The 57,671-nt window shown below is 61.2% G+C and carries 43 protein-coding genes and 2 pseudogenes (2 of these 45 cut by a window edge); 31 read left to right on the top strand and 14 right to left on the bottom strand.

Going from position 1 to position 57,671, the window contains the following annotated elements; all coding sequences use genetic code 11:
• Positions 1-1,667, bottom strand: the beginning of a protein-coding gene (locus tag QW881_RS06735; RefSeq protein ID WP_316158580.1) for a phage tail tape measure protein. Its footprint begins 1,696 nt before the window's first position; the window shows 1,667 of its 3,363 coding nt (coding positions 1-1,667); its start codon is at positions 1,665-1,667; its stop codon lies off the left edge, out of view.
• Positions 1,668-2,043: 376 nt separating this feature from the next.
• Here QW881_RS06735 and QW881_RS06730 point away from each other — a divergent pair, with 376 nt between their 5' ends.
• The gene (locus QW881_RS06730; protein WP_316158582.1) at positions 2,044-2,259 is read left to right on the top strand and encodes a hypothetical protein; all 216 of its coding nucleotides are present in this window, start codon (positions 2,044-2,046) and stop codon (positions 2,257-2,259) included.
• Positions 2,260-2,525: 266 nt separating this feature from the next.
• Positions 2,526-3,164: a recombinase family protein gene (locus QW881_RS06725; RefSeq protein WP_316158584.1), complete on the top strand. Its 639-nt coding sequence runs from the start codon at positions 2,526-2,528 to the stop codon at positions 3,162-3,164.
• A 659-nt stretch (positions 3,165-3,823) separates the two neighbouring features.
• Here the strand turns inward: QW881_RS06725 and QW881_RS06720 are convergent.
• From QW881_RS06720 to QW881_RS06705, 5 genes are all read right to left on the bottom strand, one after another.
• Positions 3,824-4,225 carry a hypothetical protein gene (locus QW881_RS06720; RefSeq protein WP_316158585.1) on the bottom strand — a complete coding sequence of 134 codons (402 nt, stop codon included), beginning with the start codon at positions 4,223-4,225 and terminating at the stop codon, positions 3,824-3,826.
• Positions 4,222-4,407: a hypothetical protein gene (locus QW881_RS06715; RefSeq protein ID WP_316158586.1), complete on the bottom strand. Its 186-nt coding sequence runs from the start codon at positions 4,405-4,407 to the stop codon at positions 4,222-4,224. Before QW881_RS06715 ends, QW881_RS06720 begins: the two co-directional genes overlap by 4 nt.
• 709 nt (positions 4,408-5,116) lie before the next feature.
• Positions 5,117-6,109: a helix-turn-helix domain-containing protein gene (locus QW881_RS06710; RefSeq protein ID WP_316158587.1), complete on the bottom strand. Its 993-nt coding sequence runs from the start codon at positions 6,107-6,109 to the stop codon at positions 5,117-5,119.
• A gap of 70 nt (positions 6,110-6,179) precedes the next feature.
• Positions 6,180-6,362, bottom strand: a complete 183-nt coding sequence (locus QW881_RS32570; RefSeq protein WP_410052038.1) for a ribbon-helix-helix protein, CopG family — start codon at positions 6,360-6,362, stop codon at positions 6,180-6,182.
• A 349-nt stretch (positions 6,363-6,711) separates the two neighbouring features.
• A complete protein-coding gene (locus QW881_RS06705) occupies positions 6,712-7,140 on the bottom strand; it encodes a 3'-5' exonuclease (RefSeq protein WP_316172348.1) in 429 nt (142 codons plus the stop codon).
• A gap of 384 nt (positions 7,141-7,524) precedes the next feature.
• Between QW881_RS06705 and QW881_RS06700 the strand changes: the two genes are divergently transcribed.
• The 10 genes from QW881_RS06700 to QW881_RS06655 all read left to right on the top strand — a co-directional run bounded on the left by QW881_RS06700 (position 7,525) and on the right by QW881_RS06655 (position 25,708).
• A complete protein-coding gene (locus tag QW881_RS06700) occupies positions 7,525-8,103 on the top strand; it encodes a BrxE family protein (protein WP_316158590.1) in 579 nt (192 codons plus the stop codon).
• Entirely contained in the window at positions 8,100-8,870 is a 771-nt protein-coding gene (locus QW881_RS06695; RefSeq protein ID WP_316158591.1) for a hypothetical protein, read from the top strand. The genes QW881_RS06700 and QW881_RS06695 overlap by 4 nt, the downstream gene beginning before the upstream one ends.
• Positions 8,867-9,442 (top strand): BREX protein BrxB domain-containing protein, encoded by a 576-nt coding sequence (locus QW881_RS06690; RefSeq protein WP_316158592.1) that lies wholly within the window; start codon positions 8,867-8,869, stop codon positions 9,440-9,442. Before QW881_RS06695 ends, QW881_RS06690 begins: the two co-directional genes overlap by 4 nt.
• 12 nt (positions 9,443-9,454) lie before the next feature.
• Positions 9,455-12,985, top strand: a complete 3,531-nt coding sequence (gene brxC, locus QW881_RS06685; protein ID WP_316158593.1) for a BREX system P-loop protein BrxC — start codon at positions 9,455-9,457, stop codon at positions 12,983-12,985.
• A 10-nt stretch (positions 12,986-12,995) separates the two neighbouring features.
• Entirely contained in the window at positions 12,996-14,921 is a 1,926-nt protein-coding gene (locus QW881_RS06680) for an Eco57I restriction-modification methylase domain-containing protein (protein ID WP_316158594.1), read from the top strand.
• The gene (locus tag QW881_RS06675; RefSeq protein ID WP_316158595.1) at positions 14,918-16,936 is read left to right on the top strand and encodes a hypothetical protein; all 2,019 of its coding nucleotides are present in this window, start codon (positions 14,918-14,920) and stop codon (positions 16,934-16,936) included. The genes QW881_RS06680 and QW881_RS06675 overlap by 4 nt, the downstream gene beginning before the upstream one ends.
• 5 nt (positions 16,937-16,941) lie before the next feature.
• Positions 16,942-19,512, top strand: a complete 2,571-nt coding sequence (locus QW881_RS06670) for a PglZ domain-containing protein (protein ID WP_316158597.1) — start codon at positions 16,942-16,944, stop codon at positions 19,510-19,512.
• Between the two features lie 3 nt (positions 19,513-19,515).
• Positions 19,516-21,552, top strand: a complete 2,037-nt coding sequence (gene brxL / locus QW881_RS06665; protein WP_316158598.1) for a protease Lon-related BREX system protein BrxL — start codon at positions 19,516-19,518, stop codon at positions 21,550-21,552.
• Positions 21,553-21,696: 144 nt separating this feature from the next.
• Positions 21,697-24,243 carry a hypothetical protein gene (locus tag QW881_RS06660; protein ID WP_316158599.1) on the top strand — a complete coding sequence of 849 codons (2,547 nt, stop codon included), beginning with the start codon at positions 21,697-21,699 and terminating at the stop codon, positions 24,241-24,243.
• Positions 24,209-25,708 (top strand): hypothetical protein, encoded by a 1,500-nt coding sequence (locus tag QW881_RS06655; RefSeq protein ID WP_316158600.1) that lies wholly within the window; start codon positions 24,209-24,211, stop codon positions 25,706-25,708. The genes QW881_RS06660 and QW881_RS06655 overlap by 35 nt, the downstream gene beginning before the upstream one ends.
• A gap of 85 nt (positions 25,709-25,793) precedes the next feature.
• On the opposite strand, the gene QW881_RS06650 is transcribed toward QW881_RS06655, so the two are convergent.
• Positions 25,794-26,771, bottom strand: a complete 978-nt coding sequence (locus QW881_RS06650) for a hypothetical protein (protein WP_316158601.1) — start codon at positions 26,769-26,771, stop codon at positions 25,794-25,796.
• A 200-nt stretch (positions 26,772-26,971) separates the two neighbouring features.
• On the opposite strand from QW881_RS06650, the gene QW881_RS06645 reads away from it, so the two are divergent.
• The 4 genes and pseudogenes from QW881_RS06645 to QW881_RS06630 form a co-directional block, all read left to right on the top strand.
• Complete coding sequence (locus QW881_RS06645; protein WP_316158602.1) at positions 26,972-27,190, top strand: hypothetical protein; 219 nt, start codon at positions 26,972-26,974, stop codon at positions 27,188-27,190.
• 182 nt (positions 27,191-27,372) lie between these two features.
• A complete protein-coding gene (locus QW881_RS06640; RefSeq protein WP_316158603.1) occupies positions 27,373-28,122 on the top strand; it encodes an endonuclease domain-containing protein in 750 nt (249 codons plus the stop codon).
• A gap of 416 nt (positions 28,123-28,538) precedes the next feature.
• Positions 28,539-31,271, top strand: a complete 2,733-nt coding sequence (locus tag QW881_RS06635) for an ATP-binding domain-containing protein (protein WP_316158604.1) — start codon at positions 28,539-28,541, stop codon at positions 31,269-31,271.
• Positions 31,272-31,413: 142 nt separating this feature from the next.
• Positions 31,414-32,638 (top strand): annotated as a pseudogene (locus QW881_RS06630) (IS256 family transposase); the annotation flags it as partial.
• A 248-nt stretch (positions 32,639-32,886) separates the two neighbouring features.
• On the opposite strand, the gene QW881_RS06625 reads toward QW881_RS06630, so the two are convergent.
• From QW881_RS06625 to QW881_RS06610, 4 genes are all read right to left on the bottom strand, one after another.
• On the bottom strand, positions 32,887-33,948 hold the full coding sequence (locus QW881_RS06625; protein ID WP_316158605.1) for a hypothetical protein: 1,062 nt from the start codon (positions 33,946-33,948) through the stop codon (positions 32,887-32,889).
• Positions 33,948-36,803 (bottom strand): ATP-binding protein, encoded by a 2,856-nt coding sequence (locus QW881_RS06620; protein WP_316158606.1) that lies wholly within the window; start codon positions 36,801-36,803, stop codon positions 33,948-33,950. Before QW881_RS06620 ends, QW881_RS06625 begins: the two co-directional genes overlap by 1 nt.
• The gene (locus QW881_RS06615; RefSeq protein WP_316158607.1) at positions 36,800-37,927 is read right to left on the bottom strand and encodes a hypothetical protein; all 1,128 of its coding nucleotides are present in this window, start codon (positions 37,925-37,927) and stop codon (positions 36,800-36,802) included. The genes QW881_RS06620 and QW881_RS06615 overlap by 4 nt, the downstream gene beginning before the upstream one ends.
• Before the next feature lie 1,315 nt (positions 37,928-39,242).
• Complete coding sequence (locus tag QW881_RS06610; RefSeq protein WP_315737583.1) at positions 39,243-40,484, bottom strand: ABC transporter substrate-binding protein; 1,242 nt, start codon at positions 40,482-40,484, stop codon at positions 39,243-39,245.
• Positions 40,485-40,669: 185 nt separating this feature from the next.
• Here QW881_RS06610 and QW881_RS06605 point away from each other — a divergent pair, with 185 nt between their 5' ends.
• From QW881_RS06605 to QW881_RS06565, 9 genes are all read left to right on the top strand, one after another.
• Positions 40,670-40,906, top strand: a complete 237-nt coding sequence (locus QW881_RS06605; RefSeq protein ID WP_315811490.1) for a hypothetical protein — start codon at positions 40,670-40,672, stop codon at positions 40,904-40,906.
• A gap of 2 nt (positions 40,907-40,908) precedes the next feature.
• The gene (secE, locus tag QW881_RS06600) at positions 40,909-41,100 is read left to right on the top strand and encodes a preprotein translocase subunit SecE (protein ID WP_006611822.1); all 192 of its coding nucleotides are present in this window, start codon (positions 40,909-40,911) and stop codon (positions 41,098-41,100) included.
• The gene (gene nusG / locus QW881_RS06595; RefSeq protein WP_284423110.1) at positions 41,100-41,657 is read left to right on the top strand and encodes a transcription termination/antitermination protein NusG; all 558 of its coding nucleotides are present in this window, start codon (positions 41,100-41,102) and stop codon (positions 41,655-41,657) included. The genes secE and nusG overlap by 1 nt, the downstream gene beginning before the upstream one ends.
• A 317-nt stretch (positions 41,658-41,974) precedes the next feature.
• Positions 41,975-42,403, top strand: a complete 429-nt coding sequence (gene rplK / locus QW881_RS06590; RefSeq protein ID WP_012045056.1) for a 50S ribosomal protein L11 — start codon at positions 41,975-41,977, stop codon at positions 42,401-42,403.
• A 6-nt stretch (positions 42,404-42,409) separates the two neighbouring features.
• A complete protein-coding gene (gene rplA, locus QW881_RS06585) occupies positions 42,410-43,102 on the top strand; it encodes a 50S ribosomal protein L1 (protein WP_315754183.1) in 693 nt (230 codons plus the stop codon).
• Between the two features lie 79 nt (positions 43,103-43,181).
• A complete protein-coding gene (locus QW881_RS06580) occupies positions 43,182-44,132 on the top strand; it encodes a 2-hydroxyacid dehydrogenase (protein WP_315754186.1) in 951 nt (316 codons plus the stop codon).
• A gap of 211 nt (positions 44,133-44,343) precedes the next feature.
• Complete coding sequence (locus QW881_RS06575; RefSeq protein WP_315754188.1) at positions 44,344-44,808, top strand: (2Fe-2S)-binding protein; 465 nt, start codon at positions 44,344-44,346, stop codon at positions 44,806-44,808.
• Between the two features lie 2 nt (positions 44,809-44,810).
• Positions 44,811-46,994: a xanthine dehydrogenase family protein molybdopterin-binding subunit gene (locus QW881_RS06570; protein WP_315754190.1), complete on the top strand. Its 2,184-nt coding sequence runs from the start codon at positions 44,811-44,813 to the stop codon at positions 46,992-46,994.
• Positions 46,991-47,638 carry an Isoquinoline 1-oxidoreductase subunit gene (locus tag QW881_RS06565; RefSeq protein ID WP_315754192.1) on the top strand — a complete coding sequence of 216 codons (648 nt, stop codon included), beginning with the start codon at positions 46,991-46,993 and terminating at the stop codon, positions 47,636-47,638. The genes QW881_RS06570 and QW881_RS06565 overlap by 4 nt, the downstream gene beginning before the upstream one ends.
• Before the next feature lie 274 nt (positions 47,639-47,912).
• Here QW881_RS06565 and QW881_RS06560 read toward each other — a convergent pair whose 3' ends face one another.
• The 3 genes from QW881_RS06560 to QW881_RS06550 form a co-directional block, all read right to left on the bottom strand.
• Positions 47,913-48,383 (bottom strand): OsmC family protein, encoded by a 471-nt coding sequence (locus QW881_RS06560; RefSeq protein WP_315754548.1) that lies wholly within the window; start codon positions 48,381-48,383, stop codon positions 47,913-47,915.
• 159 nt (positions 48,384-48,542) lie between these two features.
• On the bottom strand, positions 48,543-49,073 hold the full coding sequence (locus tag QW881_RS06555) for a carboxymuconolactone decarboxylase family protein (protein ID WP_315754194.1): 531 nt from the start codon (positions 49,071-49,073) through the stop codon (positions 48,543-48,545).
• Between the two features lie 87 nt (positions 49,074-49,160).
• Positions 49,161-50,114 (bottom strand): sigma-70 family RNA polymerase sigma factor, encoded by a 954-nt coding sequence (locus tag QW881_RS06550; RefSeq protein ID WP_315754196.1) that lies wholly within the window; start codon positions 50,112-50,114, stop codon positions 49,161-49,163.
• Positions 50,115-50,242: 128 nt separating this feature from the next.
• Between QW881_RS06550 and QW881_RS06545 the strand changes: the two are divergent.
• From QW881_RS06545 to rpoC, 6 genes and pseudogenes are all read left to right on the top strand, one after another.
• Positions 50,243-50,653: pseudogene (locus QW881_RS06545) on the top strand (aldehyde dehydrogenase family protein); the annotation flags it as partial.
• Between the two features lie 108 nt (positions 50,654-50,761).
• On the top strand, positions 50,762-51,121 hold the full coding sequence (locus tag QW881_RS06540; RefSeq protein ID WP_315754198.1) for a hypothetical protein: 360 nt from the start codon (positions 50,762-50,764) through the stop codon (positions 51,119-51,121).
• Positions 51,122-51,359: 238 nt separating this feature from the next.
• Positions 51,360-51,878: a 50S ribosomal protein L10 gene (gene rplJ / locus QW881_RS06535; protein WP_315737590.1), complete on the top strand. Its 519-nt coding sequence runs from the start codon at positions 51,360-51,362 to the stop codon at positions 51,876-51,878.
• Between the two features lie 60 nt (positions 51,879-51,938).
• Positions 51,939-52,310, top strand: coding sequence for a 50S ribosomal protein L7/L12 (gene rplL, locus QW881_RS06530; protein WP_315737591.1), 372 nt, complete (start codon positions 51,939-51,941; stop codon positions 52,308-52,310).
• 543 nt (positions 52,311-52,853) lie between these two features.
• Positions 52,854-56,972 (top strand): DNA-directed RNA polymerase subunit beta, encoded by a 4,119-nt coding sequence (rpoB, locus tag QW881_RS06525; protein WP_315754200.1) that lies wholly within the window; start codon positions 52,854-52,856, stop codon positions 56,970-56,972.
• A gap of 131 nt (positions 56,973-57,103) precedes the next feature.
• Positions 57,104-57,671, top strand: the 5' portion of a protein-coding gene (gene rpoC / locus QW881_RS06520; RefSeq protein WP_315737593.1) for a DNA-directed RNA polymerase subunit beta'. 3,632 nt of this gene lie beyond the right edge of the window; only the first 568 of its 4,200 coding nucleotides appear in the window; its start codon is at positions 57,104-57,106; the stop codon falls past the right edge of the window.

Below are 57,671 nucleotides of genomic sequence, written 5' to 3'. Positions count from 1 at the left end.
AAAACGTCTTTTAGGGTAGACCAGACGGCCTTGATGCCTTCGGCAATGCCGCGGCCTATATCACCGTACTTCTTAGCATCGCCTGCCGACGCCCCGCCGAACGCATTATCTAACAGTTCCTTCCATGAGCCATATCCGAACCCGGTCCGGATGCCAGCAACGAAGTTGCGGATGTTCTCGGTCAAACGGCTGTAGTCGAATGCGTTGCTGAAGTCGCGGAACCAGTCGCTTATCTCTTCGAACGCATCGGTGAAGCCGCCGCCGATGTGCTCGAATGCGAGAGCAAAGCCCTGGACGATGCTGTTCCACCGACCTTGGAGCGAGTTGGTTTTGAGCTTCGACGCTTCCGCGATCTTGTCCGTCTTTTCTTCAACGGCTTTCCTGGTTGAGATAATCTGATCGATGGCGTTCCCGATCTGCAGAATCTCATCGTCCCAAGATTCTCCTCCGAGCAGCCGAGCAACATGGGTTCTCCTCTGGTCGGAAAGCGACTTCATGCGCTTGAACATGTCGATCAGGAGATTCATGGGGTCGTCGGCCGCGCGTCTCGACATTGCAGACTTGCTGCCGAGCCCAAGCAGTCTCGCTGCCTGATCTAGATCCTTTGCCTTCTGACCTCTCGCGTTACTGCCGCCGACCAGCGTAGAAATCAGGTTGCTGATGGCGTTGCCGGCCTTGCCCGGCTGTACACCACTGGAGACGGCGACGGACAGGAGCGTTGCAAGGTCACGTTCGTTGAGCTTGCTCATCGAAAGTGCGGCGTTGCCCTTCTTGAAGCCCTGAATTACCTCATCAGGATCAGCGGCCGTCTCTGCAGCTGCTACGCCGATCGCGTTCATCATGGCAAGCACGCGCTTCGGATCGACGTTCCTGACATCTCCGCCGAAGATGGTGGCCACCTTGCCGCTGAGCTTAATCAGTTGGTTGACGTCCAACTCAAGCGCAGACGTCGCCTCTAGCGCGCCCTGCGTGATCTGGCGAGCAGCGCCCCTGCCGAACCCCGCTTTCAGCGACTCGGTGAAGCTGTCGATGATCTTGCTGGCGGACTCGCCAAACTTGATTGAAGACTTGTCGATCCAGTCCCTTCGCTCGCTCTTGATCTCATCGCGGCTAAGGTCTCCGAAGATGGACGCCTTCACCTCGCTCAGATCGGATTGCATACGGCGCTTGAGGGCCACTCCGATGCCGCCTGCTGAGGCCACGCCACCGATCGCGAGTTGGCGGACGGTCGGTCCGGGAATGCGGCCAATACCACCATATCCCAATCGGCCACTACCACGTTCGGCTGATCGTTCGGCTCTGCGCTCTGCAGCAGAGCGACGCTCGACCTGACGCAGATAGCCGGCTTCCATCCGCTCAAGTGACTGAAACATGCGCCGCGTATCGCTGACACGCTGATCGGCCGCCTTGCGCCAGACGTCAGACATGGAGCGGGCGGCAGACTTGCCGGTGTTCGCGAGACCTCGCATCTGTTGCGCGGCTGCCTGCGCTGCCCGGTTGAAGCTGTCCATTGACGTCAGGCCGGCCCGTCCCACGCCAGATAGCTGGTTGTTGATCCGCTTGGCGATGTTTTCGAACTGCTTAAAGTCCGCGATCACTCGCTTAAGGACCGGCGACATTTCATTGACGGCCGTTAGGCGGGCGTGGATATCTAGGTTTTCTGACACGTCTTATCTTTCGTTGTTTGTTGGCGTCACGCGGACGCATGAACCTACCGAGATGTGAGGGGTACCTTGAGAGGCGGTGGGGGGCGTAATTCGTCTTTTACGGAATCGATCAGAAAAGGCGGCTCCAACCCCAGCCGGCCTATCGTCAAAAAAATCTCGACTCTGCCCGGTCGATTTCGTCGCTGGGAAACCGTTTTCGGCAGACTTGCAACGGTGTGGCTGGTCGATGCAGCCAAGATGTCATTGCGGTGCGATGTAGCTCGCGCTATAATTATTGTTGTTGGCTTCTGTGCCCCGGCCTCGATCGACAGCCCCAAGATCGACTTGCCCGGATCATCGCAACGGCGGGTAATCCTCATGAGGAAGCCGTTGCGCTATGACTGCACTCAAAATCCGTGAAGATCGACTCTGCCGCCGCCTCGCCAAGGCCGACCACCGTCTAGCCAAGACGCCAGCGCGATCTTGGCTCCGCCAGGAATATGGGCCGGGCTACATGGTGTTGGACTACACCAACACCGTGCGACTCGGATGCGGGCAGCGCGCATACGATGCCACGCTGAGCGAAGTAGAGGCGTTCGCCAGCAAACTCTGAGCCCATGGATGAGGTGGCCGGTCATGCGAACCCGGCCGGCCACCGACGCCATGTGTGGCTGGCAGGAGCGCCGGCAGCCTGATCGATGGAGAGCACCGCAGCCTGTCCACCCGCGCCTTCCTTGCCGGAAGGACGCAGCGTGGAGGCTGGTTCAAATTGGGTATATGCCAATGGCACCAGCCCAATGGGTCTTCAAATAAATTATTGAACCAGTCTAACCGAACTGATATTAGGGAACCAGTCTAACGAAACTGACGGGGTCTTCAATGTTCGTTCGCGCCTACCTTCGCGCCAGCACTCAAGATCAGGATGCCAACCGAGCGGAAGGCGATCTGAAGAACTTCGCCAAAGATCGCGGGCTCAAGATCGCTGCGTGGTATCGCGAGAACGAGTCCGGCACGAAGCTCGACCGACCGGAACTGTTCAAGCTTCTCTCTGACGCTCAGGAAGGCGACGTGCTTCTGATTGAGCAAGTGGATAGGCTGAGCCGACTGGACGAGTCCGATTGGAAGAAACTCCGGGCCATGATCGATGCCAAGGGCGTTCGCATAGTCGCTCTTGATCTGCCGACTTCGCACCAATTCATAGGCGGCGACGCGGACAGCTTCGCTGGCCGGGTCCTAGCGGCTGTGAACGGCATGGTGCTCGATATTCTGGCCGCGACTGCGCGGAAAGATTACGAAGACAGACGCCGTCGCCAGGCGCAAGGGATCGCCAAGGCCAAGACGGAAGGGAAGTTTAAGGGACGCCCTGAGAACGTCGACCGGAATGCTGGTATTGAGGGTATGCTCAAATCCGGCATGTCTTGGAGCGACATCGAAGCTGCTGCGGGATGCGGCCGGGCTACAATCGCTAAGATCTCTAGGCGAATGAAGGATCAGGCAGCCAATTTCGAACCCTGCTAGATCAGCGGAACGCAGCGCAGGCGCCACCACTACGGAAGGTCCCGGCCGGACACGTTCTGCCGGGGATCACGGGACAGGCGCGCGGCGTGCCCCGGTGCAGCGCTATGCAGAAGGCACCTAGACCTACCTATCCGGTAGGGCAGGTGCCAGTTCCGGGGATGCGGTCTCGGCCATCGTGAGTCGGCGTCGGGTACGGCCTCGCCGTTGCCGTGCCTATCAACATGGCGAGGGAGAGCATTGCCGCAATCAGTTTGATCTTTCCTCCGGTGTCACCGGGCGGATGGGGCGGAGGCGCCGCGACGACAGCCCCCGCGCTTGAGAGTCGCGAGTCTCCTCAATCACCTACGCCTCCAGAGAACGACGGTCCTCGGAGACCGCCTTCAGTTCAGCTTGCTCGTCAGGTAGCCGCCTCCGCTTCGATCTCTGCCAGCTTCGTCAATGCTGCATCTAGCGCGGCTTGCTCTGCGGCTGTGTCCCTGACACGGTTCAGCACCCCGCGAGCGGCCTCAACTTCCTGCCGTGCCGCTGCAAGGGACCGACGCCGGTCAAAGTCCTCAATAGCCTGAGCCCGCAGCTTCCGAACATCGAACGGCACGTTTTGAACCACGTCAGCGACGGCGTGAACTGATCGTGATCTGCGGAATGTGTGTTTCGTCATCTTACTTTCCTAAGCGGCGGGCTGCCGCAACTTCGTCCATATGTTTCCGAGTGACGCTACCGGCGGCATAGCGCTCGCGAACCGCGTTCCAATCATCCGGCAGTGCGGCCTTACGGCGCGTAGCTGCAACTTCCCGGCGCATTGCCTCGGTTAAAGTCAGATTGCCGGGCGGTGTGGCTTCGGGCTCTGCATCAAGGGGTCGGAAAGCTGTTGGCATGGCTGCTCGCAGCGCACTGACGTAGTTGGAAGGTGAGAGCACGCCTTTGCCAGGAAGGCTGATGTAGCCCTGTTCAGTCATGCCGCCGCCGGCCAAATCGATGGCCGATTGCATCACCGCGTCGGCAGTGACCGCGAAGCCAAGCTTGCGTGCCTCGACGACGATCAGATTTTCCAGGTCGGTCATCGCGTGGCCTCCCGCTTCAAACGATCGATCAAGGCGCGACGCATCCACGAACTGCGGTTCGGGCTCGATGGGTCATCTTGCGCGGCTGCTCGGTCGATTTGTTCCAGCAGTAGCTTCGGGACTACGAGGCTGACGTTCTCCATCGGGCTGGCGACGAGGTCGTCGAACTTGATGTTCGCCATAGGCGGGGTACTCCATGAAAAAAGCCCGCGCGGTTGACCGGGCGGGCTAAGTGGCAGTTGATCAAAATGAAAATGGCCACCCGGATGAGGCGGCCATTATTCATCGTGAATGTATAGCAGTCTATCTGCATTATTACCTAATATACGCCAAACGTCAAGACCAGCGCAAACGGCCGGCATCGAGACGCGAAAATCAAATGGCCCTTTTTATGCGATCGGAATCTTGCGAACGGCGGAGCACAACCGAGGTTTAGCCAGCTCTTAGTGAAGGCTCAACCAGGGTTGACTTAGTTCGGTCGATGCCAGCTATGGCGCGCCTCGACCTTCCTCTCGTCGTGCTCCAGAGCCTGAATGCTGGCCCTAGAGCACTTTCGAGGAGCCAGCCAGGTAGCGGCCCTGAAGCTTCAGAGAACGCGCCAGTGAGGCCCGCAAGGGTCGGCAGTATCGGGCGAACGGCAGACACCGCCCAATCATCTCCCCTGGGCGTGCCCCTCATACTGATCTTCCCTTCGAACAGCACCCCGTCTTGCCGCGCCAACACCGCAGCGAGGTCTTCGGACAACGTGAGTTTGATCGTTCCAAGGTTGGTTGGCTTGGTGCTCCCCGCCAGATCGGCAGAGATCTCGAGAGCCGCACGACTACACGCGGTCGCACCGCCGATCACCAAACCGGCCGAGAAGCGGGAGCAACCAGCCGCCGCATCGAGTCCCTAGAACGCCGGCTCATCCGCATCAGGAGCACCCGGCTGCTGATGCCCGGCATCCTGAGTTTCCGTGAGGCCAATCCACCGCCGCCAGATCGGCGACCAATCTTCGTGAAGCTCTCCGGCTGCCTCCATCTCAGCAACAAATTCGTCGATCTTTGCATCCACTTCCCCATGACTGAGACCGTGCAGCTCCATGGCATCATCCATATCTTCCATCGAGAACCACCAATAGCTCGCTCGATACCACCGAGCTTTTGGAAAGCGCTCGTCTCCCTCTACAAACAGATCAGCCGGCAACCGCTCGCCGGAGGCGGGCTCGAACGGATAGGTGGTGTCTTCTGAGGTGAATTTATGAGGTGAGTGCTGAGGTGAGTCGGGTCCACGCCGCAGACCGTTTCCATGTGCACCGTGGACCGTTTCCGAATCTTCGTGGACCGTTTTGGAATCCCCGTGGACCGTTTTTTTCCGAACCTTTTCTAAACGGTCACCGTCGTGGACCGTTTCTGCTGGACCGTTCTTGTCGCCTTCAACGGCTCCAAATTCATTCCAGAGTGGCAGCCAGTAGATGTTGTGACGGCCCGCCCCGCCTTTGCCGCGCTCCCCCTTACGCTTCACCTTTATCCTCCAGCGTGCCGGGATGATTTTGTCCGCCTCCCGGGTACCATCCGGGCGCTTGCGACCCTTCATAACCCCCGTCTCAAGAGCGGCGATGTTGGCCTTCACCGCACTTACGGTGCAACCGCATTCCTCGGCGAGCGTCACGAAGTTGGGATAGCAATGCCCATGCTTTCCCTGATCGTCACCATATCCTTCGTTGGTCTTGTCGATCATGCGCATGTAGAGGCGCTTCTGAAGATCACTCAGTTCTTTTTTCGGCGCTCTCTGCACGGCGGTGATGAACTTCAGTTTGTTGCCAGCCGTGACCTGGATTCGAACTCCGTACGGCTTGATGATGGGAGTCGGCTTGAAGTTGCCTTTGCTTTCGTCGTGTGACATTGTCCGGGTTCTCAATTCTCGATCGGTTAGGGACCTACAAGCGCCGGCGCGCCAACGCTGGGGCTTTTCGTTAGGATCGCATATCAGCCGCCTGAAGCCGTTGCAGACGCTCCTCGATGGCCTGGCGCACGAACTCCGACCTACCCTGACGTAGGTTCAGGCGCGCTTCATCCAGCGCTGCCAGTTGGTGCGCCGACAACCTGAACCCGACGTAGGGTCGTGCGGTGTCGGGATCGTAAAAGAGACGGCTCATTCTTACTCCAAAACGAAAATCGCCCAGGCGGGATTGCCCAGGCGCGGACGGGGTGTCGAAAAAGCCCCACTTGTGGCGGGGCGTTCCTCAGCGAATGTGTAGCGATGTAATGGTCCTTAGCACAAACCGAGAACGCGGTCAAATATTTGCCCGCCCGGCCGCATCAGCGATGGACCTGCGGATCATCAGAGCGGCCGCACGAGATCGCGCCGCGACGTCCCGCCTTGATTGGCTTTCGAGGCCATGAGAGCGAACCTAGTGGCGATGCTAGGAGTTATACCGACGAACGTCGCGGGCGACTACGAGTCACGCGCAGAGGCGTGCTGATCGGGCCGACGATGCTACTATCTTAGACCACCTCGAAGTCGTCCAAGAACTCGGAGACCGGCGCCACGCCGCAGACGAGCAGGTGGTTGCGGGCACGGGTGCAGGCGAAATAGAGCAGGTGCCGCTCGGTCTCGTAGACCTCCTGCAGGTCGGCCTCGTCGCCCACGGTCTCGATGCGTTCCTGGAGCGGGATGGCCTTGTCGTCGCAGGCCGTCACGAGGACGGCTCGAAACTCCAGAGCCCCTGCCAGGTGCATTGTCGCGATAGAGGCCTGGCCGGTGGCCGTTTCGAAGATCGTCGAGCACCCTGAAGGAAAGGCCTGCTTTCCAGACCGGGCACGTGGCGAGCTGACCCTCGGAACGAACGAAGACGCCGAATTCGTTGGGCATGACACCGCCAGCAGTCTGGTCTGTGATCCACCTGCCGATGGCAGCGCATTCCTCCGTATCATCGGGGAGAACCAGAATGGTCGGCTCCGGGCCGCTGAAGACGGAGATGGCACCATGCCGCCGACTTAGCTGCGAGCATCGTCGAGATCGAAGGACATGTAAGTTTCCGTTCTAGGCCGTCGTCGGGTCGCCTTGACGCCCAAAGTTCATGTTCCCGACCATCCAAAATGCGCTACCTCAGCAAGAGGAATGAAAATATACTCACAACGGCGTGTGTTTGGCGATTTCTCCATCCACGGTCAACAAGGAGGCAAATGGCGATTACTCGGTGATGGATGTATGCCGGCTAAAAAGAAACTCTGATTCGGTGAGAGCAGAAATCAGGTGGCTCGAGGGCGAGAAGGGCCGCCCAAAACCCGGATCGGGCGGGAAGGGTAGGGGACGAGATGGCCGCCGCTGAGATGTACAACGATATCGACCTTGCGTGGCTCATGCGGCTCAGGACGGTCGTGGCTCGCCTTGGCGAGATGGACTGCGCCCGTTGGTGGAATTCGCAGGGTCAGCTTAGTCGTAAGGGCGTGACCGTGCTCCGGAGAGGTTTTCCCCGAACCCACTATTTCGCCCAGGCGAAGTCGGTTCAGATGATCGCGGCCGCCCGCTGCGCGGAGATCTTCGACCCACCGGGGTCGGTCAATCTCTGGCGCTTGACGGACGATCTGGAAGACCGTCTGGATTCGATCTGGGAGGGGTGGCTCGACGCTGCCGCGACTTGGCAGCCGTTCTTCGAGCGCGTCGCGGAGTTGAAGTCCACCGACGTTCCGGTCGCCCTCAAAGACTTCGACTTGGTCACCGACGCCGAGATCCAGGTCCATGCGAAGATCAAAAAGTCGTCGGACGGCCGATCAATCCAGATTCCGGAGAAGTTCGAGGGTAGGCGGTGTACCGCCGCCTTGCTGGCGCTTTCCTTCTCTGCGAGCGTTCCCGGGAATCTGGTCGTCCCTTACGCGCGGATGGCCGACTCATGAAGGTTCGCCCCGAGTGGTCGCAGCGCCTCCTGCGCAAGGGGGTGCTGGTCCAAGAGACTTATGAGCTTTTTTCCGGCTGGGACGACGGGCTGTCGCTCGGGGACAACCTGAAGGCTGCTCTCTTAGGCAAGCACAAGACCGCAGGCTGGGAGCGGGAGGTCAATGCGACGCTGAAGCGTCGTTTGCGCGACATCGATCCGGTGCGCCCTTTGATCGCCCTCGCGAAGAGAGGGATGCCCCTCGTCGACTGGCGGGACTGCTTTCGTCTGTGGATCGGGGCCACGGAGCAGCCGTTCCACGACTTCGCGATGGGTTGGTTGTTCAGCGCGCATGAGAAAGGGCGCTATCAGATCCGCTCCGAGGATGTGAGGCCGGCTTTTGAAAAGGCCGCCGTCGCCAGGGGCTCGAAGGCGAAGCCGTTTTCCGAGTACGGCCAGCTTCGAAGCGCTCGCGATCTACTGAGGATGGCTGTCGATCTCGGCATGCTGGCCGGCGACGGCCCCGCCAAGACCTTCGCCTCGATCGCCATGAGCGACGACGTGACCATGTTCTACGCCCACATGATCAGCGAGATCGAGGGCAACACCACCAAGATGCTCTCCAGCCGCCTTTGGCGCTTGGCCTACATGGCGCCGACCGACGTCCATGTCGCGCTTTTGCGCCTCCACCAGTATAAGCGGCTCAACTACGAAGTGGCGGGAAATATCGCCCAGGTGGGTCTCCCGTTTAAGAGCGCATTGGAATGCGCCGAGAGGGTTGCGGCATGAGCGATTTCGAGAAGCGCCTGCGCCATGATCTGGAGCCGCATTTGGCGGCCGCGGATCCGCGCGCTAAGATCAGCGCTTATCATGACATGCCGTACGCACTCTTCCGGTACGATCCGGAGCAGGAGTACCCGCTGCGGCGGGAGCTGACGATGCTGACGACGCGCCTAACCCAGAAGGGCAAGCGTGTCACCCGCATCTCGCTGGCGGACTGCCTTTCGGAGGCCATGACATCGCAGCGCCCTCTTGAGGATTGGTATGACGCCGAGCGATCGGGGACGGTCGAGGAGACCATCCAGACCATCACCAACATCCTCGAGGAATATGCGCCATTGGTCGACCTCGTCGCGGCCCGCATGCCGACCGAGCCGGACCCCAAGAAGGACGTCGTGCTGATCTCGCGCACCGGCGCTCTGTTCCCCGTGTATCGCACCTTCTCCTTGCTTGAGCAGCTCAAGGGGCGAGTGCATGTCCCCACTATCCTTTTCTATCCGGGCGACCTCGATGGAGCGTCGGGCCTTCGCTTCATGGGCGTACTCGACGCCGAGCATAATTATCGACCGAAGATCTTCTGAGGAATGAATAACGTGACCAAGATCGCATCACTGTTCGCCAGCGACATCACTCGGCAGATCGAGGAAGTCATTAAGGTCGACCAAACGTCCTCGGAGATCATCGCCTCCGAAATCGACGAGTACGTCGTCACGGACGCGATCAAGAAGCACTACGTCCACGTTCTGGAGCGCTATCAGGAGACCCCTCAGAAGCCCCATGAAGGCGTCGCCATCTGGATCTCCGGCTTCTTCGGCTCCGGCAAGTCGAGCTTCGCGAAGGTGTTGGGTCTCGCAATCGAGGATCGCGACATCCTCGGGGTGCCCGCCGCGGAGCGCTTTTCCGCGCGCGCCGGCGACCCGAAGCTCTCGGTCGTCCTCAAGACCATCAACGAGAAGATCCCCACGCACACCGTCATTTTCGACGTCTCTACCGACAGGGGCATCCGGTCCGGCAACCAGATGCTGACCGAGATCATGTACCGGCTTTTCCTTGCCAGCCTGGGCTACGCCAAGGAGATCGACCCCGCCGAGCTGGAAATCGCCCTGGAGACCGAGGGGCGGCTCGAAGAGTTCAAGAAGGTCTTCCAGGAACTGCACGGAAAGTCCTGGGACACTCAGAAGAACTTGCCGATTTTTGCGCTCAACCAGGCGAGCGCCGTGCTTCACAAGCTCGAGCCGGCCACGTATCCAATGGCGGATTCCTGGTCGAAGGGGCGCCCGAAGATTGACATCACGCCGGGCCGTTTGGCCGACCGGATCGTGGAGCTGATGAAGCGCCGCAGGCCGGGGCATTCTCTGATCTTCGTCGTCGACGAAGTCGGCCAATTCGTGGCCCGGGACACCCAGAAGATGCTGGACCTGCAGGCCATCGTGCAGCAGCTCGGCGTCAAGGGGCGCGGCAAGTATTGGATCGCGGTCACCTCGCAGGAACGCCTGAGCGAGGTCGTCAGCGGCCTCGACGATCGCCGGATCGAGCTGCCGAAGCTGATGGATCGCTTCCCGCTTCAGGTCCACCTGGAGCCGTCAGACATCTCCGAGGTCACCAGCCGCCGCGTCTTGGCGAAGAACGCCGGCGCGGAGACCGCCCTCGGCAAACTCTACGACGACAATCGCGCCCGCCTCGATCTGAATTCCAAGCTCACGGCCGACGTCTCGTTGCCGACGCTGTCCCGGGAGCGGTTCGTCGACCTTTATCCGCTGCTGCCCTACCAGATCGATCTGATCATCGACATCGTCTCCGGCCTCCGCATGCAGGGCGGTGCCAGCAAGCATGTCGGCGGCGCCAACCGGACCATCATCAAGCTCGCCCAGCAGCTTCTGATCAACCCGGCCACCAAGATTGCCGACGCCCCCGTCGGCGCGCTGGTGCGCCTCGACCAGGTCTACGATCTCGTCGAAGGCAACATCAATTCCGATATCCGCGCCAAGATCATCTCCATCCCGGCCAAGCTTCAGCATCCCATGGCGCAGGCCGTGGCGAAGGTCGTGTGCCTGCTGCAGTTCGTTCGGACCGTTCATCGGACGCCCGAGAACATCGCGGCCGCCCTGGTCGATCGGGTGGATGCCGAGTCCAGGCTGACCGAAGTGCGGGAGGCGCTGACTGAGCTTGAGGCCAAGCACATGGTCCGCCAGGGCGACGGCGGCTACCGCATTCCGACCCCGGCCGAAGATGACTGGGATCAGACACGGGCATCGATCGATCCCAAGCGGGCCGACGAACGGCGCCTTTACGCTTCGGTGCTGGCCGGCTTCTGGGCCCCGCAGCCCGGCTTCACACTGGGCGACGCCAAGACGTTCAAGGCCGGTCTGATGGTCGGCGGCAACGAAGAGGTCGCCGGCGACGTCTCTTTCCATCTCGATCTCGCGGACACCGCGGAGCAGGCGTTGGTCGAAGCGGAAACTCTGCGCAAGCGCAGCCAGATGGATCAGAAGGACGTTTTCTGGAGCATCGCTCTCGACCAGGATATAAAGCGCGAGATGCGCGAGGCCTTTCGCTCAGACGAGATGATCAAGCGAAAGGGGCGCGGCGCCCCGACCGCCGACGAGACCGCGCTCATCGCCGAGGAGAAGGTTCGGCAGCGCAATCACATGCAGGAGCTCGGCCGGCGCCTGAAGGCGGCTTGTCTCGCCGGCAAGGTGTACTTCCGCGGTAACGACCGCAGTCCCGCCGGCACCGTCACTGAAATCGGGAAGGCCGTCACCGGCGTGCTGCAGCAGGTGCTGCCCGATGTCTATAACCGTTTCTCCGAAGCCTCCGCCAAGAAGAACGACGTCACCAAGGGTATCGATGCGCTGCTCACCGCGGAGAACCTGTCGGGCCTGCCGGCCGTGTTCTCGCATCTTGAGCTGCTGCGGGACGAGCAGAACAAGAGGGTGTTCCGGACCGATGTCGTTCCGTTGTCGGAGATCCTCACGAAGATTGAAGAGCGCGCCGCTTACGGTGAGCAGGTGACCGGCAAGTACCTCGAGGACGAGTTCCTGAAGCCGCCCTTCGGCTGGGACTTCGACGTCGTACGGCTCCTCACCCTGTCTCTGCTCAGGGCGGGAAAGATCGAGGCAACCTCGAAGGGGCAGGTGATCGACCAAGCCACCACCACGGCAGCCAAGGACTGCTTTTCCGGTAACAACATGTTCCGCGCCGCCAGCTTCCGGCCGAAGAAGGGTATCGACTTCGCCGTCCTCGCCGAAGCCGGAGAGAACTACCGGGATACGTTCGGTGACGAGGTCAAGGAGCTGGCGTCGGGCCCTATCGCGGCCGAGATCCGGGCGGCTGTCGAGCGCCATGAAGAGGAGCTTGAGGGCGTTCTAGGCACGATGAGGTCGGCCCAGCTGCCGGGCGCGGATGTGCTCGAAAGTGCCGTCAACCAGATGCGTGCGATTCGGCGCGGCAACGAAGAGAACGCCATCCTCACCTTCAACGCCTCGCACAAGAGCTTGAAGGACGCGATCAAGCGCGCTTCCGATCTGGCCGCGGTGCTCAACGATACGTCGCTTAAGGCAATCGCCGACGCCCGCTCCGCCACTCAGCTCGTCTCCGTGCTGGAGGAAGAGCCAGACCTTGACGCCATCTATGCGCAACAGGGCACGGTTCTCGGCGACCTGATGGAAAGGGAAACTTTTTATCGCGAAATCGGACCGATCTCGACGGCGGCGGCCTCGATCAATGCCGAGTACAAGCGGCGATATGATGCGGCCTTGGACGGTCGCGTCAAAGCCTACCTGAACGCGATCGAGTTGTTGATGAAGACGCCGGGCTGGGAACGGCTCGATGAAGCGCAGCGGGAGGAGATCTCCCGCCATCTGCGTCAATGCGCCGACAAGAACTGGCATAACCAGACGATCCGTCACCTCAGGTCGGAAGCGGAGCTGGCGGAAAGTCGCTTGGCGTTGGCCGTCGCCAAGATGCACCAGATCCTGGAGGGCGAGCGCCTGGCGACGGTGTCCGTTGGACAGTTCTTCGCGGGCGGCATCGAGACCGAGGAGGAGTTGGATCTGGCGCTGCAGGGTATCCGGGATGAGTTTTCGCGACTCATCGGTGAGGGCAAGAAAGTGATCGTCAAGTGAGCGCCGGCTGATGGACAAGGATACCCGAAACGCGATTGAACGTGCCACGCAGAGGATTCGGCGGCTCCTTCAGGAGGACTTTGCCGAGCAGCTCGATGGCGTGTTCGACGTGCGTCTGGACGGTCGTGTTGCCGACGAGGGCGGGCGCCATCTGACGGGTCGCCAGGTTCTGCTACGCGACCGGATCGTGGCGGCCATCGAGCACAAGCGGCGTGCCGGCATGCAGCAGGCCGACGCCGTGCGCGACTACATCCGGGACGCGGCCTTCACCACGCTGAACCGCTTCGCCGCCCTCAAGATGCTCGAGCCGCGCGGGCTGGTTCAGGAGTGCATCAGCAGGGGTGAAAATTCGATCGGTTTCCAGGAATTCTGCGGTCTGGCGCCGGCCCTGAAGACTGCCGACGGTGCCGGCTACCGGTTCTACATCGAGAGCATTTTCGACGAACTGTCCACCGAGGTGAAGGTGCTGTTCGATCGTCGCGATCCGGCGTCGGTCCTCTGGCCCAAGAAGGCGACCTTCGACGAGATTCTCGAGATCCTGAACGTCGCCGACCTCAAGGGCGTCTGGAAAGAGGACGAGACGATCGGCTGGATCTACCAGTTCTTCAACTCCGGCGAAGAGCGTCGCCAGATGCGCGACGAGAGCGCGGCGCCACGAAACAGCCGCGAGCTCGCGATCCGCAATCAGTTCTTCACCCCGTCGTACGTCGTGCAGTTTCTGACCGACAACACCCTCGGACGCATCTGGCACAAGATGCGCGATGGCCGCACCGGCCTGGCCGAGAAATGCGAGTACATGGTGAAGGAGGCGAGCGATGCCGGAGAGTCATCCAGTCCAGCCAAGAAGGACCCTCGTGATCTGCGGATTCTCGATCCCGCCTGCGGCTCGGGCCACTTTCTGCTCTACTGCTTCGCGCTGCTGCTCCTGATCTACGAAGAGGCATGGAACGACGAAACCTCGCCCGTCTCCGGCGCGACGGGCAGGACGCTTCGGCAGGACTACGCCACGCTCGACGACCTTAAGAAGGCGGCGCCGGCGCTGATCCTTCAACATAACCTCCACGGCGTCGATATCGACCCCCGCTGCGCCCAGATCGCGCAACTCGCCCTTTGGATGCGTGCCCAGCGCGCCTTTATGGACAACAAGGTCTCGCGCGGCGACCGACCCATCATCCGCCGCGCGAACATCGTCATCGCGGAGCCCATGCCGGGCGACCCGAAGCTGGTGGAAGATTTCTCAGCGAGTCTGCGTCCCGCTATGGTCGGCGGCCTGTTTAATGAGATCGTGTCCGAAATGCGCCTGGCTGGCGAAATGGGTTCGCTACTGCCGATCGAGCGGACTCTGGCCCGATCAATCGGCCGTGCGCGCGCGGCCTTCAATGAGGAGCAGTTGCGAACCGACCAATTTCTGCCGGGGTTGGCCCCGACGAAGCGCCAAGGCGAACTTGACCTGTCCGGCATCAGCAACTCAGCCTTCTTTGAGAGGATCGAGGAAAATATCTTCTCGGCGTTGAAGGGGTTCGTCAGCGACGCGGTCAACGGGAAGGGCACCAGGCGTCGCCTCTTTGCCGATGACGCTGAGCAGGGGATCGCCTTCGTGGAGCTTTTCGGTCGAAAGTTCGACGTGGTGCTGATGAATCCACCCTTTGGACTTGGCAGCGTTGCCGCGAAGAAGGAATTCGAAACGAATTATCCGAGCACCAAAAACGACGTCTATGCCGCGTTCGTCGAGCGCGGCATAGCCATTCTTCATCCCGGCGGCATGCTCGGTGCTATTACCTCGCGCACCGGTTTCTTTCTTTCGAGCTTCCAGAAGTGGCGCGAGGAGATTCTCCTCAAACGCGCGCCACCTGTTGTGTTCGCTGACCTAGGGGCCGGGGTCTTGGACAGCGCCATGGTGGAGACCGCCGCCTATTGCCTAGAGGTGCTGCCGTGAGCCTGTTCATTCGTTTGATCGATTTCCCTCAGGACCAAAAAGCGTCCGCAATGCTGGCGGCCGCCCGCGAAGAAGGATCCTATCGGTTCGAAGTAAATCCGACCGAGTTCGCGCAAATCCCGGGAAGCCCGTTTGCCTACTGGTGCCCACACAGCATTTTGTCTTCCTTCGCACGGATGAAATCGGTCTCCGATATCGCGACAGCGACCGTGGGGCTTCAGTCCAGCGACGATTTCAGGTTTCTTCGCCTGTGGTGGGAGACCGCAGGCCAAGCAGGATTTTCGCCCTTTGCGAAGGGCGGGCAATACGGAACGTTCTTCGCGGATATTTATCTTCAGGCTCGGTGGGACGACGACGGCGCCGAAATCAAGGCATTCGCGGAGACCACCCCGGGGTCGAGTCATTGGTCGCGCAACATCCGCAGCGCGGACCAATATTTCCGCCCGGGGCTGACGTGGCCGCGCCGCACCAATGGCCTCTCCCTTCGAGTAATGCCGGCCGGGTGCATTTTTGCCGATAAAGGGCCGGCGGTTTTTGTGGAGCATGACGACGAAGAGGCGTTGTTGGCCTTGTGCGCTGTCATGAATTCTACCTCGTTCAACTATCTGGTGGGTGTTCAGCTCGCGAGAACCGAACTGGCGCAGTCATTCGAGGTTGGGCTTATTCAACAGACGCCCGTCCCCACGCTTGGTTCCTCCGATCAGGCGACCTTGGCGGAGCATGCTCGCCGGATTTGGTCTTTGAGGCGACGTCTGGCGAGCACTGAAGAAGTGTCGCGCGCATTCGTCTTGCCGCAGCAACTTCTCCAGCGCGTATCTGACTTCGATCCCTTCGCTATCCAGGCTGAAATTTACGATCTTGAGGTCAAGATCGACGAACTTGCCTATGGTGCATTTGGCTTTACCGAAAGTGACAAGAAGGCGATGGAGGCGTGGCGAAGCGCATCAGCGTCCAGCCTCAATTCGTCAGATCAATCGGATGACGAGGGTGAGAGCGGAGCAAGCGATTCCGACAGCGGAGCCTTGCTGTCGTGGGCGGTGGGCGCTGCCTTTGGACGCTTTGATGTGCGCCTCGCAACAGGCGAACGCCAAATTCCGACTGAGCCCCAGCCGTTCGACGCGCTTCCGGACAAGAGTCCGGGAATGATCGAAGGTGAGCAGAATCGACTTGCAATTTGCAACGGCATCTTGGTCGACGATGCTGGACATGTCGATGATATCGTGGAGCGCGTTGGCTACATCTGCGAACGTGTTGGAATCGATTTCACGGACGAGAATGTTCGCGCTGATATTGCCCAGCGTTTCTTCTCTTCGCACATGAAGTCGTACTCTAAGAGCCGGCGCAAGGCTCCCATTTACTGGCAGCTTGCGACCCCTTCGCTCGAATACTCAATCTGGCTTTACGCTCCTGGTATCAACAAGGACACCCTCGTTCGGCTGGAGAACGACTATCTGGCGCCCAAGCTCGCGCGCGAGCGGCGGCAGTTCGAGCTTTTGCGTAGCGAGGCGGACTCCGACCAGACAACCGAAGCCCGCAAGGCCGTCGAAGAGCAAGCCCGTCTTATCGACGAGTTGAAGACGATCCTCGACGAGGTCAAGCGGGCAATCCCCCTGTGGAATCCGAATCTTGAGGACGGCGCCGCGATCAACGCCGCTCCCCTTCATCGCCTTTTCCCCAGCAGCAAGGCCTGGCAGAAGGAAACGACAGCCACCTGGAAAGAGCTGTGTCGAGGGGACTACGACTGGTCGCGGCTCGCGATGCATCTTTGGCCTGAACGCGTCATCCCGAAGTGCGCGGTGGACCGCAGCATTGCCATAGCGCACGGGCTCCGCAACGTATTCTGGGTGGAGGACGAACGAGGTGGATGGAAGGCCAGCGACAAGGGGAAGACGTTGATCCCGAAGTTGATCCAGGATCGCGGTTCCGCCAGCGTCAAGGCGGCCCTCAAGAGCCTCATGGATGCCCCCGAAACTGGGGCCGCTTCGAAACGTACTCGCAAGTCAAAGGCAGCGTGATCCCGATGCACCCGCTTCACGACTACATCGCCAACCAGATCGGCGACCGCATCAAGGATCGCCGTGTTGTCGTCATGTACGATAAGCGCGAGGAGCTGCGGCCGTTTTTCGCGGAGATAGCGGACGGTCGCAGCTCGAGCGACGGCCCTGTGGCGGCCAATTTCGGCAAGCGGAAGGCCAGCCTCTACGTCTTTGACGGCTCTTTCCTGAAGGCGCGTTTTGCCGTCGAGGATATGACGAACGGCGACCAGCCGGATGATGTTGTCATCTACATCCCCGGCCTCGACCGGGACCCCAAGGGCTCTCTGCTGATGGAATTGGAGAAGGCGGGCACCTTCTATCAGCAGCCGGCCCTGAAGCAGTTCGCCAGGCTGGTGCTCCGGAAGCGGTTCACCGACGTGGCCATCGACGAGATGTTGAAATCCGACGCGCTGACCTATTCCGATTTGGCCGGTATGGCGCAGGACGACGGAGGCGGAGAAGGGACGTCGCTGCTGAAGAGCATCTTCGGTACCACCGACACTGTCGCCATCGTCACGGATTGGCTGGGCGACGCCTCTTACGATGCCGACATCAAGGCCAAGGCGGCCTTCGGAGAGCTTCGCGACGCCGCTCTTGCTAGGGCGGGTCTCTCTCTGCCTGCGGATGCGACGCTGGGGCGAGCGCGCCAGATCGCCCTCCGGTACGTGCTGGTCAACGAATTTCGGTCTGATTTGGGCCCGAATGCGGATTTTCAAGGGGCAGTGGCGACGGCGATCAAGAACGTGCCCGAGGCCAAGACCGGCGACCACCATAAGGCCGTCCGGGAGGTCGCCAAGCGCCTCCGCGAGCGCTATCCGACTTCGTACGTCGAGGCGGCGGACAAGATCGAGGCGGAACTTGGCCTATCGGCGGAGACGGTAAACGGTGCCGCGCTGGGCTCCATCGATACCTTCAAGTTTGAGGAGGCCGCCGTGGTGACGGCGTGCTTCGGCCTCATCGCCTCGGAGAAATTTGAAGAAGCCAGTGCCCTGATGGGGGGGCGGGAGAGCAGCTTCTGGGTCAGCCGCGAGCTTTCGCGGAAGTCGGTCTGGGCTGTCTGCAAGCTGATGGTCGACCTCGGTCTCGTCTCCGCCTCAGTAGACGCGACGATCGCGAAGGCCAACGGCAATCCCACCACCTGGGTCGATCGCTACGTGTCCGAAAAGGACGGGTGGTACGCGCTTGACCAGGCGCAGCGGCGCATGGAGGCATTTCTCTCCTCGTTGGACGAAGAGGTCGACGACAAGGCCAAGGCGAAGATCCGGGACCTTTACGAAAATACTGTTCGCCGTATGAGCGAAGGCTTCCTGAAGGCCCTCCAGAAGGCCGATTGGGCGGTCCCGGGCGTTCTGCAACAGACCCGTATCTGGTCGGACGTGGTGGCCAGCCGCCCGGTACCAGTCGCCTACGTCATGGTCGACGCCATGCGGTTCGAGATGGGACACGAACTTATCGGCCGCCTGACCACGCGAGCCTCCGAAGTCCAGATGCGTCCGGCGTTGGCTGCGCTTCCTTCCATCACGCCGGTCGGCATGGCGGCATTGCTTCCTGGGGCGTCCGCGAGTTTCTCGGTCGTCTCGAACAAGGAGAAGATCGGCGCTTCCATCGACGGCACCTTCCTTCCGGATCTTTCGGCCCGCCAGAAGTTTCTGAAGTCGCGCATTCCCGATCTGATCGACCTCACGCTCGACGAGGTGATCTCGCTGAGCACGAAGGCGCTGCAGAAGAAGATCGGGGACTCGAAGGTCATCGTCATCCGCTCCACGGAGATCGATGCCGCCGGCGAAAACGCCACCACCACGACGTATGCCCGCCGGGTCATGGACAACGTCGTCGAAGATCTTGCCCGGTGCCTCGGACGTCTGGCGGCCATCGGGATCGGGGAGGCGGTCGTGACGGCCGACCACGGCCATCTCTTCTTCGCCGCTGATCGCGACCCCTCCATGCGCCTGGACACGCCAGGCGGCGATGCGATCGATCTGCATCGTCGCTGTTGGGTCGGCCGGGGCGGGGCCACGCCGGCCGGATCAGTCAGAGTCCCCGGTGCGAAGCTCGGCTACGCGACGGACCTTGATTTCGCGTTCCCCGCCAGCACCTCCGTCTTCAAGAGCGGAGGAGATCTCTGCTATCACCATGGCGGCACGTCGTTGCAGGAAATGGTCATTCCGGTCATTGCCGTGAAGCTGAAGGTCGACGGCAGCGCCAAGGCGGAAAAGGACGCCGTAGTCCTCACCCACGACTTCGACGCGGTCACGAACCGGATCTTCACAGTCCATATCGAGCTGGGGGCGGCGTCTAAGGACCTCTTCGCTGGCGCCCGCAAGGTTCGTCCAATTGTGGTGTCCGATGATCGGCCGGTTGCCCGCGCGGCCATTGCGACCGGCGCCGACCTGGCGGAGGGGGTTCTGACCTTGCCGCCTGCCGTCAAGGCGAACGTCGGCTTCATGTTGACGGACGACACTGTCAAACACGTCCGCATCCAGGTTTTGGACGCCGAGACGGACGCCGTCCTGTACGTTTCGAAGAAAGACATCCCCGTTCGTTTGGGAGTTTAGGTGATGAGTAACGTTCCCGCACGCGACGCTCTCGACGACAAGGTCAATCGCACCTTTGCCGGCAAGGTGGTCCGCAAGGACCTCGTCCGGAAGGTGAAGGTTGGCGCCAACGTTCCGGTCTTCGTTCTGGAGTTCCTGCTCGGCAAATACTGCGCCTCATCGGACGAGATGGCGATCCAGATGGGCCTGCAGGTCGTCAACGACACGCTGGCCAACAATTACATCCGCTCCGACGAGTCGATGAAGGCGCAGAGCAAGGTCAAGGAGAAGGGTAGCTGGACCTTCATCGACAAGGTCAAGGTCCGCCTGGTCGATTCCGACTACTGGGCGGAGCTGAGCAATTTCGGGAACAAGTTCGTCCACATCCAGAACCAGTACGTCAGAGACTACGAACGTCTGCTGACCGGCGGCATCTGGGCCCAGGTCGACATGCGCTTCGAATACGACGAGGAGGGCAAGGGAAAGAACCCCTTCTGGATCGAGAAGCTGACACCGATTCAGATCGCGGCCTTCGACCTCGCCGAATACCAGCGCCTCAGGGCCGAGTTCACGACGGACGAGTGGATCGACTTGATCCTCCGCAGCATGGGCTATGAGCCGGGCGAGATGTCGAAGCGCCTGAAGCTGCTCTTCCTGACGCGGCTGATCCCGCTCTGCGAGCGCAATTACAACCTGGTCGAGCTGGGCCCGCGCGGCACCGGCAAGAGCTACGTCATCCAGGAGGTGTCTCCCTACGCCGCCCTCATGACCGGTCCTACGACGGTAGCCAACCTGTTCGGACACATGGGTGGCCGGGCGAAGGGGCTCGTCCAGATCTGGGACGTGGTTGGTTTCGACGAGGTCGCCGACCTCGAGAAGATGCCCAAGGAGGTCATCACCACGATGAAGACCTACTGCGAGTCCGGGTCGTTTCAGCGGGGCCAGGAAGCCGCCTCCGGAGAGGCCGGCATCGCACTCTTCGGCAATACGCAGCAGCCGATCGACGTCATGGTCCAGACCGGACACCTGTTCGAGCCCATGCCCGAGGTGATCCGCGACGACATGGCCTTCATCGATCGCCTGCACTACTATCTTCCCGGCTGGGAGGTCCCGAAGATGCGAAACGACCTCTTCACGGACCACTACGGCTTCGTCGTGGACTTCCTCGCCGAAGCGCTGCGCGAGCTGCGGCGCCACAACTTCACGGAGATCTGCGACCGCCATTTCACCATGGGATCGCACCTGATCACGCGCGACCGGAAGGCCGTCAAGAAGACCGTTTCGGGCTTGATGAAGATCATTCATCCGAGCGGCGAGGCCTCCCAGGAGGAGATTGCTGAACTCCTTGAGTTCGCGATGGAGGGCCGGCGCCGAGTGAAGGAGCAGCTTAAGAAGATGGGCTCGTTCGAATATTACCACACGTCCTTCAGCTACACCTTGAATGACACCGGCGAAGAGCGGTTCGTTGGCGTGCCGGAGCAGGGTGGTCGCAACATGATTTCGGCCGATCCCCTTCCGCCCGGCAGCGTCTACACGGCGGCGGTAGCGCAGGACGGCACCGTCGGGATGTACCGCGTCGAAGTCTCGGTCTCGTCCGGATCCGGGAAGCTCAAGACAGCCGGCGGGGTCAACGGCGTCACCAAGGAATCGATCAACCGGGCGTTCAGCTATATGCTCGCCAAGAAGAGCGAGCTTTCCATCGCCAGAGAGCTCGACGTATCCGACCTCCACGTGGAGGTCATCGACCTGATGAACAACCGGGTCGAAGGTGAAATCGGGGTGGGCTTCTTCATCGCGGCGTTCTCCGCGCTCAAGAAAGCCCCTCCATCGCCGGCGATGCTGGTTGTGGGGGATCTCAGCGTCCAGGGCAACATCAAGGGGCTACGTTCGCTGGCGGAGCCGCTGCAGCTCGCCATGGACAACGGAGCGAAGCGCGCCCTGATCCCGATCGAAAACAAGCGCAGCTTCCTGGAGGTGACAGGGGACGTTGTGGAGCACGTCGACCCGATCTTCTTCGGGGATCCCAAGACTGCTGCCTTCAAGGCTTTGGGCATCAACTGACCAGCATGGGTCGACGGCCGGGTCACGCTATCCGACGTTAAACTGCCCCACCAAGAATTCGGTGGACGGAGCGAGCGCGGACTTTGTATCCGGGCTTCGTTCATGTATTGTTCCAGCTTCGATTCCAAAGCCGATGGCCTCCCGATGTCCCACATCCAGAGCGTGCGTGAGCTTGCGTCGATTTTCAGCCCGAACAATGAGGCTCGTCCTACCGTGCTGCTCGGCGCCGGCGCGTCCTTCTCCTCGGGCGTTCCGTTGGCGGACGAGGCCGTCCGGCGAATGGCACGGCGGTATTTCTCCGAGCGGATCCTGGGCGGGAGCGTCCTGCCTGAGCAGGTGAAGACCTCCGAGTGGAAGGCTTGGCTGAACCAGCAATCCTGGTTCATCAGCGACGAAAATCGCTTTGCGGACAATTTCCCGCTTGCGGTCAAACATCTCCTCCAGCCCCAGGCCTATCGGCAGAAGGTCCTACTCGACTTGATCCAGCCCACCGAGGAGCTTGGAAACGGGTACAGAGCGCTCGCCGAACTCGTTCTTCGCGGGCTCGCCGGAACGCTCCTGACCACCAACTTCGACATCTGCCTGCCGAAAGCGCTGAACGACAAGCGTCCTCATCTCCATTCGGTATCGGAGGTCAATCGAGCGCCGGGCGACTTCCGCGAATTCGACATCTTCAACCGGGCGCAGATCGTCTGGCTCCATGGAAAAGCCGAGGGATATACTGACAAGAACCTGACCGAAGAGGTAGCGTCCCTTGATGCCAAACTGGTCAGTCTCCTCTTTCCGCTGCTGCAGTCGACGCCGCTGATCATCGTGGGCTACCGCGGGGCGGAGCCATCCATCATGGATTGTCTCCTTGGCGATACCGGCGATCTCGCCTTCAAGAAGGGAATCTTCTGGTGTCAGCGCGCCAGCGACGTCCCACATCCCAACGTCCTCGCGCTTCAGGCCCGGCTCGGAGGTAACTTCCGACTACTCGAGATCGACGGCTTCGACGAGCTCTTCCGCGACATCGACGTCGCTCTCGCCGGTCAACAGAGGAATTTGGGTTCTCCGGCTGCGCGGGGGGAGATCGCCTTTGACGATCGGCCTGTCGCAACGGCCACGTCCGCGGATCTCGATTTGGACCTGACGCTTCGCACGGCCATCGAATACGCCAGGAAGCTTAAACTCCGCGAACCAACTTCTGCGACGTTGACGGCGTTCCTGCGCGAACACGGGCTTCTGGTCGAAAGCGACGGAGGGCTGCGACCTACTAACGCCGCGATACTCATCTTTGGCGCGGAGCCGCAGCGGTTCTTTCGCCACGCAGTGGTCACGGTGACCATAGACGGGAAAAAACGACAGGTCATCTCAGGCAATCTGCTCAAACAGCGGAACGATCTTCTGGATTGGATCGGCGACAAGGACGTAAATCCAACCATCAAAGTAAAGACGGTCGGGAAACACGTCGAACGGCCCGCATATCATCAGCGCGCTCTCATAGAACTGGTCATCAACCTTCTGGTCCACCGCGACTACGAAGACTATCGGCCCGCCACGATCGACGTCGAGCCGGGAAGAAGGATTTCTTTCTCGAATCCTGGACGCCCTTCGCAGCCGTTGAGGGAAAAGCTCTTGATAGGCGCAGATGGGATGTTCGAACCCGTGAGCGAACTGACGTCGCTTCGCAACAGGGCCCTGTGCGACATCTTTTTCGGCATGAGCGCCATGGAGCGCGCCGGCACAGGGCTAACCGACGTCGTCCGTTATACCCGCGACGGAAGCGGTCAAGCAGTGTTCAAGTTTCCGCCCGGCGACGACAGCTTCCGCGCGGATATCTTCCAGCCTGCCACGTCCGGACGCATGGCCGGAGTCGCGATCGATACCCGGCCCATCGGAACGTACATCGTCAACGTGCTGCCTTTCGCGGCGCTTCCCGAAGCGGTTTCGCGGGCCAAGGTGAAGGGCACGCTGCGCGAGATCGCGCAGGCGGTGCCGCTCGAAGAAGCTGGCACGGTCCTCCTCTGGGGCGGCGAATTGTGGTCCCTGGCCCCGCCTGACCTTCTCGCTACTGTGCTCCGACCGGTCATGTCGGAAGGGCGCGTGACAGTGACCGAGCGCCGAGACATCGAATCCGATCCTGATCTCGCTCGGGTGTTCACTTGGTTCCTCCGCAAGCATTTCGAGGGACAACTGGTGCGTCTAAAAAGGCACGGCCTTCTGATCGGGGACGGCAAGAAGTCCCAGCGGCGCGCGTACTTCGTCGGTCTCAACAAAGGCCCTCGGAAGTACATCTACGACACGCCGACTCGCAAGGGCGTGCCCCGAGAGGTCGTCAAGCAGAGAAGCGACAGGCCGCCCGTGTGGTTCGAAAACGAAGGCTTCGCCTACGACGTCACGCGCGTTGGTTCGCTGTGGGGCGTGCGCCTGAAGCCGTTCTACATGTTCACCGGACCCGACGCATGGACGCCTCTGCCGGGCTACGCCAGGACGAAGCGCGCGACCCGACGTATGAAGTTCGACCGCAACCAAGCCGTGGACGGCGATCTGGTGTTCTGGGGGCGGTTCATCGCGCAGGGCGCCCCCGTCATCAATCTGAGCAAGGTCGACGCCCAGGACATCCTGCTCGAGGGCTCATTTCTGTCGATAGATGTTCCGGAGGAAGGGCTGATCGATGACGGTCGCGATCAAGATCAAGTGCCTGCCTGAACCGACGGTTCAGTTTAACAACGGCCATGAGGACGTCGATCCGAGGCGTGCCTTGGTCGCGCATGGTCCCGTCGACAATCGCGGCCGGCACTTCAGGCTGGGTCTAATCGGCCTGGCCTCGGACGTCGCGGCCGCGCGCAGGTGGATCGGCGATATCGACCTGTTCCGTCCGGCGAAGGAAAAGAACGCGCGGCGGTACCGCGATTGGCCTGGGGCGGAACGGGCGCTGAAGGCCAAATTCGAGATCGACGACAACTTCGTCCGCGTGCTCGACGACAACGCATACGACCGCCTTTTCAGGCCCCCCGTCGGCGCCGAAGCCTTCGAGGCGCTCGTCGAAATGTTCGAAGGTCCGATGGTCACTATGTTCGGCGATGCGCGACCGGACTGCATAGTTGTCTGCATCCCCGACGAACTCGGCGACTTGAGGGTGGAGAACCCCGGCCTGTCCCCGAGAGAGCGTCGTGCACTACAGATACTGAAGCGCGAGGAGGAGAGCGCCCAACTCGACCTGTTCGCTCCGAGCCAGGAGGACCTCGCCGAGGCGGAAGCATTGAGGACGAGCGCTGAAGATCTCCTCTTCCGTACGTTCTACCGCGCGCTGAAGTCGAGGGTGCACAAGTACGACAACGCGGTGCCGATCCAGGTGCTGCGGCGGGGGACGATCGAGCGTGACGACAATACGGGCCAGAGTCAGGCGACCAGAAACTGGAATTTCACGACCGCGCTCTACTACAAGGGTGGTGGATTGCCGTGGCGACCGTCTGGCCTTACGGAGGGCGTCTGCTTTGTCGGCGTGTCCTTCCACCACCTGAAGAAGCGGGGCGGTCACCTCGTCTACGCCAGCGTCGCCCAGGCGTTCTCATCCGACCATGAGCCCTTCTGCCTCAAAGGGGCCCACATCGATCATCAGCAACGGATCGACCGGCAGCCCTATCTGAACGAATCTCAGGCTTACTCCCTGATGAAGGATGTCATGGAGGGCTATCGGCTCCGGACCGGGCTGCTACCCAAAAGAATCGTCGTCCACAAAACTTCCGTGTATCAGTCTGAAGAGGAAAAAGGATTTCGCCGTGCTGTAAAAGGCTCGGTCCCTGGTTGTGACTTGGTCTGGCTGCGCCAAACGCCGTTCCGCCTAGTCCGTAAGGGCGCGGAGGAGCCATGGCGCGGAACGCTGTGCCAGATCGAGGGGGAGTCGTTTCTCTTCACGAGCGGCTACGTTCCGTGGTGGGAGGAATTTCCCGGAGCCCACATTCCATCGCCGATCCAGATCGGATCAGCGGGCGAGACCGACATAGAGGCTCGTGCGCGCGAGATACTTCTTCTCTCGAAGATGAATTGGAATTCGAGCGATGGAATTACGCGACTTCCGGTCACACTGCTATTCGCCAAGCGGGTCGGGGAGATCATGACGGAATTGTCGGACAACGTCGCTCCAAATCCGTCGTTTCGTTTCCATACGTAAAGGCAGCGAACTGGCGAAGACGAGGTTCTGAGACGGCTTACGCCGGTGATCCTGCAGCGAGTTCGCACCACTGCGGTCCTCGTCTTCACCAATCGAAATGGTACTCCCAGAACTCGAGATCGTCGGCGTCAGTCGGAACGTTGGGTTCTTGCTGTTCCCGCCATTTCGCGCCATCATCGCTGTCAAGAAAGCCCTGCACCGCAGCAAGCGCGTCTCTGAACGGCCTTAGCTTGGCTCGTTCCCATTCGACGCGGTCGCCGCCCTCATTCGAGATCAGTCCGTATTTCACCGCGTCCTCGAATTCTTCGCGATTCGAGTACCAATCGATGGCCCCCGCACGATCAAAATGGTCCGCGATGAGGTGCCTCAGCACCGCCCTGGCAGCCTTAGGCTTGCTTTCGCTGACTGCCTCCATCAGTTCGTCGAACTCGTCCTGCAGCGCCTTCGATCCCGGCCGCTTCTTCTCCAGCGCCTTGACTTCCTGCTTGTCCTTAAGCTTCTCGAGCTCGGCATAGCGGTCCTGTTCAGCCGCCAACGCGGTCTCGAGCCGCTCCACCTCGGCATCCCTTTCCCGAAGGTTCGCCAACACCTCCGCGTGCTCGTCAGCGTCGATCTTGGTTGCCTGCTGCAGCTTGGGCAGGAGCTTCTTCAGGTCGACGGCCCATCGCATGCGCTTATCGTCCCAATCGTGCTCGGTCCGCGCCTCAAGGTTCGGCAGGTTATTCTCGATCATTTCCCGCAGATCGATGAGCCCGGGCTTGTCGGTAATCTTCCAGGCCTGCCTGAGGCCGAGCGTCTTCGTGACCGTATCGTAGTTGATCGGCGGCACGACGATCGCGATGCTCTTACTGCCCTGCGCCCAAGCCGCCCCAAGCTCCATAAGACAGAACGAGCTTTCCATGTAAGCCGGCGGCGTGCCGGCGAAATCGATCTTCTGCTCCAGCGTGAAGGGGCACCACATCCCCTGCACGCGGTCAGCGGAGCGTCGGTGTGGGAGCTCCAGAAGCCGTCGCCCTCGCTCTGGGTGCCACCGCGCGTGATCGGCGTAGAGACGAGCTTTCATCGAGGAAGGTATTTCCGGGCGGCCGACTGGCGCGTCGTTTCGGAGCTTCTCGGGCTTGCCTACCCGCACATCCGTGGTCAGCTACGCCAGCACTTGGGAGGATAATCCGCGGCGGTAGCGCCAGCGCTCGCCGCCTAAAATCGCCTTGGCTGACGGTAGGAACACGGAATCTCTGGCAAGATGTCCTTGGACGACTTGCCTTGCCCGAGCGCGTGCGATCGAATGCCCGCCGTGCAGCGGCGACGGTGGGAGAGGCAGCGGACGAGAAGGACTTGAAATCGGTCGGCTTGCTGGATCTGCAGGCGCTGCGTCTGTTGCGGCCTTTTTCCGGATCGGCGATCCTCGGCGATGGCAGGAGATCGCGCGAGGGAGTTCGCGTCTTCCCTTGCGATGCCGGCCAGTACGAAGCCGACCGTTAGAACGATTCCTGCGGCCCCGCCGGCTCGAATCCCTGGTTCTGCAACCGCCCGGAAGCGACGCAGGCGCCCTAGGGATCCGATCTGCGATGACGGCGTCAGTCGACGACGCGATCTACACAGATTGAACATAGTTCCCCAGAAGATTAGATGGTGGCTACCCGTCACCCTCCAGGCCTTCCGACATGAGCGATCATTACTGGCGTGAGTTGCCTGCCGGACTGTTGAAGAAGACCGCTCGAGGCTGGATGCGCCTCGATCCAGGGGTGAGGAAGCTCGTCGTCGAGCTCGCCCGCGCCCAGAACTTCAAGTGCGCGTTCTGCGACGAGACCCGAGGGCTGATTATCGAGCACGATCATGATCCGGTGCGCGGCAGCGGCGACAAACTAACGGTCTACAACATCCGCGGTCTGGCCTGCTCGGGATGCAACTGGCACCTCGGAATGTACGAAGCCGACGAACGGGGCGACTACCGCGGCTTCGACGACGCCTTCATCCGCATCAACGAGCGCGATTTCTATCCCTATGCCCAAGCCTACGAACACCGTGTCCTCACGCTGGTCGAAGAGGAGCTCGAGCAGCGGATGGATCCGATTAACTACGCGAACAGGTGCCTTTTTCTGCAGAAATTCGACGAACGCGAGTGGAGCCGGCACTATCCGTGGCCGAGCTATTTCGGCGAGATAAAACGACGACGGCGCATGATGATCCGGACCCCCGAGCAGTTCTGGGAGGCGTTCGTCGCCAGTGTGCGCTTCGTCGTCGAAGAAAAGCGAAGGAATCCGGACTACGAGATCCCCGCGGCGTTCATTCGGGTTGCGGTGCTCGTGAAACCCATCGTCGACGAAGTATGGCCGCAGATCGAGGAGCGTTATCGGGCTATCCAGGCGGAAAGGCTGGCGCAACTGCCGGCGCTTGCGCCTCCGCCGGCATAGGCCTTTCGGCATCCCGTCCGGAGCTGCCGCTGCCGGACCCCAGCAACGAGAATCCTCGGTGGTCACAATTCGGCGCCACGGGCCCTCGGTCGCCGGATCGATCAGACCCTGAACTCGGCTCGCTGGAAGTTGTAAGTGGCCCGACCGGCCCGTCCTAGACGAGGCTCAGGACCGCGGATCGGCCACTTCGAGATCTCGCGCGCCTCGAATAGTCTTTTGTCCTGCTGCACGCCACCCGTCGGCCTGTTCCCTGGTCAGTGGGGCCGTGCAGCTCCGAGGCGACTTTCCCACAATCAAGGCGAGCAGGTGACGGGATTCGCAATTTTCGTTCGGTTTCCAATCCGAAAGCCGATATCCTCCATAGGCCAAGACTCGGGTCGGCGGAGCCGACCCATCGTCGGTTCGTGGGGGGTAGAATGGCGCACTCATCGGTGAAGAAAACGAAGGCGAGTAAGTCAGGGGTCGGGGAAACTAGCCAAAAAGAGCAACTCTCGACAATCGCCGATGACACGCTCGGCTTCTTTTCGGACATCGCGGATGCCGCCAACGCGAAGCTCGGCGAAGCCCGCGTTTCCAGCGCGGAATCATTCGCCGTCGTCAACACGCTGACCGGGGCTAGTGCCGTTCAAAACATGAGCGACATCACATCGGAACAGCGGCAGCAGCTTGTCGACCTCGCACGCGAGCCTGCGATCGCGCGTCTCGTCCTCCGTGACGACGAAGGCGAGGAAAAGGTCTACTTCATAGCGCGCGCCGGAACGCTCCCCCACGACCGCCATACCATGGCGAGCTACCGCTCTCCGATCGGGCGAATGGCATCGCTGCCGGTCGGAGGGGATCAGGATGTGCGCACATCGAAGGGCACGCGCAATTTCGAGGTCATCGAACGCGCGGTCTTGCAGCCAGACATCAAAGACAACAAATGGGATTCACGCGATACGGTTTTTCAAGGGGCCAACTATGGTCCCGTCACGGTAACTTCTCTCCGCGAGCTTCTGAAGTCCACGGGCGCGGCGGAAAGCGTCGACCTCCTCGACACGCTTCTGGCCGAGGGCAGGGAAGCCGACAACGTACTGGAAGGCCTTCGGCGCAATGCCATCCTCAAGATGGGATTGCGGGATCAACCCCTGCTCGATCAGTACCAGGACGAGATCTTCCGCCTGCCGCTGGACAGCCGGCTGGTGATATTGGGTCCGCCTGGCACCGGCAAAACCACGACGCTGATCAAGAGGCTCGGACTGAAGCTGGATCGCGAATTTCTGCAAGCGGAGGAGGAGACGCTTATCGCGCGCTCGTTCGCGGGAGTCGCCGGTCATACCGGCAGTTGGCTAATGTTCACTCCCACGGAATTGTTGAAACTCTATCTCAAGGAGGCATTTGCGCGGGAAGGTATCGCGGCGCCAGACGCTCGATTGCAGACATGGGACGACTACAGGCGCGAACTTGCCCGCAACAGGTTCGGTATTCTGCGCGCTGGCCCCGGGGCGGGCACTTTCGTTCTCAAATCCGCCTTCGATCCTCTGCTAACGGAGACGATCAGCCGGCAAATCAGATGGTTCGAGGATTTCGAGAACTGGCACGTCCAGATGTTCTGGGCTGAGCTCACGCAACACGCCAAGATACTCGCTGACGACCGGGATCCTGAGGCATCGCGCGCCGGGAAGCGCTTGACGCGGACGCTGGACGGGACGGGAGATACATCGTCCGCACAGTTCGTTGCGATCGGCGAAGCCGCGGACGACGTCCGCGCCCTGATCTCCAAGATCAAGGCGGAGACCGATCTCAGAATCAGGAACTCCTTCTCAGCCGAGTTAAGGCGCGATCAGACTTTGCTCTCGCAGCTCATCGCATTTCTCGCGACGATGACTGAGACGACGGAAGAGCCCGACGATCCAGACGTGGACGAGGACGAGGATGTCCCGCCACCGGCTGACGCCCGCAATGCCGCTTTCGAGGCGTACATGCGGGCAATTCGGGCTCACTCGCGCGCCCTTGCCGCGAGCCGGTCTCTCCCGACTCAGAGCCGCAACCGGAAAATCATCGACTGGCTTGGCAACAAAGTGCCCGCCGCAGACGAGTTGCGCTCGATCGGCGCGAGCCTCCAGGTCCAGTCATCGGCTCGCCGGTTCGCAAACCCCATGCGGCGCCTGATCTCCGGCGTTCCAGGGCGTTACCGCCGATTCCGTCGCGAAAGGCAGGCGGAAAATCGATGGTATCGAGCCGAGCCATTCTCCGCGACCGACCTTTCTCCCCTGGAAGCCGACGTCCTTTTGCTTGCGACCCTGCGCGCAGCCAACGGACTTCTCGCGAACAGAACGATTGCGGCCGAGGTCGCCGCCGGACAGCATCCAGCCCTGCAATCGTTCCGCGACGTTTTACGCAACCAGATCGCGATAGATGAAGCGACGGACTTTTCCCCGCTACAGTTGGCTTGCATGGCAAACATGTGCGATCCGGCGACGCGATCGTTTCTGGCGTGCGGCGATTTCAATCAACGGGTAACGAGCTGGGGCAGCCGTTCGATCGACGAACTGAAATGGGTGTTCGCCGATATCGACGTCCGGACTATCAACATCAGCTACCGTCACAGTAGAGAACTCAACGAATTCGCGAATCGTATCGCCCGACTTTCGGGGACTTCGCCCGACACCCAACTGCCTGCACATGTCATCAACGATGGCGTACTTCCGGTACTTGCGAATGGATTGCGCGACCGTCATGCTGTTTGCGCCTGGTTGGCCGATCGCATCGGCGAAATTGAAAACTTTACGGGATCGCTGCCGTCTATCGCGGTGCTGGTGAACGAAGAGGCGGAGGTGGAACCGCTTGCGCAAATCCTTGACGCAGCACTCACCGACAAGAATCTCCACGCCGTCGCTTGCGTTCGCGGTCAGTCCGTAGGCCAGGAGAACGACGTTAGGGTCTTTGACGTCCAACACATCAAGGGTCTGGAATTTGAGGGCGTGTTTTTTGTCGGGGTAGACAAGCTCGCCGAGCACGCACCCGACCTCTTCGACAAATATCTGTACGTCGGCGCCACACGCGCAGCCTACTACCTCGGCCTCACAACCGAAGGCCCCGCCCTTCCGGCGAAATTGGCAGGCTTGCAAGACGCGTTCGTCGACCATTGGCCAAGGCGTCACATTTGAACGGCGTTCGAGATCCCGAATGAGTGCTGCGAGACCCTGCAGCACGAGCTATCGCCGAAAGTTGGTGACGGCGGAAATCAGAAAGGCGGCATATCGTGGGGGGCTTAGCGCCTCCACTTCTCCACCGAAGGAGCGATATGCCGTGTCCAAAGATAACATCAAACTGATTCAGTCAGGAAACGTCGACGATCAACTCACAGAAATCTTGCAGGGCGCGTGCCCTGCTGGCCCAGGCGGTCGAGGCCGAGGTCGCGGACTTTCTCGGCAAGCATGCCGATTTGAAGACTGAGGACGGGCACCAGCGTGTCGTCTGCCACGGTCACTTGCCGGAGCGGGAGGTGATGACCGGTATTGGTCCGGTCGCCGTGCGCCAACCGCGTGTGCGCGATCGCGAGTTCTCTCCGTCGATCCTGCCGCCTTACATGCGCCGGTCGAAGTCGATCGAGACGCTGCTGCCGATCCTTTGCCTGAAGGGGATATCGACCGGCGACTTCTCCGAGGCGCTGGCGGCGCTGCTCGGCAAGGATGCTGCCGGGTCGTCGGCATCCGCCATCGGCCGGAAGGACGGTTGGCTCGACGAGCACGGCCGCACGGCAGAAGCGCGATCTATCGGCGAAGCGCTACGTCTACATCTGGGCCGATGGCATCCGTCTCCAGGCGCGCTTCGAAGACGAAAAGCAGTGCATCCTGGTGCTGATCGGCGCAACGCCGGAAGGCCGCAAGGAACTGGTCGGCTTCACTGATGGTGCCCACGAGAGCGCGCAGGAGACTGGCGCGATCTGCTGCTCGACCTGAAGCGGCGCGGGCTTGAGGTGTCGCTGCGGCTCGTCATCGCCGACGGCGCGCTCGGGTTCTGGAAGGTCGCCGGTGAGCCCTGGCCGAAAACGCGCGAGCAGCGTTACGGGGTGTACAAGACTGCGAACGTACTCGGCAAGTTGCCGAAGAGCCAGCAGCCCAAAGCCAAACGCGCGTTGCAGGAGATCTGGATGGCCGAAACCAAGGCCGCCGCCGCGTTGGCGTTCGACGCCTTCATCGAGAGCTACGCCCTGAAATAAGGAAGGCGGCCGATTGCCTGAGCCGGGATCGAGACGCGCTGCTCGCTTTCTACGACTTCCCGGCCGAGCACTGGAAACACCTGCGGACGACCAATCCCATTGAAAGCACCCTTCGCGACCGTGCGCCATCTCACGATCCGATCGAAGGGCCCCCTGTCGAATAGGACCGCGCTCGCGATGGTCTTCAAACTGCTCGAAGGCGCGCAGAAAAGCTGGCGTCGGCGATGGCCACAACCAGTTGCCAAAACTCGTTCTCGGTGTGACATTCACGACGGGATCGAGGTCATCACCAAGCCGACTGACCGGCACCCGCAACCGCCGCCGCCTGAACGGCTCGGCCGTCACCAAACATTGGCGATAGCTCCTGCAGCACAGTCGAGGTCGCTACCAGCGCGAAATGGCTGGTAATCGCCAGCCTCGTGCTCCTTCAAAACTTCGAAAATCTGCCCTTCCGTGAGTCGCCCGACTGGCTGGTCCTGCTCGAGCTGATGCCACTATCGTCCGCTACCTCCGTAGCATCGGTGCTTGTAGGCAAGTAATGTACAATTCTCACGAATTTCTCAATGCAGATCAAGGAGCTTTGTCGCTTGATTCAGGCGAGAGACTTCATCTGAAATCTGGTCCTCCGACACCGACATTGCGGTTGTCTTGATGAGGGTATCTCTTGTGTGTAGCAGCTCTCCCTTATATCTCTCGAAGAGATCTTCTGCTTCGTGCGTCGTTAGATCAGGACTTGTAATCATTTGCTGATACAAGGTGAGAAGGAGAGCCTTGGCTCGTTTCCACCCTTCTTCCCCAGATAACACCGATTCGAGTGCCTGTCTTCGCAGTGCGTAGAACGGAAGGCTACTTTCGTCCGCTCGCTGCGAGCAGCCTAACAACGAGAACAACACGTAGTCCTGCGAATTGTATCGTTGTGTCCCACGTTCTCCGCGTATGGATAGGCGGCCATTTTCCACGAGCACATTATCGCGAGCAAAATCATTCGTAGGCGTCAAAAGCCAGGACGAGGTTGAAAGGCCAGAAAATGAAGAGGTATCAATTTCTAGTCGACTTCCAAAAAGAGGTACGGTGTCATCAAGGTCAATGAGCGTCTCGAGACCGTCAATGAATGCGGTCCCCACCTTGTTCCAAAAGGCGATGTCTGCGGGAACCCCTGCGGCCGAAGATACGCCCTCGACAAATTTCATTGCTTTTCGTGCAAAGTTGTCACGCTTTACTTTGTAGAGCACCAGGCTGATAGCAACGTTGCCGCCTCTGAATGGATGAGGGCCAGCTACTAAGATGTCGTTGAAGAGGACAGCGTGAGGCGCTGCGTTAGACTTTTGCTTTAGTAGCTCGGAGCTGATCACGAACGGAACAGACATTCGCTTGCCGTCGTAGAGGAAATCGAGTAGTGAAACTAACATTGGATCGTAAGTGTCCCAAAGAGCACGCCCGTCCTTTAGAAATAGCTCGTTAATTCTCAAGCTGAAGTAGCCATCATCCTTTGGAATCTTGTGTCCCAATGTGCCGCCAGGCTCGTATGCCGCATCCGGCACCTTAAACAGGTTTGGGGTGGGATAAGGAGATGAGTAGATTCGGCTCACTAGCCCTTCGAGTCGCTCCAAAAAAGTCGACATCATTTGTCCCCACAAGGTTGGCGCTCACGTCCCGCAAAGAGATTTCTTAGTTCAATCGCCGAGAATTTATTGCTCGCCTCGAGCCCTGCCACGAAACAGGCCTTGTCCCGCAGCTGCTCAACGGTCATGCCGTCCAATTCCGTCACGTAAGCTGAGCTCAGATCCCAAATGCGGAACACAGCAGGCTCAAGGAAGCCGGATTGCGAGACGGCAAGTAGCCAGCGACCATCTCGGCTAAACTCGATTCGGATGATCGAATCTAACGGCGCTGCGGGAAGTAGTGATTTCACCCGAACTAGGCGGCCTAGACCGTCTTCTGAACCTTCGAGCATGTCAATTCCCTCGTCGCCCACCCAAGCCGCGCGCCAGTTGTCCGCGATTTTGACCCCAGCGATTAGCGGTCGAGAAAAACCAAATCGAGGCCTGATCGGTGCGTCCTGCAGGGTTTCATAGATCCCAAGCCGCAAGGGTAGGGGCGTTTCTGCTCGGAAAATGAAAATCTCCGACCGCCGCCCGCGGACTAATATGGCTGCGTCGCTGGGCGCAAAACCGATAGACTCCAAGAACAATTCCGGTGCTGGTCCGGGCGCGATCTCGCTGATTTCCTTATTTGATTTCGTCGGATCGGCCAAAGATCCAACCTTCTTTATAGACGACGGTTGCAAGCGATCACTCTGTAGAAGTTCGCGACCCGAGAGGAACGCAAGCTTATCGCTGTACGGTGAAAATACCGGCCAGAGTGCATACGACCAAGGTAGTTCCTTTATGTCACTCGCAACGAAGCGGCTTCCTGAAAAGGAGATCTCGAGAAATCGATATATTCTTGGGGAGCTGGTGATCTGCGTTGCTCTCAAATGCCCATTAGCGATATCGACTAGGGTGAATCCTGTCGTTCCAAAGCCGGTGGGGAACAACGATTTGAGCTCAAGTCGCTGCGGTTCGTCTGGCCTCGCTTGATCTGGCCACCAGTACACGTACCCTCCTTGGTATACGATTGGTCTTGTCAGGCCGGATATGCGGCCAATTGCGCATGGGGATTGGTCCTCGGCCGTTCGAGGCGGAATGATTCCAATTAACTGCTCCGCAGCCGGATTAGCCAGCGGTTGGTGCCATATCTTGCCCGTAGCGTCTAAGCGAGTGATCTTGTCGTCGTACAGGCCGATCGCAATTGATGGCTTACCCACGAACACAGGTGATCGCAATAGATTCTGTCGTAAGTCGAAGAGGTGGTCTTGATGCAAGAGTTGCTTTGAAAGCAGCCCGCTCGATTCGATGGATGCTGCTAAAGATAGGAGTACGCGAGTCCTGTAGCCGGGGCTACTGTCATTGTTCGATAGTGCGGAAATCAATTGCAAAGTCTGTGATCTGTTTTGATAGATTTGCCAGAATACCACGGCAGTGAAGACAACAATGAGCGCGGATGCAATCGCAAGCGCGATTGTAATCCGCTTTGCTGACCTTCGCTCGCGCAGGATATCCGCGCGAGCTTCGCGCCACTGGAATAGCGAAGGAGCTAAGGCATCGTGGCCGAGGCTGAATTGCGTGCTGCCAGCTCCTTCCGAGATTCTAAGCAAGCCGGAGTGTTCGCTTGCCATCTCCTTGAGGCATTGTGAGATATTCCCGGTGATCCCTCGAGACTTTGCATCGGCAATAATCTCATCTTCATCCACCAGCAAGCTGGCTAAGACGCTGCCTTCTTGCCTTGCCACGAGGTTTGCAAGTACTTCCTGCCATCTAGAGACTTCGCTCTCAGTAGGATTTGCATTATTCACGGATTTGAGGACATTTCGGATCGAGCTATTGATAAAGGCGTTGACGCGCCCACTAACCCGACCAAGGCGGTCATAGTCTCGTAATGAAATGAGACGGCATGACGCGGGTCGGCTCTCGCCAACCACAGAGCGAAAAAGATCTCGGCACACTATCTGCATAACAGGCAGCGTGCTGGATTCACCGCAATGTTGGAGTAAGTCTGCTGCGATCTGCTCGGCTGTTCCGACTTCAAATGCGAAGTTATAAACGCTGCGAGGGATCCCGTAGGAGCTGACCGGCTCGTTGAGTGTCGGGCGCACAATCGTCGCGACAATTTGGCTTTCGGTTCGGAGGCCATGCAGCATGTATTGATCGAGGGAAGTCCGGGAGGTAGTAACGGTCAAGTTCGGAGCAACGCGAAGCTGATCACAAAATTGACCGTAGAATTCGGTGCGGATCGACACAATGAGCTTGAGGTCAATGTGCCGGATACAGAGCTCCTCGATTAGGTAGAAAAACGCGGCTCTTATCTCATTGGCGGTGCCTAGCGTGAAGATCTCTTCTCCTTGATCGATTACAAAGAGAATGGGGCGCGAAGATCCGTTAGAGAGGGCTTGAAACGCGGCCAGGAGTTGCTCAGCGATGTCCGTCGGATCATCTGAGGTGGCTGCCTGAAGCAACGAGAGCGCTCGCTTTCGTCCAAACCCTCCCAACGCATTTGAGGCGTCTGAGTTGGTTAAGCGATGCGTCAGTGCATGTTGAAGCCTGAGTAGTGGGTTCGCGGTGCATCTCACCAATAATGGCTCATCTCCATTGGCTTTGGTTTCGAAACTGTAGAAGCCGGCCTGCTGAAGTTTCGGAAGGAGCCCGGCTCGCAAGAATGACGACTTTCCAGTGCCGCTCCGGCCGTGAAGGAGAAGCACCTTGTTGGTTGCAAAGCCAACGATGGCGGCGCAACTGCATACATCTATGTCGCGCTCACTGAATAGCGGTGCGTCAGACCTTTGAAAATAGTTTAGCCCTTTGTAGGGTTCCGACGGCCAGGCAGATGTTGGTTCCGGCGTGATCGTTTTTCTCAACTGATCCGGGGATAGTAGACTCATGCAGCGGCTCCTTCCAAAGGGGCAGCCAGCCTAAAATCTGGTTGAGCGTAGCAGGAGTAGAGGAGGCTCAGTGGGAAGAGATCTTGTCGTTCTCTAATCGCAGCAAAGGCGTCCTGGACCGACAGTCTATCCACGCACAACTTTTTCATAAAGTCTGCCCCGTATCGGGCGGCGAAGAGGTTTGAGACTTCGGCTTCACTGCCAATAAAGCCGAAGAAACCCTGGCTGGCCGTGGCGGCAATGAAGCTGCTGCCGAGCAATCCGGCGCAAGTGCGGCAACCGTTTATGAAACAGATGGTGTTCGATTTTGCGCCCGCGGGCTTTCGAAAGGTTAGGCGGAAGCCGTTGGCATCGAGAATGTACTTCGGATCGTTGTCTTCAGACAGGAAGATGTTCTGTCCATCTGAATGACCGAAGATGTAGATGATGCTGTCGGCGTCGTCGCTTTTTCGCCACTTTCGTCTACAGGTGTCCCAGTCAGTTGTGTTTCCGATCCGGAGGGTTAGTAGTTGGTCGACCACGGCCCGTTCCGCATCGGTTAGCAAAGCCCGAGCGTTGCTGAAGTGCTCTTCATGTAAGGCATGTAGAACGAAAGGTGCGGCGTCTTTGCTATGTGCAGCCTTCAAGAGCGTGGTGCGGCTATAGCTGATGTTGATGTCAAATACATTGGTCCAGAAGTCTTTAAAGTCACCCAAGGTCCCTGAAGTTGGCGGCAGCGAGTCAAGGTCGCCTCGAAAAGCGAAACTCCAGGGCACATGTAAGGGTGTCCCGGAGATAACGATAGTTAATGGGATTTGCCCCTCGATAGACGATATCAAAGAACGCGCTTCGTCTGCAGAGCCTTGCTCGCCGCTGGACCTATTCAGCAAGGCCTCGGACAGGTGAGCGCCCGCGCGAGCTAAGTCAGGGTAGAATGGGGAATAGTCCGGCTTCGCTCCCGTCACCTCGCATTCGCGATAGTGTTTGCTTAGAGCGTTCAGAACCCCGCGGATCTCCTCGCTTGCCTTTGTAACGAGAGCTCCGCTGACGCAGTACGGTTGCAGATCGCTGAAATGATCGCTCCATACGAGCTTGAACTCATCCCCCTCTTCGGGCGAAACACTTAGTCGGTATCCGGCGCGCACGGCGGCCTCATGAAAATTTGAGAAACGATCAATAACAACGGGGGTGGCAGGTCGTCCCCTTAAAATTGCAATAGTGTGATGCTCTACCGCAGGAAGATCAAGAAGATTTCGTGGGCCAATTGGTCTTCGGTGAGGAAATGTTGCGAAGTCGCACGTCGACATCGCCGCGGTATTTTTGCCGCTCGGTGGTGCGCCGGATGCGTATGCTGTTTGGCGTGGAGGGGGCACCGAGAGTTTTGGGCACGCGGCCTCTCCTAAACTCACGTCGCCCTTAGCTTACTTTTTGGGATGGCCGGATTAGCGCGGACAGGGCATGGAATTTTGGGCTTTGCTCTGGGCCGCGCGTGGCGATCCGGTGAAGTTTTACCGCGCAGCTTAGCTGGGGTTGGCGGATCTGGCCGGCGAAGTTGTATGTTCCGCGTGGATTGCTGCGTGGCCGGAAGTAGCGCGGTCGTGATACTGTCCTAAGCTGATTAGTGCTGGCACGGGTTCGACTTGGTGATGCGGTAGACTTTGAGTGTTATCAGATGCTGGCGAGGCAGATTTACGGTCGGTCATCCCGCAGCGCGAACCAAACTAGGCATTCCTTCTTCGCACTGGGGCACTTGGGCGCGGTATCTGGCGAAACAGTCGAATTGCACGAGTTATGGGAATTCCTTTCAGTCCAGCCGTGCCAGTGCGAGAAGGAAGACTGCGTTGTGATAGGGTGATCGACTGAAGGGCTGGGGACCGTAGCGGCCAGCCTCGCGTCCCCGGCCAATCGTAGAAGCGTAGGGGTCCGGAGCCGCGATCTTGCTCTTACGAGAACCTCATGCGCGCTGCTCGTCGGTACCCCCCACGTAGCGGCGAGCAATTGCCGGCGCGCATCTACCGTCCAGTCCATCTAGCGGGGGTGTCTTCCGCCTCGCAGATGATATCGAGCCGCGGAGGTCATGTCGTGCTGGAGCGGTGGGTCTAGCGACCCTCATGGACGAATCTTTCGTCCGACTGTCGCTACCACCCATGAGTGTTACGGCTACTAGAAAGCTCCAAATGCACTCAGCGCGATCAGAGACAGTGCTGATGGATCGAGCATCCACGGTCGTCCGACAAAAAGCCAGCTCTACGGCGACTTGTCCCGATGCACAAAACCGGTGTACACATGGCTTCCGGTTAGGTCAAAGATCCCTGAAACTTCAGCAGTTTTTCGCAATAGCAGCAGAGTTCGAGCCTCTCCACTCCTGCCAGCGAGATCAAGCACTTACCGCCAAAATCGACAGAAGCAGTTAGGCCGGGGCCCGCGATGCGCGAGCCCCGAATGCATTTCAGCAACCCCTTATTGCTTCACATAAGGACAGTTGCCGTCCTTCATCGGCCGGAACACTTGGTCGCCGGGCACTTCGGCCAGCACCTTGTAATAATCCCACGGGCCCTTCGACTCCTCGGGCTTCTTCACCTCGAACAGGAACATCGAGTGCACCATGCGGCCGTCCTCGCGGACGAAGCCGTTCTCGGTGAAGGCGTCGCGCACCGGGGTCTCGCGCATCTTGGCGAGCACCGGCTTGGTGTCGCGACTGCCTGCTGCCTTGACCGCGTTGAGATAGTGCAGGGTCGCGCTGTAGGTCGCCGCCTGGTTCATGGTCGGCATCCGCTTCATGCGCTCGAAGAACTTCTTGCCGAACGCCCGGGAGCGGTCGTTGAGATCCCAGTAATATGCCTCGGTGATGATCAGGCCCTGGGCGAGCTTCAGGCCGAGGCTGTGGATGTCGGAGATGAACATCACGATGCCGGCGAGGTTCTGGCCGCCGGCGACGATGCCGAACTCGGCGGCCTGCTTGATGGTGTTGATGGTGTCGCCGCCGCCATTGGCCATGCCGATGATCTTGGCCTTGCTGGCCTGCGCCTGCAGCAGGAAGGACGAGAAGTCCTGGTTGTTCAGCGGATGCCTTGCGCTGCCGACCACCGTGCCGCCGGCGGCGCGCACGACGTCGCCGGTGTCGCGCTCGATCGAATGGCCGAACAGATAGTCGGCGGTGATGAAGAACCAGGTGTTGCCGCCGTTCTTGACGATCGCGCTGCCGACCGTGTGCGCGTTGCCGTAGGTGTCGTAGGTCCAGTGCACGGTGTAGGGCGAGCAGGACTTGCCGGTGATGTCGGAGCTCGCGGCATCCGTCACGATCATCAGCTTCTCGAACTGCTTCGACATCTCCATGCCGGCGAGCGCGGTCGCCGAGGTCGGCATGTCGATGATCATGTCGACGGCCTCGTTCTCGTACCATTTGCGCACGATCGCGGCGGCGATGTCGGCCTTGTTCTGCGGATCGGCGCTGATTACCTCGATCGGCTTGCCGAACATGCTGCCGCCGAACTCCTCGACCGCGAGCTTGGTGGCCTCGAGATTGCCCTGGCCGCCGATGTCCGAATAGACCGACGAGAAGTCGCTAAGCACGCCGATCTTGAGCGGGGCTTGGGCCTGGGCACAGGCAGGGACGGCGGTGAGGGCGAGAGCGGCAAGACCGAGAGCAGCAAGGCTGACGGCGGCAAGGCGCGTCCGTCCCTTGCGCGGGGCAAAGGTCATGGGTTTCCTCCGGATTGTTCTTGTGCGGCGAGAATGAGCGGGTGGCGCAGGCCCGGCAAGAGCAGGAGCCGCTCCACCACGGGCATTTCGTCGCGGCAACTGCTCAACCTGCCGTGGTGCGGAAATGGCCTGCCGTTGCACGAAAAACCGCGTTGTGGCGGACCAGGCGGGGGCCTGACGCGGGAATGGCCGCCGACGCCCGGCATGCCCATATCTTGACCTTTGGCCGGCCCGACAGTAGATATCTCGACAACCTGCAGCCGGCCCGCGATAAAAGCGGATATCCGGCGCGGCTTTTCACTCCCCGAACAAGCGAGCCCGTGGATTCGGCTCATCTCTCCGACAAGAGGGTGGGCCAAGGACGGCTGTTCGGTTTTCCCAGTCAACTCTTCAATCGTCCGATGACGGACGCGGACCCCTGACGATGGCTACCAGCCCGTTCAAATTCCTGCAGGAAGTGCGCTCGGAGACCGCCAAGGTCTCGTGGCCGAGCCGTCGCGAGGTCACCATCACCACGATCATGGTGTTCGTGATGGTGGCGCTGGCCTCGGTGTTCTTCTTCGCCGCCGATCAGATCATCCGTTATCTCATCACCCTCGTGCTGGGCATTCACTGATGGCAACCGCAACGCAAAGCTCCGACAAGCGCTGGTACATCGTCCACGCCTATTCGAACTTCGAGAAGAAGGTCGCGGAGTCGATCCGCGAGCAGGCCAAGCAGCGCAATCTCGAGGACCTGTTCGAGCAGGTGCTGGTGCCGATCGAGAAGGTCACCGAGGTGCGCCGCGGCCGCAAGATCGACGCCGAGCGCAAGTTCTTCCCCGGCTACGTGCTGGTGAAGATGAAGCTGACTGACGAGGCGTTCCACCTGATCAAGAATACGCCCAAGGTGACCGGCTTCCTCGGCGCCGAGAACAAGCCGATGCCGATCTCCGAAGGCGAGGCGATGCGCATCCTGAACCAGATGCAGGAAGGCGTGGAGCGGCCGAAATCCTCGGTGTCGTTCGAGATCGGCGAGAACGTCCGCGTCGCCGACGGCCCGTTCGCCTCGTTCTCCGGCGTGGTCGAGGAAATCGACGAGGCCCGCTCGCGGGTCAAGGTCGCGGTGTCGATCTTCGGCCGCGCCACCCCGGTCGAGCTCGAGTTCAACCAGGTCGAGAAGATCGTCGGCTGAGCCTCATGGGGTCGTAGCCCGGATGAGCGCAGCGACATCCGGGTTCACACCGATGCCGGCGATGCCCCCCGGGGGGGGGGGCGCTGCGCTCGCCCGGGCTACGAAAGGGCTCAGCCCTTTCCTTTTCGTCCGATCTCGTGTATCGGGCGCCCTTCGCTCCCCAACCGGGGGGCGATTTCGTTCGTGGGAGGCGTGACCGGCTTTGCCAGCCGGATCAAGCGCGCCGGACCACGGTCCCAAACCTCGCCTGAGGGTTTTGTCGCCCGAAGGCGTTGCGTTCGCATCAGGCAGAATCGCGAACGCGTTGGAGAGTCATAATGGCAAAGAAAGTAACCGGTTACCTGAAGCTTCAGGTTCCGGCCGGTGCGGCCAACCCGTCGCCCCCGATCGGCCCCGCGCTCGGTCAGCGCGGTCTCAACATCATGGAGTTCTGCAAGGCGTTCAACGCGCAGACCCAGAAGGAAGAGAAGAACACCCCGATCCCGGTGGTCATCACCATTTATGCGGACCGGTCCTTCACCTTCGAGATGAAGACCCCGCCGATGTCCTACTTCCTCAAGCAGGCTGCCAAGATCCAGTCCGGCTCGAAGGCGCCGGGCCGCGACAAGGCCGGCAAGGTGACCAAGGCGCAGGTGCGCGAGATCGCCGAGAAGAAGATGAAGGACCTGAATTGCGACTCGATCGAGTCGGCCATGAAGATGGTCGAGGGCTCTGCCCGCTCGATGGGTCTGGAAGTTGCGGGGTAAGGCGCCATGGCACTCGGAAAGCGTTTGAAGAAGGCCCGCGAGGGCATCGATCGCACCAAGCTCTACCCGCTTGCTGACGCGATCAAGATGATCAAGGAGCGGGCCGTCTCGAAGTTCGACGAGACCATCGAGGTCTCGATCAACCTCGGCGTCGATCCGCGCCACGCCGACCAGATGGTCCGCGGCGTCGTCATGCTGCCGAACGGCACCGGCCGCACGCTGCGCGTCGGCGTGTTCGCCCGCGGCGCCAAGGCCGAGGAAGCCAAGGCCGCCGGTGCCGACGTCGTCGGCGCGGAGGACCTGGTCGAGAAGGTGCAGAACGGCAACATCGACTTCGACCGCTGTATCGCCACCCCCGACATGATGCCGCTGGTCGGCCGCCTCGGTAAGGTGCTCGGTCCGCGCGGCATGATGCCGAACCCGAAGATCGGCACCGTGACCATGGACGTCGCCGGTGCCGTCAAGGGCGCCAAGGGCGGTTCGGTCGAGTTCCGCGTCGAGAAGGCCGGCATCATCCAGGCCGGCGTCGGCAAGGCCTCGTTCGCCGAGGACAAGCTGGTCGAGAACATCAAGGCGCTGGCGGATGCGGTCGTGAAGGCCAAGCCGGCGGGCGCCAAGGGCACCTACGTCCAGCGCGTCGCCGTCTCCTCGACGATGGGCCCGGGCGTCAAGGTCGAGCCGGGCACCGTGCTCGCCTGAGCGGCCAAGCATAGGTTAGATTGGGGAGGGCGGGATCGTTCATCGATCCCGCCCTTCGCATTTTGGAGTACCGGCCGACATGCCCGACAAGGTCCTGATCTATTCCCGCCTGCCGAAATCCTTGACCCAGCGCTTTGCCGATCGGTTCGATCTGCTCGACAGCGGCGGCAAGCCGGCGCACGAGGTGTTTCCGGCGGACGAGGTCGCGCGGATCCGGGCGCTGATCACGGCGGGCGGCACGCCGCTGGGGGCTGCCGACATGGACAGGCTCCCGGCGCTCGGGGCCATCGTCTGCTATGGCACCGGTTACGACGGCGTCGACCTGAAGGCGGCCGCGGCCCGTAACATCGCCGTCGGCCACAGCCCGGGCGCCAATGCCGCGGCGGTCGCAGACGTCGCTGTGATGTTGATGCTGGCGACCACGCGGCGGCTGACGGTGGCAGACGCCTATGTCCGCGACGGGGGCTGGGCGTCCGCAAAACCATCGCCGCTGATGAAGCCGCCGCCCAGTCTCGCCGGCTGCAAGGTCGGCGTCTACGGCATGGGCGAGATCGGCCGCAAGATCGCGAGCCGCGTAGCCGCCTTCGAGACTGAGGTCGGCTATTTCAACCGCACCCGCTATGACGATCTGCCGTATCAATATTTCCCGAGCCTCGATGCGCTCGCCGAATGGTGCACCGTGCTGATGATCGCCGTCCGCGCCAGCGCCGAGACCACCCACGTCGTCAACGCCGACCTCCTCAAGAAGCTCGGCACCGACGGCCACATCGTCAACATCTCGCGCGGCTCGGTCATCGACGAGCGGGCGCTGGTGGCGGCGCTCAAGGAGGGTACCGTTGCCGGTGCCGGTCTCGACGTGTTCGAGACGGAGCCGCATGCGCCGGATGAGCTGACCTCCCTGCCCAATGTGGTGGTGACGCCGCATATCGGCGGCAACACCAGGGAGTCGCACGTCGCAATGCAGGCCTGCGTGGTGGCGAATCTCACGGCGTTCTTCGCCGGCGAGATGATGCCTTATCAAGTCAAGTAGCTCGTAGCCCGGGCGAGCGGAACGACCCGGGACGGACCATCCCCCATGCCGCTTCGCCTTTGCGGGCTGTGGCTGACGCTGATGCGGGCTACGTCCAAACGTTCCGCCCCGCCCAGAAATATTTTGACGCACTGCACATCTCTGTGAATTGCGAACCATTCTCGAATGCTTCTAACTCTTGCTGTTAGGACGACAGATAGAGCGAGGGGCCATGGCGGCGTTCACATTGAAGATCAATGGGCGGGAGCATCAGGTTGATGTCGACCCCGGCACTCCCTTGCTCTGGGCCATTCGCGACAATGTTGGGCTGACCGGCACCAAATATGGCTGCGGCGTAGCGCAATGCGGGGCCTGTACAGTCTATCTCGACGGCCAGACCGTGCGCTCGTGCTCGTTGCCGGTGTCGGCAGTCGGGAAGAGCGAAGTGACGACGATCGAGGGACTCTCCAGCAAAGAGGCGGTTGCCGTCCAGAAGGCATGGGCCGCGCATGATGTGCCACAATGTGGCTACTGCCAGTCAGGCCAGGTGATGAGCGCCGCCGCGCTGCTCAGCCTGACCCCGAAGCCCACCGACCAGGACATCGATCTCGCAATGAACGGCAACATCTGCCGCTGCGCCAGCTATGTCCGCATCCGCGCCGCAATTCATTCGGCCGCCAAGACTCTGGAGGGCTGATCATGAACCTTCATGTGAAATCTGAAGCCGCTGCGACCTTGTCGCGCCGCTCGCTGTTGAAAGCCGGCGCTGGGTTCGTGCTCGCCACCTATGTCGCGCGCAACGGCGTCGCCTACGCGCAGGACGCTGCCGCGGCAAAATCCGTCAACATCGCGCCGAACACGTTTCTGGTGATCGGCCAGGACGACACCGTCACCGTTCTCTGCAAGCACATCGAGTTCGGACAGGGCCCGTTCACCGGCATGGCCACCCTGGTGGCCGAGGAGCTCGATGCCGATTGGTCGCAGATGCGCGCCGATCATGCGCCCTCGAATCCGGTGCTCTACAAGAATCTCTTGTTCGGGGTGCAGGGCACTGGTGGCTCGAGCGCGATCGCCAATTCCTACGAGCAGATGCGCAAGGTCGGCGCCGCCGCACGCTCGATGCTGGTGGCAGCGGCTGCCGACGAATGGAAGGTGCCGGCCGAGGAGATCACGGTCGATAAAGGTATCGTCAGACATCCCTCCGGCAAGCAGAGCGGTTTCGGCGCGCTGGCCGCCAACGCGATGCAACAGCCGGTGCCGGCGAACCCGCAGCTCAAGGATCCCTCCGCCTTCAAGCTGATCGGCAAGGAAGGCGCTGTAACCCGGCTCGACAGCGTGGCGAAGTCGAACGGCTCGGCCGAGTACACGATCGACATCAAGGATCCGGGGACCTTGACCGTGCTGGTGGCGCGCTCGCCACGGTTCGGCGGCAAGGTGGCGTCGTTCGACGCGTCGGCGGCCAAGGCCGTGCCGGGAGTGGTCGACGTCAAGGAGGTGCCGAACGGTGTAGCCGTCTATGCCGAGGGCTTCTGGCCGGCGAAAACGGCACGTGACCTGCTCAAGATCACCTGGGACGACAGCAAGGCGGAGACGCGCGGCACGGCGCAGCTGCTGGAGGAGTTTCGCGCGCGTGCGAAGAAGCAGGGTGCGCTGGTCAAGCAGGAGGGCGACGTCGACGCCGAGATCGCCAAGGGCGGCAAGCTGATCGAGACCGAGTTCGTGTTCCCCTATCTGGCCCATGCGCCGATGGAGCCGATCAACGCCTTCCTGCATTGGAAGGGCGACACCGCGTCGGCGCGCTACGGCAGCCAGTTTCCGACGCCTGATCACGCCGTGATCGCGCAGGTGCTGGGGCTCGACATCGCCAAGGTCGATCTCAAGACGATTCTCGCCGGCGGCAGCTTCGGCCGGCGCGCGCAGCAGTCGACCCATGTCGCCATGGAGCTGGCGCAAGTCGCCAAGGCGATCGGGCCGGGACGTCCGGTCAAGCTGGTGTGGACCCGCGAGGACGACATGCGCGGCGGCTACTACCGGCCGTTCAGCCTGCACCGCATGCGCGGCGTCGTTCGCGACGGCAAGATCGTGGCGTGGTCGGATACGATCGTCGGGCAGTCGATCATGAAGGGCTCGCCGTTCGAGGCGATGACCATGAAGAACGGTCTCGATGCGACCGCCTATGAGGGCTCGAACGAGATCCCGTACCAGGTGCCGAACTTCCGCTGCGACCTGCACCAGGTCGATGTCGGGGTGCCCGTGCTGTGGTGGCGCTCCGTCGGCCACACCCATACCGGCTACGCTGTCGAGGCGTTCGTCGATCAGCTGCTCGAAGCCGCCGGCCAGGATCCGGTGGAGGGGCGACTGGCGATGATGGCCGACAAGCCGCGTCACGCCGGTGTGCTCAAGGCGGTCGCCGAGCTCGCGGACTGGAAGGGCGCCAAGCTCGAGGCGGGCCGCGCCCGCGGCGTTGCCGTGGTCGAGAGCTTCAACACCTACGTCGCCCAGGTCGTCGAGCTGTCGATGGGCGCCGACGGTCCGGTCGTGCACAAGGTCTGGTGCGCTGTCGACTGCGGCGTCGCGGTCAATCCCGACATCATCCGAGCCCAGATGGAGGGCGGCATCGGCTTTGCGCTGGGCCACATCCTCTATGCGCAGCAGCCGCTCGACGAGGGACGTCCGGTGTCGGGCAATTTCGATACCTACCGCTCGCTGCGCATCCACGAGATGCCCGAGATCGAGGTCGCGATCGTGCCGTCGACAGAGAAGCCATCGGGGGTAGGCGAGCCCGGCGTCCCGCCGCTCGGACCGGCCGTCGCCAACGCCATGGCGAAGCTCGGCCTGCCGCGCCCCACGCAATTGCCGATCCGGCCGGGAGACACTGCATGAGACTGGTTAGAACGGGGGCGATGGCGTTGCTCGCCGGCTGCCTGGCTGCGGTTGCCGTCGCGGCCTATCCGGGGCTTCAGCGCGCCTATGCCGCGCCCGAGGCGACCCGCGTGGCCAATGGCCTGAAGCCGGCAGCGGACTTCGCGAAGATCAAGAACAAGGAGGAGCGCGCCGTCGCGCTGTTCGAAGAGGCCGGCAAGGTGCTGCAGTCGCCGCGATGCATGAACTGCCACCCGGCCGGCGACCGGCCGACCCAGACCGACAAGATGATTCCGCACCAGCCGCTGGTGGTCCGCGGCGAGGCCGGCATGGGCGCGCCCGGCGGGCTCGCCTGCACGACCTGTCACCACGAAGCCAATTTCGACCCGGCGCGCGTGCCCGGCAATCCGAAGTGGCAGCTGGCGCCGATCGAGATGGCCTGGCAGGGCCGATCGCTCGGCCAGATCTGCACCCAGATCAAGGACCCGAAGCTCAACGGCGGCAAGACCATGGCCCAGCTGATTCATCATATGGCTGAGGATGACCTGGTCGGCTGGGGCTGGAATCCGGGAGCGGGGCGGACGCCAGCCCCGGGCAGCCAGAAGCAGTTCGGCGAGCTGATCAAGGCCTGGGCCGACGCCGGTGGGGCCTGCCCGAAGGGGTAGGTGGCACGGCCCTGGCGGGTGCGACGACACCCGACAGATCGCGCGAACGTTGCCATGCTCGGGACGTGACGAACTCCCTCCTCGTCATTGCGAGCGTGGGTGATGTTCGATGGCACGCCTTACGCCTATCTGCAGATCTGCGGCCACTGTGGATCGGAAATGAGTATGGGCCCGGTCAGGTGCCGATCTGGACGATGCGATATGGTGGGCCATCAGAGCCTTGATGCTTGAGTGTGGACGCGAGTCATCAGGCATGGACGCGACGATCTGACCTCTACGCCTGCCGAACCACAAGCTCGCTGGTCATGGGGATTCCCCTCAGTGCGCCGAGCACCATGTTGTGGGAAATGGCGCGCTCATGGATCTTCTCGAGTTCGGCACGCGGTGCGGAGGAACTCAAGGTGGCGCGGAGGTGGAGGGATAGGTAGCAATGCCGGGCCTCGACGGGCGCCTCGAGCCCTTCGAGGCCATCGAATTCACCACGCGGGTCGAACACGCCTTCCGCGACGAACTCGACCGAACGCAGATCGATGCCGGCATGCGCCGCCAGCATCGGATAGTCCGAGCCGGCACAGACGGCTGCAGCGGCGAAGATCTGTTCCCAGGGATAGACGACAGACGGGGCATTGTCCTTCAGGCTCGCCGGCCGCTCCAGAAGCGGTGTTGTGTAGGGATCGCTTGACTGCGGATCGAAGCGGTAGCGGGCACGGTAGGTCCCGCGCACCGCATCGCCATGCTTCTTCATCACGGACACGATATCCTTCACCGTGCTGACAGCTTCTCCGAAAACTATGGGCATCCTTGCCTCCTTCCAATCGTGGGTTTCTAAGTCACGCCATGGGATGCCGACGGCAGCGTTTTCCGTTCGGCATCCCGATTTGGCACATTGCCGATGGTGTTCGCCTTATTTGGCAGGCGGAGTCGCTTGCGCGTCGCTGCCAAGCTCCTTCTTGAAGGTCTCAAAATCGACCTGCATGCCGTTGAAGATCGTGCTCCAGTGCCGGGCCACCGCGGCGATCGCGACGGCTTCCTCGATTTCGTCCTTCGTCGCACCTGCCCGCTTGGCGTTCTCGGTGTCTTCCCAGATGCAGTACCGACAGGGGATTTGGGCGGAGACGGCAAGTGAGATCAGAGCCTTCACCTTCGGCGGCAGGGCGGTTTCGTTCGAGAACTGCAGCGCCTTCACCTCGGCCCAGGCGCCCGGCAGCGCGGCTTTCGAAACCTGGTGGAGAAAGCCTGGCACCTTGCCGAGCGTCTGCTTGATGTCCTTGTAGGTGGCATCGACCTCTGCCTGGCCGGCTAGGCAGAGGCTGGATGCGAACACGGCCGCGCAGATGACGGCCGAAGCCAAAGCGCCCGTGAAGACCCGGTGTGACCGCCGCAACCTGAACCTAACGCTGCTGGAAACGAAGTCACGAACTGCGAAGTTGAACATGTTCTCTCACCTCTATTGAACCATTTGGGTCCGCGCCATGTGATGGGTGCGGACTCAAAGGAGGCCCGGCCGAGAGAGAAAGTTCGATCAGTCGTCGTCGATTCCGGGTGGGCGCGGCGAAAGATGGATATGCAGGCGCCTGGCCTTGCTGTCGCGTCGAAAAACCACGAATGAGACACCCGGAGGGCAATGGAACGGATCCTCCGGGGGATTGACGAACCGTCCCTCGATCACGCTGACGTTGCCGGCGCTGAGGATGCGCTGCGGTTCGAAGAGAACGCCGGCTTCGTTATCCTCGATGACTTCCTGGGCAATGAACGACCGCCCGAATACCGGCTTGCCCCCTCCACGGACGAGGTGGAGATCTTCCGCGAAATGGCTGAGATAACGGTCGCGCTCGCCAGCGCGGTTGAGACCGCGAAATAGCTCGTCATAGAACCATTGGTGCTGGCGTGACTGCAACCTGGCGTCGGGATCGACGAGGCCCGCCGTCTCGAGCAGCATCTCGGCCAACTTGCGCTTGGCTTCCGACAGCCGGCTGCGGACGGTTCCGACCGGGACGGCTAGGATGGCGGCCAGTTCCTCATAAGATGGATAGCTGCCGAAATATCGCAGCATGGCGGTGGCCTGCAGCGGTTCGGGAAGCTTGCGCAGCGCGTCCCAGACCCATTCGCGAAGCGCGACTTTCTCCAGCCGCTCCTCGACGCTTGGCCGTTCGTCGGGGCGATCGGGCACCTCGGCGGTGAGCACCTCGCGCCGTCTTCGGCGCAACTGTCCCAGGCAGCAGCGGTGCAGCACGGTGAAGAGCCAGCCGACGACCGCCTGAGGGTCCTTAAGCTCCCCGATGTGCCTCAGCGCGATGATGAACGTGTCGTGGACGGCATCCTCGGCTTCGGGACCGTAGCCGAGCACTCGCAGCGCCGCCGCGTACAGCCGCGCGCGATGACGTTCCAGCAACAGCCCAAGGTAGGCACAATCGCCGCCGCGAGCGGCGACGGCCAGTTCGGCATCGGTCGGTCCGATAGGAGCTTGATGATCCACAGCTGCTGATCCATAGCTTGTTGAACCCCATAGACGGAAGGATGCGCCGAGGATCGAAAAAGTTCGAATCCTGACGCGGCGCGTCATGGATCACCGCTACGACACGAACTTTTAGATCGTGATCCAGAGCCAAGCCGACCTGGGGCGGCGAGCTCCTGAACCGCGAGACGCCTGGCTTCTACATGCAGCCGGCGCAATTTACCGAGGCCACCAACACCATGCACATTGCGCGCGAGGAGATCTTCGGGCTCGTCGCCTGCGTGATCCGCGCAAAGAACTACGACGGGGCGCTGACAATCGCCAATGACACCGAGTTCGGTCTCGCGGCGGGCGCCTGCACCACCAGCCTCCAATACGCCTCGCACTTCGAGCACAACAGCGAGGCCGGCACGGTGATGGTCAACTTGCCGACCGCCGGCGTCGACTATCACGTCCCGTTCGGCGGCCGGAAGGGTTCGAGCTACGGCGCCCGCGAGCAGGGCTCCTACGCGCGCAAGTTCTATACGACGGTGAAGACGGCCTACACTTATCCGGTGTGAGACCTCGGCCGTCATGAGCGCCGTCATTGCGACGAAGCAATCCAGACTTCCTTCTCGACCCTGGATTGCTTCGCTCGCAATGACGGGGGAGAGAGCGTGGGAACCCGCATGCTGCTCTCGCCTTCGCCCGTCAGGCGCTGGCGGATGCTCGTGGGGCCTCGCGAACTGCCCAACTGGTGCGATTTTTGCTCTTGGGGGTCTTGGCAAGTCGCCGTGGACCCGTTAAAGAACCGGCTTCCGGGCGGGCTGGCATTTGCTGGCGCGCTCGTGCGCGCATTCCGAAAGCCTAGAGGATCCAGCATTCCTTTTGAGGATATCCGTTTGGATGACCCGGAAGGAAGAAGGATCTTTCTGCTCTCGAATGCCGCAGGGGAGGTCGGTCCGCCGATCACCCCGATCCTGTCCGAGACTGCAGGCGCCGGCGCGGAATTCAATTTCCTCAATGGCTTAATCGTCCAGCCTGCATAGACGGGTGAAGACCGGATTTCGGCATGTCCACTGCCTCTGTCGTGGTGGCATGCAGGTTTGGTTCGAACCTCGACACTCCGTGGGCCGATAAAGCCTTGCGGAAGGGCAGGCTATTCATCGCCGTTTTGCCTTGCGTGTCCTCGGGTTCTTCCGTCCGGAGGTCAGGTTTGGTGGGGCGGCGGGTGCAACCCGGCGGTCCCGCTTTCGGGCGAAGGCCGCCAACCGGAGAGAGCTTGCTGTGGAACGAGCGGCAAAGAAAGAGGCGGTCGAGGAACTGCACGAGGTCTTCAAGACCACGGGCGTCGCGGTCGTCGCTCACTATTCCGGCCTCACCGTGGCCCAGATGCAGAAGCTGCGCATGCAGATGAAGCAGGCGGGCGCGTCGGTGAAGGTCTCGAAGAACCGTCTCGCCAAAATTGCTCTTGAAGGCACGGACGTCGTCGGCATCGGTCCCCTGTTGAAGGGGCCGACCGTGATCGCAACTTCGAACGATCCTGTCGCGGCGCCCAAGGTTGCCATGGAATTCGCCAAGGCGAACGAAAAGTTCGTCATCCTCGGTGGCTCCATGGGTAAAACCGTCCTGAATGTCGACAGCGTCAAGGCTCTCGCCTCGCTGCCGTCGCTGGACGAACTGCGCGGCAAGCTCGTCGGCCTGATCCAGGCTCCGGCGACCAAGCTCGCCCAGCTCGCCAACGCACCCGCGGCCAAGGTCGCGCGCGTCATTCAGGCTCATGCCTCAAAGGGCGAAGCGGCCTGACGCCCTTCGCAAACACTCAAAACCTGGTTTCGAACCGAACCATCTTAAGGAAGTAGATCAATGGCTGACTTGCAGAAAATCGTCGACGACCTGTCCTCGCTCACCGTTCTCGAGGCCGCCGAGCTCGCCAAGCTCCTGGAAGAGAAGTGGGGCGTGTCCGCCGCTGCCGCCGTCGCGGTTGCTGGCCCGGCTGCTGCCGCTGCCGCTCCGGCGGAAGAGAAGACCGAGTTCACGGTTGTCCTGGCTTCGGCCGGCGACAAGAAGATCGAGGTCATCAAGGAAGTCCGCGCCATCACCGGCCTGGGCCTGAAGGAAGCCAAGGACCTGGTCGAGGGTGCCCCGAAGCCGGTCAAGGAAGGCGTCAACAAGGAAGAGGCCGAGAAGATCAAGGCTCAGCTCGAGAAGGCTGGCGCCAAGATCGACCTCAAGTAATCGCAAGATTGCAAGCGGAGCCTTCCGGCGGCCTAAGGCAGGTCCGAAGGTTTCGAGAGATTATGGTGACCGGGCGGTAACATCGCCCGGTCATCATCGGGACAAAAGAGTTTTGCAGAGGTGTCGGGTCGGGCCGGGATACTGCAAAAGGCGTGCAACAGGATCGCCCGTTGCGGGCCGAACACGGAAAAGTGTGGAGATTTAGGGGCTTCCCCCTCGAATCTCGGCTATCGTCGGCCCATATTGGGTCGGCAGCACGAAAAGCCGGTTATCGGTGGAGTGGCGTCTCCGCCTTTAGACCGTTGGGAGATAGGCAATTTCGGGCTTTTGCAGTCCGTGACGAGATGGTTGTGACGAGCGGGTGCGCCCTCGCGCCTCGCGCGTCGTTTTGCGTTTTGCTGGTCTGAAGAACAGAGCTGGGACGTTTCCGTTCCGGCTTTGGGCCTCAGATCCTCGAAATGGATCGAAATTCAACCCGAAGGGGCGGTGGCAGCCGCTGTTTCGGAAGGTTCGCCCCTCCGGGCGACGAAATGAGAGGCCACGATGGCGCAGCAGACATTCACCGGTCGCAAACGCGTTCGCAAGTTCTTTGGACACATCAAGGAAGTCGCGGAGATGCCGAACCTCATCGAGGTTCAGAAGGCGTCCTACGACCAATTCCTGATGGTGGACGAGCCCACGGGTGGGCGAGCGGATGAGGGCCTGCAGGCGGTGTTCCGCTCGGTGTTCCCGATCTCCGACTTTTCGGGCACCTCGATGCTGGAATTCGTCCGCTACGAGTTCGAGCCGCCGAAATACGACGTCGACGAGTGCCGCCAGCGCGGCATGACCTTCGCTGCGCCGCTCAAGGTGACCTTGCGCCTCATCGTGTTCGATATCGACGAGGAAACCGGCGCGAAGTCGGTGAAGGACATCAAAGAGCAGGACGTGTACATGGGCGACATTCCGCTCATGACCATGAACGGCACCTTCATCGTGAACGGCACCGAGCGCGTCATCGTCTCGCAGATGCACCGTTCGCCGGGCGTGTTCTTCGACCACGACAAGGGCAAGACCCATTCGTCGGGCAAGCTGCTGTTCGCTGCCCGCGTCATTCCGTATCGCGGCTCCTGGCTCGACATCGAGTTCGACGCCAAGGACATCGTGTTCGCGCGCATCGACCGTCGCCGCAAGCTGCCGGTGACGTCGCTGATGTTCGCGCTCGGCCTCGACGGCGAACAGATCCTGTCGACCTTCTACAAGAAGCTGATCTACAAGCGCATCAAGGAAGGCTGGCGCGTTCCGTTCGACGCCAACCGGTTCCGCGGCTATTCGACCGTGAACGACCTGATCGACGCCGACACCGGCAAGGTCGTGCTCGAGGCCGGCAAGAAGCTCACCGTGCGCGCCGCCCGCCAGCTCCAGGAGAAGGGGCTGAAGGCGCTGCGCATGTCGGACGAGGAGCTGCTCGGCAACTACATCGCCGAGGATCTCGTCAATCCGAAGACGGGTGAGATCTACGCCGAGGCCGGCGAGGAGATCACCGACAAGCTGTTCAAGGTGCTGAACGAGCAGGGCTACAAGGACCTGCCGCTGCTCGACATCGACCACGTCAATGTCGGCCCCTACATCCGCAACACGCTGTCGGCCGACAAGAACATGACGCGTGAGGATGCGCTGTTCGACATCTACCGCGTGATGCGTCCGGGCGAGCCGCCGACGCTCGACTCGGCGCAGGCGATGTTCCAGTCGCTGTTCTTCGATGCCGAGCGCTACGACCTCTCCGCGGTCGGCCGCGTCAAGATGAACATGCGCCTCGAGCTCGATGCGCCGGACACCCAGCGCACGCTGCGCAAGGAAGACATCCTGGCGGTCATCAAGACCCTGGTCGACCTGCGCGACGGCAAGGGCGAGATCGACGACATCGACCATCTCGGCAACCGCCGCGTCCGCTCGGTCGGCGAGCTGATGGAGAACCAGTACCGCATCGGCCTGCTGCGCATGGAGCGTGCCATCAAGGAGCGCATGTCGAGCGTCGACATCGACACCGTGATGCCGCAGGACCTGATCAACGCCAAGCCTGCCGCCGCTGCCGTGCGCGAGTTCTTCGGCTCGTCGCAGCTGTCGCAGTTCATGGACCAGACCAACCCGCTGTCGGAGATCACCCACAAGCGCCGCCTGTCGGCGCTTGGACCGGGCGGTCTGACCCGCGAGCGCGCCGGCTTCGAGGTGCGCGACGTGCATCCGACGCATTACGGCCGCATCTGCCCGATCGAGACGCCGGAAGGTCCGAACATCGGCCTGATCAACTCGCTGGCGACCTTCGCCCGCGTCAACAAGTATGGCTTCGTCGAGACGCCGTACCGCAAGGTCAAGGACGGCCGGGTCACCGACGAGGTGGTGTATCTGTCGGCCATGGAGGAGGGGCGCTACCGCGTCGCGCAGGCCAACGTGCCGCTCGATGCCAAGGGCCGCTTCACCGAGGACCTCGTGGTCTGCCGTCACGCCGGCGAAGTCGTGCCGATGACGCCCGACAAGGTCGACTACATGGACGTGTCGCCGAAGCAGCTCGTTTCGGTGGCCGCGGCGCTGATCCCGTTCCTCGAGAACGACGACGCCAACCGCGCGCTGATGGGCTCGAACATGCAGCGCCAGGCCGTGCCGCTGGTTCGCGCCGAGGCGCCGTTCGTCGGTACCGGCATGGAAGGTGTGGTGGCCCGTGACTCGGGCGCCGCGATCGCGGCGCGCCGCTCCGGCGTGATCGACCAGATCGACGCCACCCGCGTCGTCATCCGCGCCACGGAGGATCTCGATCCGACCAAGTCGGGCGTCGATATCTACCGGCTGATGAAGTATCAGCGCTCGAACCAGTCGACCTGCATCAACCAGCGTCCGCTGGTGAAGGTCGGCGACATCGTCAAGAAGGGCGACATCATCGCTGACGGTCCGTCGACCGATCTCGGTGAGCTCGCGCTCGGCCGCAACGTGCTGGTCGCGTTCATGCCGTGGAACGGCTACAACTTCGAGGACTCCATCCTGCTCTCCGAGCGGATCGTGAAGGAGGACGTCTTCACCTCGATCCACATCGAGGAATTCGAGGTGATGGCCCGCGACACCAAGCTGGGTCCGGAGGAAATCACGCGCGACATTCCCAACGTGTCGGAAGAGGCGCTGAAGAACCTCGACGAAGCCGGCATCGTCTATATCGGCGCGGAAGTGCGTGCCGGCGACATCCTGGTCGGCAAGATCACGCCGAAGGGCGAGAGCCCGATGACGCCGGAAGAGAAGCTGCTGCGCGCCATCTTCGGCGAGAAGGCCTCGGACGTGCGCGACACCTCGCTGCGGGTGCCGCCGGGCGTGCAGGGCACGATCGTCGAAGTCCGCGTCTTCAACCGGCACGGCGTCGACAAGGACGAGCGTGCGCTGGCGATCGAGCGGGAAGAGATCGAGCGTCTGGCCAAGGACCGCGACGACGAGCAGGCGATCCTGGACCGCAACGTCTACAGCCGTCTCGCCGACATGCTGGATGGCCGTCAGGGCATCTCCGGTCCGAAGGGCTTCAAGAAGGACACCAAGATCACGCGCGCGGTGCTCGACGAGTATCCGAAGTCGCAGTGGTGGCTGTTTGCCTCGCCGAACGACAAGCTGATGGCCGAGATCGAGGCCATGCGGAAGCAGTACGACGAGTCGAAGAAGGGGCTGGAACAGCGCTTCCTCGACAAGGTCGAGAAGCTGCAGCGTGGCGACGAGCTGCCGCCAGGCGTGATGAAGATGGTCAAGGTCTTCGTTGCGGTGAAGCGCAAGATCCAGCCGGGCGACAAGATGGCCGGCCGTCACGGCAACAAGGGCGTCGTCTCCAAGATCGTGCCGATCGAGGACATGCCGTTCCTCGAGGACGGCACGCATGCGGACATCGTGCTGAACCCGCTGGGCGTGCCCTCGCGCATGAACGTCGGACAGATCCTCGAGACGCATCTCGGCTGGGCCTGCGCCGGCCTCGGCAAGCGCATCGCCCAGACGGTCGATGCCTACCTGTCGAAGCAGGACGTGAAGCCGCTGAAGGAGACCCTGAAGCGGATCTACGGCGATGACGAGACCATCAAGTCGCTCAACGACAACGAGTTGATCGAGCTTGGTCACAATCTGAGCCGTGGCGTGCCGATCGCCACACCGGTGTTCGACGGCGCCAAGGAGGCCGACATCGAGGAGATGTTGAAGCTCGCCGGCCTCGACGCATCCGGTCAGTCGACGGTCTATGATGGCCGCACCGGCGATGCGTTCGATCGCAAGGTGACGGTCGGCTACATCTATATGCTGAAGCTGCACCATCTGGTCGACGACAAGATCCATGCGCGTTCGATCGGCCCGTACTCGCTGGTCACCCAGCAGCCGCTGGGCGGCAAGGCCCAGTTCGGCGGCCAGCGTTTCGGCGAAATGGAGGTGTGGGCGCTCGAAGCCTACGGCGCGGCCTACACGCTGCAGGAGATGCTGACGGTGAAGTCGGACGACGTCGCCGGCCGCACCAAGGTCTACGAGGCGATCGTGCGCGGCGACGACACGTTCGAGGCCGGTATTCCGGAATCGTTCAACGTGTTGGTCAAGGAAATGCGCTCGCTCGGCCTCAACGTCGACCTGCACAACTCCAAGCTCGGACCGGCGCCGACGTCGGAAGCCGCCGAGTAGTTCAAGAGGTCAGGCCCGGCCGTCTCGGACGGCCGGGTGCCGGCGCCTTCCCCCGCGGGTCAGGACAAGGCGCCCGTTGAGAGATTTTCGAATTTGCGGCCGACCCCCGATCGGCCCGCGAGGAGAATACGATGAACCAAGAAATTATGAATCTCTTCAATCCGACGACGCCGGCTCAGGTCTTCGACCAGATCCGGATCTCGATTGCGTCTCCGGAGAAGATTCTGTCCTGGTCCTACGGCGAGATCAAGAAGCCGGAAACGATCAACTACCGCACCTTCAAGCCCGAGCGCGACGGCCTGTTCTGCGCCCGTATCTTCGGGCCGATCAAGGACTACGAGTGCTTGTGCGGCAAGTACAAGCGGATGAAGTACAAGGGCATCATCTGCGAGAAGTGCTCGGTCGAGGTGACCTTGTCGCGCGTCCGGCGCGAGCGCATGGGCCATATCGAGCTCGCCGCTCCCGTCGCGCACATCTGGTTCCTGAAGTCGCTGCCGTCGCGCATCGGCTTGCTGCTCGACATGACGCTGAAGGATCTCGAGCGGATCCTGTATTTCGAATACTACGTCGTTCTCGAGCCGGGTCTGACCGCGCTCAAGGACCGTCAGCTCTTGTCCGAGGACGAGTACCTCAAGGCGCAGGACGAATACGGCCAGGACAGCTTCACCGCCATGATCGGCGCGGAGGCCATCCGTGAGC

Origin of the sequence: Bradyrhizobium sp. SZCCHNS3016 (genome assembly GCF_032484535.1) — a bacterium.
In the GTDB taxonomy this organism is placed as follows: Bacteria; Pseudomonadota; Alphaproteobacteria; order Rhizobiales; family Xanthobacteraceae; genus Bradyrhizobium.
This window is presented reverse-complemented; position numbering and strand designations above follow the sequence as displayed.

Bases quoted from the DNA above. Each gene is read 5' to 3' on its own strand.
- QW881_RS06730 (WP_316158582.1), top strand. From the start codon at position 2,044: ATGACTGCACTCAAAATCCGTGAAGATCGACTCTGCCGCCGCCTCGCC.
- QW881_RS06725 (WP_316158584.1), top strand. From the start codon at position 2,526: ATGTTCGTTCGCGCCTACCTTCGCGCCAGCACTCAAGATCAGGATGCC.
- QW881_RS06720 (WP_316158585.1), bottom strand. From the start codon at position 4,225: ATGACCGACCTGGAAAATCTGATCGTCGTCGAGGCACGCAAGCTTGGC.
- QW881_RS06715 (WP_316158586.1), bottom strand. From the start codon at position 4,407: ATGGCGAACATCAAGTTCGACGACCTCGTCGCCAGCCCGATGGAGAAC.
- QW881_RS06710 (WP_316158587.1), bottom strand. From the start codon at position 6,109: ATGTCACACGACGAAAGCAAAGGCAACTTCAAGCCGACTCCCATCATC.
- QW881_RS32570 (WP_410052038.1), bottom strand. From the start codon at position 6,362: ATGAGCCGTCTCTTTTACGATCCCGACACCGCACGACCCTACGTCGGG.
- QW881_RS06705 (WP_316172348.1), bottom strand. From the start codon at position 7,140: ATGATACGGAGGAATGCGCTGCCATCGGCAGGTGGATCACAGACCAGA.
- QW881_RS06700 (WP_316158590.1), top strand. From the start codon at position 7,525: ATGGCCGCCGCTGAGATGTACAACGATATCGACCTTGCGTGGCTCATG.
- QW881_RS06695 (WP_316158591.1), top strand. From the start codon at position 8,100: ATGAAGGTTCGCCCCGAGTGGTCGCAGCGCCTCCTGCGCAAGGGGGTG.
- QW881_RS06690 (WP_316158592.1), top strand. From the start codon at position 8,867: ATGAGCGATTTCGAGAAGCGCCTGCGCCATGATCTGGAGCCGCATTTG.
- QW881_RS06680 (WP_316158594.1), top strand. From the start codon at position 12,996: ATGGACAAGGATACCCGAAACGCGATTGAACGTGCCACGCAGAGGATT.
- QW881_RS06670 (WP_316158597.1), top strand. From the start codon at position 16,942: ATGCACCCGCTTCACGACTACATCGCCAACCAGATCGGCGACCGCATC.
- brxL (WP_316158598.1), top strand. From the start codon at position 19,516: ATGAGTAACGTTCCCGCACGCGACGCTCTCGACGACAAGGTCAATCGC.
- QW881_RS06660 (WP_316158599.1), top strand. From the start codon at position 21,697: ATGTCCCACATCCAGAGCGTGCGTGAGCTTGCGTCGATTTTCAGCCCG.
- QW881_RS06655 (WP_316158600.1), top strand. From the start codon at position 24,209: ATGACGGTCGCGATCAAGATCAAGTGCCTGCCTGAACCGACGGTTCAG.
- QW881_RS06650 (WP_316158601.1), bottom strand. From the start codon at position 26,771: ATGAAAGCTCGTCTCTACGCCGATCACGCGCGGTGGCACCCAGAGCGA.
- QW881_RS06640 (WP_316158603.1), top strand. From the start codon at position 27,373: ATGAGCGATCATTACTGGCGTGAGTTGCCTGCCGGACTGTTGAAGAAG.
- QW881_RS06635 (WP_316158604.1), top strand. From the start codon at position 28,539: ATGGCGCACTCATCGGTGAAGAAAACGAAGGCGAGTAAGTCAGGGGTC.
- QW881_RS06625 (WP_316158605.1), bottom strand. From the start codon at position 33,948: ATGTCGACTTTTTTGGAGCGACTCGAAGGGCTAGTGAGCCGAATCTAC.
- QW881_RS06620 (WP_316158606.1), bottom strand. From the start codon at position 36,803: ATGAGTCTACTATCCCCGGATCAGTTGAGAAAAACGATCACGCCGGAA.
- QW881_RS06610 (WP_315737583.1), bottom strand. From the start codon at position 40,484: ATGACCTTTGCCCCGCGCAAGGGACGGACGCGCCTTGCCGCCGTCAGC.
- QW881_RS06605 (WP_315811490.1), top strand. From the start codon at position 40,670: ATGGCCGCCGACGCCCGGCATGCCCATATCTTGACCTTTGGCCGGCCC.
- secE (WP_006611822.1), top strand. From the start codon at position 40,909: ATGGCTACCAGCCCGTTCAAATTCCTGCAGGAAGTGCGCTCGGAGACC.
- nusG (WP_284423110.1), top strand. From the start codon at position 41,100: ATGGCAACCGCAACGCAAAGCTCCGACAAGCGCTGGTACATCGTCCAC.
- rplK (WP_012045056.1), top strand. From the start codon at position 41,975: ATGGCAAAGAAAGTAACCGGTTACCTGAAGCTTCAGGTTCCGGCCGGT.
- rplA (WP_315754183.1), top strand. From the start codon at position 42,410: ATGGCACTCGGAAAGCGTTTGAAGAAGGCCCGCGAGGGCATCGATCGC.
- QW881_RS06580 (WP_315754186.1), top strand. From the start codon at position 43,182: ATGCCCGACAAGGTCCTGATCTATTCCCGCCTGCCGAAATCCTTGACC.
- QW881_RS06575 (WP_315754188.1), top strand. From the start codon at position 44,344: ATGGCGGCGTTCACATTGAAGATCAATGGGCGGGAGCATCAGGTTGAT.
- QW881_RS06570 (WP_315754190.1), top strand. From the start codon at position 44,811: ATGAACCTTCATGTGAAATCTGAAGCCGCTGCGACCTTGTCGCGCCGC.
- QW881_RS06565 (WP_315754192.1), top strand. From the start codon at position 46,991: ATGAGACTGGTTAGAACGGGGGCGATGGCGTTGCTCGCCGGCTGCCTG.
- QW881_RS06560 (WP_315754548.1), bottom strand. From the start codon at position 48,383: ATGAAGAAGCATGGCGATGCGGTGCGCGGGACCTACCGTGCCCGCTAC.
- QW881_RS06555 (WP_315754194.1), bottom strand. From the start codon at position 49,073: ATGTTCAACTTCGCAGTTCGTGACTTCGTTTCCAGCAGCGTTAGGTTC.
- QW881_RS06540 (WP_315754198.1), top strand. From the start codon at position 50,762: ATGCTGCTCTCGCCTTCGCCCGTCAGGCGCTGGCGGATGCTCGTGGGG.
- rplL (WP_315737591.1), top strand. From the start codon at position 51,939: ATGGCTGACTTGCAGAAAATCGTCGACGACCTGTCCTCGCTCACCGTT.
- rpoB (WP_315754200.1), top strand. From the start codon at position 52,854: ATGGCGCAGCAGACATTCACCGGTCGCAAACGCGTTCGCAAGTTCTTT.